We start from the raw sequence: 57,174 nt of genomic DNA on the forward strand, positions 1-57,174 counted from the left end.
CGTTTCCCCTGCTCCCAGACGTTCCGGTGGAACGTCTCTACAACCCCGGCTTCCCCCGCTCCCCCTGCTCCCCCTGCTCCCCCTGCTCCCCCTGCTTCCCCTGCTTCAAGAGTTCCCCATTCCCCGTTCCCTTTAAGAACAGCTTATCGACAGGCGAACAATTTCTGCATTGCGGTGGTATAAGGCTGAACGATTGATTTTTGCTGAGTGTCTAGGCGGATGATAATCTTTTCTACAAGCAGTTTAACCATTTTTTCCACTAATTCCCAACTAACGTTCACACTGGGATAAACCATTTCACATAAGGGATAAAGTTCCTTTTCCATCGCTGCCATATTCTGTTCCAAAACACAAACCCAAAGGTAGGCTTGAAACATCTCGACATCGCGGATACTTGAGGCTTTTATTTCTGGAGCATCCAGTTTCCCGCGACGGCTGCGATAATTGGGATAGAGTTCCAATGCTTTGCGATAAACTCGTGCGGCAATTTCCTGACTTTTGGGTATGAGTTGCTCGACTAAGGCTAATATAGGAGAATTAAGGGAATGTTGACCCGCCGCCGCGCATACCCGTTGCCAAGGAATACAAACTTGCTCTTCAATAAATTTGAAGTAGGGAGAGAGCAATAACTGTTCGGGTAGGCTTAACCGATTCAGCAAAACCTTTGAGCTCAGATGAAACTGGGTACTCATAAATCCCAGAGCCTTCTGATTACTAGCAGATAAATGTTGCGTCTGAAATTGCATTAATTCTGGGGTGAGAATGGTAACGAGGGATGATATTTCGGGTAGCTCTAATTTGGGCATGACTGAGACTTTATATAAATCGGTCGAGATATCAACGGCTTCCACCTGAGATAAGGCAGTGATTAAGCCGGAATTCGGTGACTGTTTTTGATAGACGGATAAAACCTTCTGATAAACCTGTGCTGAGGATGTGGCAATACCCTGGGATTCGGTTAAGTTCACAACGTTGGGAATGTAGGAGAAGAGAATACTCGTTCGGATACCTGCACATTTGCAGTGAATTTCTATCAGTTGAGAGAGTTTACTCGCGGTTTTCTCTCGCCCTTGGCGAGAGGCGGCTTCCATTAACTCAGTTGTTGTGCATTTGTGGGTGGTTAATGAAAGCGTGGATAAGTCAGGGACATAGCGGGAAGCCCAAATATTAAGCAGGCGTTTAACCGTGAGACTTTTTTCTAATGGGGTTGTTACCAGCATGAAATACTCCTAGTCTGTGGTGAGGATATTCAACAAATCGGATGATTGACATCCGTTGAGCCTATTGTTGGCTGGTAGATTCCTTTGGCAAATTCATACCCGTAGGCATTTTTACCTGGCTATCCCTGCTTTCTGAACGGGTGAGAAAATTTTGCCCTGAAGGTCTATGCTTGCGTTAATGTAACAGTCTTAATGTTTAGTATAAACGCAAATATATGAATTTATGTAAACCTTTTTTAAAGAAATACTTTGCCGTCGTCCAGAGGAATTAAATCCTCAATCGCATTCGTCACCAAGAGGGGAGTTATCGCTGGCTGGCGTGGAAACTTGTCCCTGGGGATATTACACCGTTGAAACAGGCAGAAGCGGAAATTCTTAAAGCCTATAAAAGATCCCCCTCCCATGGCTTCCCCCTTTTTAAGGGGAACGGAAAAGGGATCTAATAGGCAAAACAGTAACATAAGCTACAAAATAATTTCTAGGATAACTTATTACTTCTGACAATCGCATTTCAGGAAATCCTGCGTTATACTGCTCAAGATTTCGCTAGTGAGTACCCAGGAAAATAATGGATCAAATGTCTCTCACTGTCACTCAAGTCATTCAAGCCATCCTTGCACCCGCCGTGATGATTTCATCCAGTGGTTTGTTCTTCTTAGGATTAAATGCGAGACAGTCTTCCTTATTAAATCGCATCCGGTTATTGAACAACGAGAGAAGAATCATTGCGAAAGAGTTAATGCACCAAGGACAGTTCGATTCGGGAGAAGATATTCGCTTTTTAAGTTTAGAACATCAACTGAATAATCTGTTACGCCGCGCCTGGTATGTCCGGAATTCAACCCTTTGCGACACATTAGCGGTTGTTTTTTTTGTGTTGACATCATTTGCCATTGCCCTCCATTTTTTTATGGGGATAACCTTACTGGCACAATTACCCATTTTTTTGTTTATTACTGGAATGTTTTTAGTGTTAGTGGGGGTAATTTGTTTAGCAATTGATGAAGTAATCGCCTATTCGGTAATTTTACTGGAGGTTCAAGATAAACAAGCCGTTGGACTCAATTTATTCGGCAGGTTGAGTGAACCTAAGCAGGGAGATCAGAGTAAAATCTAAAAAGAGAAAAGAAGCGTCTTTTCCTCTGCATTTTCAGGTGAAATTGTTGGTAACAAAATCTGCTATGGTTGATGACGAATAGATATTTATCGAATCGATTCAGAGGAGTTCGCTTTGCTGTCTACTTTCCCCCTACAACTCAATCCCTATCTTCTGTTGACGATTCACTGCATCATCGGCATTATCGCGGCGCTCCTGGCTCGACGCAAGGGGTTTGATTTCCGCCGTTGGCTGATTATCGGGTTAATTGGTGGTACACCTGCGTTGATAGCCGCGCTAGTTGTTAAGCCAAAACTGTAGGGATTTTAGCTTTCACGGTTGAACCACCATCACCATCTGTAGGGGCACGACATGTCGTGCCCCTACAAGGTTTCGTCTAGAATAGTCATTAATCTGGTTAATAATTCCCCTACCATCGACTTCCTAACGCCATGACTGGATCTGAAGTTCTCATCGCTCAAGCGATTAGCGGAATCGCTGTTCCCGTTTTCCAAACCCTCTGGGGACAAGGCGGTAAAGTTCTGGGATTATTTGGCAAAACTCTGGATGAAAAAGCCAAACAAGCGATTTTTAAAGCTTCTCGGCAATATGCACAGAATTATACAGAACGTCATGGCATTCTGAAAGTCTTAGGAATGCGAGAACCTGTTTCCTTGGAATCGGTTTATACAACAGTGCAATTTTTGGATGACGCCGCGATTCAGAGTTTTGAATCGGTTGAAACCCTAGAAACTGTCTATCGGAAAGCAAAACAGCGGAGTTTTCAGTCTCAAGATTGCCCCAAGCAACCCGGAATTACTGTCGCTAATCAAAAGCAATATTTGATGGTGTTAGGAAGTCCCGGTGCGGGAAAGTCTACCTTCTTGCGGCGGATGGGATTGGAAGCGCTGAAGGGAAAGAAAGGACAATTTAAACACGCTTGTATTCCGGTATTGATTGAACTCAAGACATTTAACCAGGGTGAGATTGATATTGAACATAAAATTGCTGAAGAATTCCGCATCTGTGGGTTTCCCGCACACCAGGAATTTACGGCTAAAGCCTTGGAACAAGGGAAACTGCTGATTTTGTTGGATGGATTGGATGAAGTGCCAACGGAGCGAATGAATCAGGTAATTCAGCATATTCAGAACTTTGTCGATTTACATGATAAGAATCGCTTTATTGCTTCCTGTCGGGTTGCAGCTTATCGCCACAATTTCCGCCGCTTTACCGATGTGGCAATGGCAGAGTTTGATGATGTTCAGATTGAGAATTTTATTGGCAATTGGTTTCAGCGTGAGCCAGAAATAGGTCAAGAGTGTTGGCAAAAGCTGAATCATGAAGACAATAAAGCGGCGAAGGAACTGACACAGACGCCGTTGTTGCTGACGTTAGTCTGTTTACTTTATCAGCGATCGCGGAAATTTCCTACCAACCGCGCTACGCTGTATGAACGAGCATTGCGTGTGTTATTAGAAGAATGGGCAGCAGAAAAAGGTGTTTTTAAAGATGACGTTTATAAAGGATTAGATACTAAACGAAAGGAAATGATGCTGTCGGAAATTGCCCATGATGCGTTTCAGGCAGATCATTTATTTTTGCCCAGACGGGAGATTGCGGATCAGATTGAGCAACTCTTGGCAGAAATGCTCCCCGATGAAACATTGATTGATGGGGAAGCCGTTTTAAAATCAATTGAAAAACAACATGGGGTATTAGTCCAACGGGCAGAAGGGGTTTACTCGTTTTCTCATTTAACCCTTCAGGAATATTTGACGGCACAATATATTGATGATCATCGCCAAATTGAAAAGTTAGTCAAAGAACATCTTACTGATCAGCGCTGGCAGGAGGTATTCTTATTAGTTTCTGGACTAATGCGGGGTGGGGCAGATGAGTTACTCTTGTTGATGGAAACAAATGAAGCGCAAACCTATATTAATACTCCCCGGTTACAAGCGTTATTATGTTGGGCAGATTGGGTAACGGCTGATTCTGAAAGCAATTTGAAGCCTGTAGCAAAACGTGCGATCGCCAACGTCAACGCTCTCGCCAACATCCTTGCCTACGCCTTACCCAATGCCTGCCTTAACCCCTCCATCAACGCCTATGCCAAAGCTCTCGCCTACACCTATGCCAATGCCTACGTCCTCACCAACGCTTATGCCAAAGCCTACGCTGAGTCCTACACCTACGCCTACGCCGAGTCCTACATCCTCACCAAAGCCAATGCCTACATCCAGACTATTACTAAAGCTATCGATAATGCCTACAAACTGAAAGAACTTAAAATTTTTAAAGATGACAATCTCACTGTCTTGATTGCCAGACTAGAAGCTCTAAAAACTAAAGTCCCCAACGATGATCAACCTTTAGAAAAACATCGAGCATTTGCCAATAAGATATTACAAACCTCTCTAAAGTGTTTTAATCTTAACCCAAAATTGATAAGTTTATCTGAAGCAGAAGCAACAGCAATGTCCAATTATTGCTATGCCAATACTCTGATGGTTAAGTGCAAGAAATCAGCCGTGCGGGTATCGCCCAAAACCTGGGCGGCGATTGAAGAACGGATGTTGCGGGTTCCCGACAACGGATAATCCAAGTTTCGCTTGTGTCCCGATTCAAAGCATGGACGCTACCTGTCAGGGATCTGACTTTTTACGGTATGTGGTGCCTCTGTAGGGGCGGGTTTCACTACTATCTTTTCGGTTGCACCCAGATGTCACTAAACCCGCCCCGACTCAGGTTTCTAGCCTTACCTCTGCGTCCCTCTACCTTAAAACAACATATCGTTAAGCTACCTGTAAGGGTACGGCAATGCCGTACCCCTACATTATGTCCCTGCGCCTTAATCTGGGTTCTGTAGAGTTAATACAACACCTGCACCATTGTAGAGACGTTGCATGCAACGTCTCTACAACAGCGACTTGATACCGAAACAACGCATTAATTAATTCAGCGCGATCGCATTTCTCATTGTACGAATTCACCAACCACCTTGATTCGGTCTGGTGTGCAATGGTAGAGTTAGCTGGCTGGCTAAGGAGATTTTGGCTTGACTTCAAATTCTAATTTAGAACGGTAGAAGCAAACATCGAATTCAATAAAAAAGTTAGTCTGACCCAAAATCAATGGTGTGTTTGGACGCTGCACCCATGCAAACAGCAATTTTGCCTGGGGAAAGTCTCCGATTTTGGCGATCGCAGAAAACGGCATTGCTAGCTGATTGCTAAGATTACCCGCTAACTGAATAATAGCTCTGCGATCCTCCCAAATTCCCCCTAATTGAAGACCAATTTCAAAAGGTAAAACATTAACTGTAGCACCGCTATCCACTAGCCCAATAGCTTCAACTATATGGTCTTCCCGATGTAGCATTAGCGGAAGTCTCGGCAGGCTGTCAAACTCATTTTGAGTTGGGCTAGTGGTTGAATATTTAAACCGCATATATCACTGCTGACTTGCATCTGAGCTTTTGAAGGCTTCCATTAAAACTGCACCTGCCCCAAAACAATCATAAGGGGTTGGCAAGTCATAGATTTTAAAGGGTTCCAACGGTGAAATATCCTTAGCCATCTCCAAATCCTCAGCCAGAATTCGGATCAGTTTGAGCTTTTCCGTTGCGGTGAGTTGTCGTGCCGCAGGAAGCACCTCAGCTAGTGACATAATTGCACGTCCCCAAATTGCCAGAATTTACACCTACAGCTTACTCGATTCCAGTCTGATTAGATTCAACATCAGCTTGTTCAACAACCAAAACCTATAATGAAAATCTAACGCTACCTCAAAACCCTGTACCCTAACATGACCACCTCTCCCCGTCGCTACCATATCACCACCTTCGGCTGCCAGATGAACAAAGCCGACTCGGAACGCATGGCTGGTATCTTAGAAGATATGGGATTTGAGTGGTCAGAAGACCCCAATGACGCCAGCCTAATTCTCTACAATACCTGCACGATTCGCGATAACGCCGAACAAAAAGTCTATTCCTACCTGGGTAGACAGGCAAAGCGTAAACAAGAACAAGCTGACCTTACCTTAATTGTTGCTGGCTGTGTCGCCCAACAGGAAGGAGAAGCGCTGCTGCGGCGTGTCCCGGAACTGGATTTAGTGATGGGACCCCAACACGCCAACCGCCTGCAAGACTTACTCGAACAAGTCTCCGACGGGAACCAAGTTGTCGCCACTGAACCTATCCATATCGTCGAAGACATTACTAAACCCCGCCGCGATAGCACGGTTACCGCTTGGGTAAATGTGATTTACGGCTGTAACGAACGCTGCACCTACTGCGTTGTCCCCAATGTGCGCGGTGTGGAACAATCCCGCACTCCAGAGGCGATTCGGGAGGAAATGGCAGAATTAGGACGCCAAGGCTATAAGGAAATTACCCTGCTGGGACAAAATATTGATGCTTATGGGCGAGATTTACCTGGCGTCACTGAATCCGGACGGCATCAGCACACCTTGACAGATTTACTCTCTTATGTTCACGATGTCCCTGGAGTTGAGCGGATTCGGTTTGCCACAAGTCACCCCCGCTATTTCACCGAACGACTAATTCGCGCTTGTAAGGATTTGCCTAAAGTTTGCGAACATTTCCACATTCCCTTCCAATCCGGAGATAACGATATCCTCAAAGCCATGGCGCGGGGATACACCCAGGAAAAATATCGCCGAATTATTGATACGATTCGCAATTATATGCCCGATGCGTCGATTAGTGCGGATGCGATTGTCGGCTTTCCGGGAGAAACCGAGGCACAGTTTGAGAATACATTGAAACTGGTGGAGGATATTGAATTTGACCAATTAAACACCGCCGCTTACTCCCCTCGCCCTGGTACACCCGCCGCCCTGTGGGAGAATCAGCTAAGTGAGGAGGTCAAGAGCGATCGCCTGCAACGGCTCAACCATTTAGTGAACACCAAAGCCGCCGCGCGATCGCAACGTTATTTAGGGCGGATTGAAGAAGTCCTCGTCGAAGATCAAAATCCCAAGGATTCCAGCCAAGTAATGGGACGCACCAGGGGGAATCGGTTGACTTTCTTTACTGGGGATATTAATCAATTAAAAGGACAGTTAGTTCAGGTAAAAATTACCGAAGTTCGTGCCTTCAGTCTCACCGGTCAAGCGTTAACATTAGCGCCTTGTTAAAAAGAATGTCATGTCAGGTAGGCAATGCCTATCCGACTCCTGACACAGACTCTAGCAACTGACGATTGGGAATGCGATCGGCTAAAGATTTCCAATGGAAAATATTCCAGTCATCAGTTGTCCTGATTTTGGTGAAAGTTACTTTACCGCACGAACCCTTCACGAAATTGAGCGGATTAAACGCCAACGTAAATCCTTGGCTGTTGAACGTCCTGTGGAAGTGGCTAGTTTTGCACAGTGAGTAATATGTAAAGTTATTACTGTATAACCATAAGTTATCTATAAAACCCGCCCCTACGCCTCGGCTTCCCCACCTTCCCTCTGGAAAAAGTGCAGTTACCGTGAAGATGGGATATATAAGAGAAGAAGAGACCAATATCATAGATGACCTACCCAAAGCCATAGCGTAGTATGGACTAACTGGGACTGTATTCCAGCCATAGCCTTACTAGTAACGACTTTGGGGATGCACCAACCGCCTAACCTAGCCATCATACACGGCATACGCTAACACCCATGAACCTCACTCCCACTCAAAACCATACCCTCTTGCCAAAATGAAGGGTCAAAATTCCCTGAGGACGGATCAATGACTTGACACCTCGCCAAAACTACTTAGATTAGACTGTTCAGCTAAGCTGCTATTTTGAGGACTCCCATGACCACCCTCGTCATCGTCGAATCTCCCACCAAAGCTCGCACCATTCGTAACTACTTGCCTTCGGACTACCAAGTAGAAGCGTCAATGGGTCATATTCGTGACCTTCCTCAATCGGCTAGTGAGATCCCCGAAGCCATCAAGGGAGAAAAATGGGCGCAGTTGGGGGTAAACGTGGAAGCAGATTTTGAACCCATCTACGTTGTCCCCAAGGATAAAAAGAAAGTCGTCAAACAACTCAAAGACGCCCTACAAGACGCCGAAGAATTAGTCCTAGCCACAGACGAAGACCGGGAAGGGGAAAGCATCAGTTGGCATTTATTGCAAGTCCTCAAACCCAAAGTTCCCTGCAAACGCATGGTTTTTCACGAAATTACCCAAGAAGCGATTCGTGACGCCCTGCAAAATTGTCGGGATATTGATGACCAACTGGTACGCGCCCAAGAAACCCGGCGAATTTTAGACCGATTGGTAGGTTATACCCTCTCACCTCTGTTGTGGAAAAAAATTGCCTGGGGATTATCAGCGGGGCGCGTCCAATCCGTTGCGGTAAGGCTTTTGGTGCATCGAGAACGCCAACGCCGTGCGTTCCGTCAAGGGAGTTATTGGGACTTAAAAGCCCTTTTAGACCAAGACAACACCCCCTTTGAATCCCGCCTCGTCACCCTAGCGGGGACAAAAATTGCCACTGGAAGTGATTTCGACGCCAACACGGGGCAAATTATCCAAGGGCGGACGGTGCGGCTGCTGAATGAAGCTGAGGCGCGAGACTTGCAAGCGCGGCTGGTGGACAAAACCTGGACAGTGACTGACCTGGAAGAACGCCCCGTCATCCGCAAACCCGCCCCCCCCTTTACTACCTCTACCCTGCAACAGGAAGCCAACCGCAAGTTAAGCTTATCGGCACGGGATACAATGCGGACGGCTCAAAACTTGTACGAACAGGGGTATATTACCTATATGCGGACAGATTCGGTGCATTTATCCGCCCAAGCGATCGCAGCAGCCCGGAGTTGCGTCGAACAAATGTATGGTCAGCAATACCTCAGCCCCAAACCGCGTCAGTACAGCACCAAAAGTAAAGCCGCCCAAGAAGCCCACGAAGCCATTCGCCCCGCCGGAAGTACGTTCCGTACCCCCAGAGACACCGGATTATCGGGTCGCGAATTGCAACTGTATGAGTTAATTTGGAAACGCACCGTCGCCAGTCAAATGGCAGACTCGCGCCAAACCCACATTACCGTAGACCTCGAAGTCGAAGATGCAGGATTTCGGTCTACAGGAAAACGCATCGATTTTCCCGGTTACCTCCGGGCGTATGTGGAGGGTTCTGATGATCCCGAAGCCGCTTTAGAAGACCAAGAAGTTGTCCTTCCCCCCTTAGCTGCTGGGGATCATCCAGAGTGCAAAAACCTGGAAGCCATCGGTCATGAAACCCAACCCCCAGGGCGCTACACCGAAGCCTCCCTGGTCAAAACCCTAGAAAGTGAAGGAATTGGGCGTCCGAGTACCTACGCCAGCATTATCGGTACAATTATCGATCGCGGCTATGCCCAAATGCAAAAAAAGACCCTCATCCCCACCTTCACCGCCTTTGCAGTCACCAGTTTACTAGAGAAACACTTCCCTGACTTGGTGGACACCAGCTTTACCGCCAAAATGGAACAAACCCTTGACGAAATCTCCACCGGAGAAGCCGAATGGCTACCCTATCTGGAGAAATTCTATCGGGGTGACAATGGCTTAGAAACCCAAGTTCGCGAACGGGAAGACGAAATTGATCCTAATGAAGCCCGGAGTGTAGAACTAGAAAATCTGGATGTTAAAGTTCGCATCGGTAAATTTGGTCCCTATATCGAAGCCGGAAATGGCGAGGGTTCCGTCACCGCATCCATTCCCCAAGACTTGACCCCCTCTGAACTGGATGCAGAACAGGTAGAGATTATCCTCAAGCAAAAAACCCAAGGACCGGAAAAACTGGGACTGCACCCCGAAACGGGCGAACCGATTTATCTGTTAACCGGGAGTTATGGTCCTTATGTCCAATTGGGTGAAGTCTCTGAGGAGAATAAGAAACCGAAGCGGATGTCTTTACCCAAAGGGGTGAACATGGAAGATGTCACCCTAGACATGGCGCTGGGTCTATTAGCACTCCCGCGTACCCTAGGCGTTCATCCTGGAACTGGGGGCAAAGTTCAGGCGGGATTGGGGCGTTTTGGTCCTTATGTTGTCCACAACCAGGGTAAAGAGGGAAAAGATTATCGTTCCCTCAAAAAAGAGGACGATGTATTGACAATTTCCCTAGAGCGTGCATTGGAGATATTGTCTCAGCCGAAAAAATCCAAAGGGGGTAGTCGCAGCAAGTCTAAGACTCCATTACGGGAATTAGGGGCGCATCCAGAGGACAAAGAACCCGTCAATATCTACGAGGGTCCCTATGGAACATACATCAAGCATGGTAAAACCAATGCGGGAATCCCTGATGATCAATCGGTTGAGGATATTACCTTAGAAAAAGCCTTGGAACTCTTAGCCGCGAAGAAATCCAGCAGCCGTTCCAAAAAATCAAAATCCTCAACATCCTCAACATCCTCGAAGAGTCGCAAGAGTACCAAAAAATAGGTTGGTGTAGAGACGTTGCATGCAACGTCTCTACAGTTAAGTTTAATTGTGTCCACCTATAAGTTCTCAATTTTTGTTCGTAATTCTGTCAAATCAGGATATTGAGTAATATCAAGTTGCTCAATTGCCCAATTACAAAAATTTTCTTTTAAAGAAATGTATTGAGATTTTTGTCGCTGCATGGCTTTTTGCAGATCTTTACCATGAAACCAGATTATGTACTGCTTATGTTGCCAAAATTCGTCTTGGCTAAACTTATCCTGATAGATACCTAAACTTTCCTCAAATTTGTCTTGGGTGACTTGATCAACAGCCTCTCTAAACGTCTGAATCAGTTTCTTGGCTTCAGCTTGACAGTGTGGTAAACCTAAAGAAGCAGGAAGTTTACCACTACCTTTTGTCCAAGTTGTTTTAAGATGCGATCGCGCCCCACTTGGCTTCGCTACATCAGCCAATGCCCATCGTACTGCTTGATAGTCTTTCAGCTCTCTTGCTGCCCCGTCAATCCATTCTGCAATTTTCTCAATTCCCGGTGAATTGCCATGTCCCCACTTGAATAAAGGATTTTCCGATTTCTCAAACATAGCATGCCAATACTTATGAATTAAATTAGCATCTAAGAGATAATTTTCAATACAAGCACGATTAGTTAAAAAACAGTGTTTTATTAGTTTTAGTGGGAGCAATTTACCGTCTGAGGTTGGCTCAACATCAAAATCTCTATCCCTAAAAATTATATATCGTTTATTTACAGCTTTATCATGAGACAAGTAACCTTGAGCAAAAGGTGAAAATGAAAACTTCCCACTAGCCGGCACAATTGTTGGTCCCTGTCCAGGTTCCAAGACACGCTCTAGAAGTTTGATATCAAAACTGGTTTGTTTCCCCTCACAGAAAATAACCTTATCAACGACACTCATGATTACACCTCTAACCGGATAATATGTGCTTCAGGTACTAATCCCTCTACATAATCAGAGTGAGTCGTGATGATGAATTGATTATTTTTACCCAATTTATGCAATGTTCTTAGCAATGCTTGTTGCATGGGTGGATGTAAATGTAATTCAAGTTCATCAATCAAGATGACTGAATTATGAATATTCCAGTTGGCAAAGTCCATTAACATGGGAAATATAGCCCGTTCTCCCCCAGACATTTCCGAAATTTCATACTGGTTTTTACCATCGTAGAGATAAAACCAAGGTTCACTCAGGATATCATCAATATTCTCGCGGGGAACCGGACCTTCAAAACTACGTTCGGGAAAAACTTTCTGGTAAGCTTGTTCAATTTCAGCGTAAATATCTTTTTGTCCTGGACGTAGTTGCTTAATTCTACCTGTTTCAATATCTTGGTGGAATTGTCGCAATTTTGATAGGCGATCTCGTAAATTATTATCAGTTATTTCAATTTTATTATCGGAATCTTCAGTTGTTAAACTTGTTGACGTTCTTTGTTCGGTATACCAGAAGACTGTACCCACTCGTTCAAACACCTGAAACCCTTCAGATCGCCGCAGTTGTTTAGCATAGTCTCGTCCTTTAAATTGGAACAATTGATCTGCCGTATCTGCTTGGACTCGCTCACCTTGCCATCTCAAAGTTGCTAGATAATCCTTTGCTGGAGGAACGGGTAAATGACGACCTATTTCTTGTAATTGTAATTTTTGATGGAACTCCTGAACGGCGTCGAGTTCTTGAGATGAAAATTGCACCTTTAGAGTCACCTCTGGCTCAAATCGACCCCAGTTATTTGCTAGCAGTTCATGATTAAATCCTACCCAATCTAAATCATCCAGTTTTTGCAAGCGTCCAGTTGCTACTCCCAGCGTCGCCGCAATTGCCTGTAAAAGACTGGTTTTACCAGCACCATTCATGCCAATTAGGACAATAATATCCTGTGCCAAACCCGTTTCTAAATCTGTAAAATTAAAGGTAGAATTCCTAAATTTTTTGAAATAATTTAACTCGATCGATTGAACTTTCATGGCTAATTATTTAACTCTTTACGTGTTTACTCACCTGAATTAGTCTCAGTAGATAGTTGGGCAATTAGATCGTTTAAGGGAATATTTTCCTCGTGCTTTGACTTGACACCTGTCGGTGTTTCTGCAACCTGAGCCTCTACTTCTTCTATTGATAACACGGGTAAGTCGAATGCATCCTTAAACCATTTTACCAGTTGGCTCAATTCTTCTAGCGAAGCACCAACAACAACAGGTGCTTTACCATAAGCTACAATTGTACCATCTGGCTCATAAAATACCTCACGAATTGAATAGCGTCCTTATTTACATACTGACAATAGAATCGACGGATATGCTTATATCAGAAAACGCTAGGGGATAAATTATCCCTCCAGTTAAGGTAGATCGGGAAGCGTATTCTCCATCTTGGGGATCTCGAAATACAATTAGTTGTCTTTTTTTCAGGTTAACGACCCAGTATTCAGAAATACCAACTTGGGCATAAATTTTAAGTTTTATCCCCAAATCGTTCTCTAAAGTTGACTCGGAGTATTCGATGAGCCAGAAAATATTCTCTGGATAAGGGTGATGCTCTAGGTATTCACGCCCCAATCGTTGCACAATGGCAATATCGGGTTCAGGTTCAGAGTTGTTTGGGAGTGTAATCGGCTTGGCTAAGCGAACCATTGCGCGATCGCATAACCGTCGCATCAGATATTCCCCAGCTTCACTACTGAAGTAGGCGTGGGGTTCTCCTTCTGGTGACATCTCGACAATTTCTCCCTGAAGTAGTTCCACCTGCCGATCCTCTAAGATCCCTGCCGCAATCATGCGGTGATACTCGTCTATTGTCCATTTGGCTGTGATGAGTGCCATCGCGATCGCGTTTCTGTTGCTTTAAAGATGAAACACTGATTAGGTTTAGGTTTCCTTCAATCCAAATCCTTATGGGTAAAGGATTTGGCATCCTTGCCACTATAACTCGCAACAACCTGACCTTGACCTGTCATTTGATATTTATACGTCACCAATCCCTCCAATCCTACAGGACCACGGGGCGGTAATTTATTTGTACTAATTCCGACTTCGGCGCCAAACCCATAGCGGAACCCATCCGCAAACCGAGTCGAACAGTTGTGGAACACATTCGCACCATCGACTTGATTGAGGAATATCTGGGCAATGTCTGCATCTTCGGTGACAATAACATCGGTATGCCCAGAACCATAATGATTAATATGATTAATTGCTGCTTCCAGAGAGTCTACGATTTTAATCGACAGAGTTAAATCATTATATTCTGTAGACCAATCTGCATCTGTGGCGGCTGAACAGTCAATCATTTGGCAAGTCGCTTCATCGCCACGGAGTTCCACCAGCCGTTCTTTCAAGGCTTTTGCGGCTAGGGGAAGGAAACTCGGCGCGATCGCACGATGGATCAGTAGGGTTTCTATCGCATTACACACCGCCGGATACTGGGTTTTCGCATCGACAGTAATCTCTACCGCTTTTTGCAAGTCAGCCGCCCGATCAATATAACCATGACATATCCCATCCGCATGACCCAATACCGGAATCCGGGTATTATCTTGAACAAAGCGGACAAAGGCATTCGATCCTCTGGGAATAACTAAATCAATGTATTGATCCAACTGCAATAGCGCCATCGTCTCCTCTCTGGTGGTTAAGAGTTGCACCACCGCCGGATCAATCGAACTCGTAGATAATCCTTTATGAATCGCCTTAACAATCGCTTCACAGGATCGTACTGCTTCTTTCCCACCTTTGAGAATCACCCCATTCCCCGATTTCACCGCCAGGGAGGTAATTTGCATCACCGCATCGGGACGTGCTTCAAAGATAACGCCTAAGACTCCCAGGGGACAAGTGACGCGCTTGAGAACTAATCCTTTATCGAGTTCCCGATGAATTTGGATTGCGCCAATGGGATCAGTCAACCTACCGACATCCCGCACCCCCGCGATCGCGGCGTTTAGTTTTGTCTCATCCAGCTTCAGGCGGTTGTAAAGGGGTTTGGGGATACCCTCCGCTTCTGCGGCTTGACAATCCGCGACATTCGCCGCCAAAATATCTGCTGTTGCGGTTTCTAAGGCTTTCGCGATCGCTTCAATGGCTAGATTCTTAGTATCAGTGGACATAACCGCCAACAGTCGCGCCGCTTGGCGAGTGGATTGTGCGATCGCGCTGAGGGATTGGGATGGTACTGGAGTCGCTGTCATGGCTGGAGATTGGAATACCAACTAAGTCATCTGAAGTCTAGCAAAATCCTCGGCTGGGCGGAAATTATGATTGATGTCTTTCCCAGAAGCCAAAAGCGCAATCTATCTAAAAAATATTAGAGGTTCCTGGATAATAGGATTTACTGCATAGCTTGAATCTTCGATCAGCCAAACCTTAAAAATTAGCCACGATATAAATATAAATATTAAAGTCGATAAACTTTTTAATAAAAACATAATTCTACAACATTTTTTCACTCAATTAAATAAATGTTTTAACAGCCAAGCGCTCCAAAATATAATATGAAAAGCCACAATCGCCCAAAATACGATTTGGTAAGAATTTTTGCTACTTTTGTGGCGTAGGGTGCGTTGAGCAATGAAAGCACCTAACCATCCACCTGCTAGTTCGCACAAATGTAACGTTTTTTCAGGTATCCTCCATTCTCCGGTTCTAGCATGGGACTTATCGTGAGCATAAAGGAGAAAGGTTAACCCACTCATGCTCAAATACAGCAGCAGAGGAATAAAATTTGATGTTATTGATGCCAAGTGAACTGAACCGCCAATAGGAAATAGAGATAAAAACAAAACTTCCCAGACTAATAAAGACGATTTTGTTCTCTTTTTCGATCCCTTTCTTTTAGCAGAGGTTTTGGCTAACTGTTTTGGACTAGGCTGAGATGCCGTTCCTTCGATGACAGCATTGCTAGCACGACGTTTTCCTTTGTTGTCAACGGTTACTTGATAAAGGATAATGTCATCGACTTGGGGACGGCGATTAGGATTTTTTAATCCAGTGATATGCAGAAAAACGTCTTGATCGCCATGATTAGGTTTGATAAAGCCAAAACCCCTTTCGTCTTTCCAAACCGTTAATTGACCTTTATGCGTTTTGGGTTTCATCCCTAAAACTAAATGCTAGTTTAGAATACTATACCATGGCGTCAGCCTTGCACCCCTACAGTTGGGTATCAACAGTGACAATAGAATCGATGGATATACTTATATCAGGAAATGCTAAGGGATAAATTATTCCTCCAGTTAACGTAGCTCTTGAAGCATATTCCCCAGCTTCATGGGGTTCTCCTTCTGGTAATATCTCAACAATTTCTCCCTGAAGTAGTTCCACCCGCCGATCCTCTAAAATCCCCGCCGCAATCATGCGGTGATATTCGTCTATTGTCCATTTGGCTGTGGTGACTCTCATCGCGATCGCGTTTCTTTTTCTGGCTTTATTATAGACAGCGCTAACTATAGAGGCGCAAAGAGCGCCTACTAGGAACGGCTTCATCTCCACTATATTCAAAAATTGAATATATAATAAAATTATGAATATAGTATGGATGACCCGATGCCTATTCGCAACAAAGACGACACGCTGAATCTGACGTTGATAGAAGAGTCGATCCTGAATGCGCTGATGTATCGAGAACGCTATGGATTGGAGATTATGAGTGCGATCGCGCAAGCTAGCAACGGTGAACGCACCATTGGCTTCAGTTCCCTTTACCCCACCTTGCGAAAACTGGAAAAGCGGGGATTTGTGACCTCTCGCTGGGGTGATGAAGCGCCGGAGGAAACCACAGGCGCACGCCGACGTTACTACAAAATTACAGGTTCTGGCTTGCAAGCCTTAGAGAAAAAGCAACAATTCCTCAACGCCTTACAACATTTGCAACCTGTACTGGGAGAACTTTAAATGATGCAACGAAACCGTCACCGCCGCCACGTCGTTTCGCAGATAATACGTTTTATCCGGCGTGGTGTAAAAGCGATCGCCAAAACCTTGATCTATCTAACTGTTGAATTTACCATCTACGTTGCTATTGCTGGAGTTGCGATCGCGCTTTTCTGGCTGGGATTACCCAGTTATGTCGCCTTAGGATTAAGTATCGGATTAGTAATTCTCAGCCTCACCATTAGTTTTCTGGCTTACCGACAACATCGCCTCATCACCAGGCGATCCGTCACAATCCATGCTTCTCCTACTATGAAAGGGGATGTCAAACTAGCTGACTTGATCGCTCAAACCCTTGCCGAAAAAGCGCCTCAGGAGTGGGAAGAATACCAAGATTGGCTACATGATATTTTGCTGGATCGTCGCCAACGGCTAGATGAGGGTGATCCCCATTGGCGAGTAACCCTATTAACCTACTGGCGATTAACTCGACTCTGCATTACCGTCACTTTGATCAAGCTGAGACGACTTGCGATCGCGGCGAGACGACTGCGTTAGCAACTCCCCACGATTGCGATCGCGCCCCTTATTGATGGATGATCCGAAACACCTGTACCCTGTAGGGGCTACCCCCTTACACCAATTAACAACACCTGTCCACCCCATTGGATCGGCTCACCCTCGACTCAATCAATGTCGTGATCGGTTCGTGATTTGCCAAGGACGAATGACAAAAGACAAAAGACAAAAAAAAGAGAGTCACCTAAGCAACTCTCCGGATTATCAGGGTGCATCTACTATGCACAATTATAAACTTATGGGATGAGGGGTGTCACCCCCTATTTACAAAAAAGATGTTTAGTTTTGTAAAGGAGTGGCGGCGTCACCCGTGATCCGTGACCCCTGAGCGACGACAATAATTATACCTCCGTCGCAGGAAACTCCGCGTCTTTAGACCGGGGAGTGTCAAACGTGGTAACTTGGCTCACGGATGTACTCGCACAGATCATAACAGCTTGCTCCAACTCGACTGAGTATTAATACTTACTTTTACCCTTAGTAAAACAGGCGAAAGTGAAATCAGGATGAAAAGCAAGCTGTTGTTCTGATTCAGGTTTAGACGAGGTATTTCATCCTAATTTCATAAAGGGCTGTCAAGCTATTAGATAAGAAACTCCATAGAGCTTGTTAAGCCGGAGAATGTTGTAAGCAACCCCGGTCTCGCATACACGGAGCTTTAGCCAAATAAGTTAAAGCTGTGCTTACCAGCCTAAGTGCTAAGCGCACTACGTTATCGGCAAGTGTTAAAGACCTACCAGCGGATGCGATAGCCAGTTTGCTGCTCTAGAACCGAAAAGTTAAACAGTTTTAAGGTCACTGAAACAGTGCTTTTTGGACAGTTACCGACCGATAACCTTGGCGAGGCTAACTTTACCCCAGAAATGGGTGAAAACCGGAGGGGCAACCATACCCCTCCACCCCGAAAGGGGTATGCTTCTTAAACCGCTACCCCGTGTTCCTCCCTGGTCTAAAGACACAGGGTTTCCCACAACGAAGGATTTTTATGAATGCAAGACTATTTACTCAAACTCTTATCAGTGCAGCCGTTGGAGGTGTGGTAGCCCTAGGGCTTACAGGTAGCCCCTTATTGGCACAGAACCGAGAAGTCACCCCTGGCACACCTGCAAACTCTACTCCTGAAGCTACAGCCAATCAACATCAACAGCACCAAGAAATGATGGATCAGATGCAGCAAACGATGAGTCAGATGCAGCAGATGATGGAGAAGTGCAAAGCCAAAATGAACCATGGTACGATGGACAGTGGTAATGCCCATACTGGGGCGATGTCCGGTCAACAGGGCAATAGTAGCACGCCTCATAGCCATAGCACGGGTAACTAAGGACACATCATTGAGTAGAGACGTTGTATGCAACGTCTCTACCAAAGTTCGGAAAGTCTTAAGGGATGTGTCTACCTACTGCTAGAGTTGGACAAAGTGAAGAAGTTTCAATTATTCTCCTTAGGTTGCGCGGGAGCAACAGCAGCTTTAACATTGACCGCCTGAACCCCTTTGATTTCTTTTGCCAAGGGTTCAATTCTCTCAAATTGTTCCTGAGTGGGGACAGTTCCCGATACAGTTACAGCACCGTCCTCCGCTTCAATAACTAATGCACTAGCTGGAAGATTCGCTTCGAGTTTACTGCGAACTTCGCTCTCTAGGTCATCATCACTTCTACCTTCAGCCGCACCGTCATTTAAGGCATTGTTGCGCTCCTCCCGGGCGCGAATGTCAGCATTAAGCTGGTTTTGGCGAACTTGACTTTGACCATCTTCCTGGCTTTCTTGAGCCTCATCAGCGTCTAGAACTTCTGGCGCGTCTGTAATTGTATTTGGAGCATCTGCACTGGTTTTAGCACCGTCGGCGCAAGCTACAGCACCAAAGAGCATAAAACTAGCCAAGAGAACAGGGGTGAATTTTTTCATGGTTTTTCCTAAGGTTGAAAACAGTAGATAAGGATTTTTTGCCTTAATTTTTGGTAACTCGCTAACCTTAGAGTCGTCTCAATACTACTCGGCGCTTGAAAACTAGATGAGAATGAAACCCTGGAACTATTGGGGTTTATCGTTTCTAAGAAGGCTTATTCCTTGCAGTATTGAGAGTCTTCTGCTTTTATTAGAAGGTTTGATGGCGACGGTCAACGATCACGACTTCAGGATCATCACTGATCCGGTTGGTGCGATGGGGTTCCTGAACCTGACCCGTCGCCGAATTAAAAATCCCCCAATCCTGTATTCCATGACGGCTCAAAATGGTTTCGGCTTGGTGGATTTGGGCTTGGGTGCCTTCTACCATTACCAGAAATGCACCTCGATTAAATCGGTCATGGAAAAAGGAATTATGTTCTCCGAGAAAGCCGAAAGCGCTATCAAAGCGATCGCGAATGGTAAGATTAGGCATCCAGTTGTGGCGCTGATAGTCACGAGCAATCACAGACACTTGATTCATGGGAAAATCTGCATCGTATAATTCTTGGATTGCCGTATCCATATCATGGCGACGAGAGAATGTACCAACCGCCCGATGAGGGTGATTTACAGCGTGGGAAGTATTAGCCATTGAATTACTCCGAGGAGAATGATCATCATTGAGTCCGTCAAAAATCGCCCATTCTTGGACACCGTGACGGCGCAAGATCGGTTCGACGCGACGGATTTGGGCTTCTTTTTCTTCTAAGATCAGCAAGTATTCACCCTGGTTAAATCGGTTGTGGAAGGAGTGATGACGATCTTTGAGAAAGCCAAAGGATGTTTGATCGAAGCGATCGCGAACATTCAAACCCGGTATCCAGTTGTTGTGCTTGTTGTCACGGGTAATCAGAGAAACGTGGTTCATGGGAAAGCCAGCATTGCTCAATTCCCAGATTGCAGCTTCCAGGTTATGACGGTTGGAAAAAACACCAATGGCATGGTTATGGCGAGTGGTGTCAGAATTGGGAGTACAGACAAGGGATTGAGCCATATCAGAGGAGTTGTGATCCGGTGCATCAAAAATCTCCCATTCTCGGACACCGTGACGATTTAAGATGGCTTCAGCTCGACGGATTTCGGCTTTTGTACCCTCTAAAACAATCAGGTATTCACCCCGGTTGAATTGCTCATCAAAGAAGTGATGACGATCGTTGAGAAAACCAAATGATGTTTTATCGAAGCGATCGCGAACATTCACATTCGGTATCCAATTATGTTTCTCCTGATCACGGGAAATTACAGAAATTTGATTGAGCGGAAAACCTGCCTCGCTTAATTCCCGAATTGCAGCATCAGTATGGTGATAGTGGGGAAATACCCCAATGGCACGACAATGGTGGTGATCTCGATCTAAATGATGCTCAGAAGTCTTGGAGGTGACAGGGTGGGTACCAGAGGGAGCAACGTTCGGCGCATCGAAAATCTCCCACTCTTGAATCCCGCGATGGTGCAAAATTCTTTCGGCACTACGGATTTCTGCTTCGGTGCCTTCTACGATGATTAAATATTCTCCGCGAGAGACTCGCTCATTGTAGACTTTGGCTCGGTGTTCAGGAATGCCTAAACCAATGAGTGCGCCAGCCAAACCACCCGCTGCTGCTCCGATAGCCCCCCCTGCCAAAGTGGTTGCGATCGCGGTTGCTGTTGCACCTGCGAGTAAAATTGGTCCCACCCCCGGAATGGCTAAGGTTCCCAAACCGACTAACAAGCCTGTCAAACCTCCTAATGCACCTCCTGTAACGGCGCCTGTTGTCGCACCCTCGTCGGCTTTGTTACCGACTTTCTTCTCATGTCCATTCGTTCCGGCTAGCTGATCAGTTCGATTAGAATCCTGTGTGATTACGGAAATGTTATCCATCGGGTAGTGAGAATTTCTCAGGTCCCTCAATGCCGATTCCGCGTCTCGGCGGTGGGGAAAAGCGCCTATCGCTCGTTTATGGTGTCTTAAAGTCATTTATTTTTCTCCCAGCGGGAAAGGTTTTTGTTGAAACGCCCTTTTCAGGTCTACCTTTCCTATTTAATCTCTGATTTATATCACCTTCCTCAGTCGGGAGAAATAAGTTGGTTTTTACCTCAAAAGATAGATGTTTTTTGAGTATGTAAAAGCTTTAATAATAGATTATTTACTTTAAGGAGTATTCTTTGGGAACTAAGTGAAACTACTCAAACTATAGCATTGGTTTATCCATAAAGCAACTCAATTAGTTTGTCAGAGTCTTGTCGGGGTTGGGTTTATACCAAGTTGCATTCAAAGATATAACTTTATCTTCCCCTGCCTCCCCTGCTTCCCCTGCCTCCTCTGCTTTTCCTATCTACCATGTTTGAGCGCCACTCGGCATTAGCTCCCGTGTCGGGGTATTTTTGTCAATAAAAGCAATGGGTTGATTCTCATAAAAGTTACAACCTAATAACTGAAGTAATTAAACTTATTTCTGGAGATAGAGGCAAAAAAAAGACCAATAAAGATAAGCTAACAAATATCAAAAACTGTTTTGTTTGAGAACCAAAAGTTATGAACATATTGGCTTGGATAGTTTTGGGCTTGCTTGCTGGTGCAATTGCCAAGGCAATTTACCCAGGTCATCAAGGTGGCAACATTATTTCCACTCTATTACTGGGAATCGTCGGTGCTTTTGTGGGTGGAACATTGGCAACACTTCTGACGAGCGGGGAACTAGCAATGACAGCAACAGCATTAAGTATTCCGGGTATTGTCTTGGCTGTTTTGGGGGCTATTCTTGCCATCTTTATTTGGCAGCGATTTGCCCAACGGCGTGTTTCTTAAGTTAGGGTGCAATATTCCAGAGGGTTGAACAGGGGAGACTTAAACCTGATTTTTCCTATTCGGAAACCCGCGCAGGCGGGTTTCGTTTGTGTGTGTAGCTGCGGTTACCCTCCGGGAAGCCGCTCCGCGTCTACAACCACCCTAACGGAATAAACCTAAAGTCTGGCAAAATACTATAACAATTCCAGATCACTCCTAATCATGTCCGCATCTAGCCCAATAAATCAGTCTGTCCCTAATTACACCCAACAGTTACAATACCTCATGGAGCAGGTGGATGTTTCAAGTTTTCGCCAATTGAGTCGTGTCAGTGGTGTGTCTGAACGACAACTGAAGCGTTTGCGACAAGGACAGGTATCGCAAATGCGGGTAGAGACGCTGCTAAAATTATCGGATATATTAGGAATATCGGTTGATCAGTTGCTCACCTTATTTTCAGCAGAATCAATCTCTCCAATTACGCCGCCACGCGATCGCACCTCATTCACTCCGGAGATTCGGGCACCAGAAAGTCTAGGCAACCTCCAGCATGAATACCAACGACTCCAACAGCAATTAGCCGAACAACGCCAAACCCTGCTACAGGAGTTTCAGCAATCGAGTGTTCAGGTATTAGAATCATGGTTATTGCAGTGGCCCACAGCCGCTTATGCTATAACCCAGAATGACCAGTTACCTGCCATCCGATTATTACCCCTAATCAAGCCAGTTGAACAGCTTCTGCAACAATGGGGCATAGAAGCGATCGCCTCAGTTGGCGATGAATTGGCGTATGATCCTCAATGGCATCAATTAATGTCGGGAACCGTTCAACCGGGCGATTTGGTGCGAGTTCGTTATGTTGGCTATCGGCAAGGCGATAAATTATTGTATCGGGCTAAAGTGAGTCCGTTGACATCCTCACCGTAGAAGGGTGGGTGATTCCCTACCAGTAGGGGTTTGGTAACCAAACCCCTACTCTCGGTGGGGTGAAGAATGAAGGATAAACTATTTTTTTAGCCATCATACTGATAGCCTTAGTGCCACTTATGTTGCCAAAGCAAGCCAAATCGAAGCTACAGATAGAGTAGATTGTTATACTGCCATTGGGAGATACTATTCAATCGAGACTCGATAACCACTCATGCAGCCCACCGACGCCAGTAAATTTACCGACAAAGCCTGGGAAGCGATCGTTAAATCCCAAGATGTTGCCCGCCGCTGTCGCAATCAACAGCTAGAAGTTGAACATGTGGCGATCGCACTCTTGGAACAAGAGGGGTTAGCCGCCCGGATTCTCTCACGGGTGACGGTGGATGTACCGAAGTTGAAGCAGCAGTTGGAAGCCTTCGCTAATCGCCAAGCTAAGGTGAATAATGTTGACCAACTCTATCTAGGGCGAGGGTTGGATATTATGCTAGATAATGCAGAGGCATCGAGAGTCGCCCTGCAAGATGATTATATTGCCGTAGAGCATTTACTCTTGGGATTAGCCGCCGATGAACGGATTGGACGCCGCTTATTCAAAGGCTTTGACGTAGATAGTCCCAAACTTGAAGCCGCGATTAAAGCAATTCGGGGTTCGCAAAAAGTCACCGATCAAAGTCCTGAATCCCGGTACGAAGCGTTACAGAAATTTGGGCGGGATTTGACAGAACAAGCCAAAGCCGGGAAACTTGATCCAGTAATTGGGCGGGATGAAGAAATTCGTCGGGTGGTACAAGTCTTATCCCGACGGTCCAAAAATAACCCGGTGCTAATTGGTGAACCCGGTGTCGGCAAAACCGCGATCGCAGAAGGATTGGCGCAACGGATCATTAATGGAGATGTCCCAGAATCCCTCAAGGAACGCCAGTTGATTTCCCTGGATATGGGCAGTTTAATTGCTGGGGCAAAATATCGGGGGGAATTTGAAGATAGACTCCGCGCCGTTTTACGGGAAGTTACCCAGTCCGATGGACATATTGTTCTATTTATTGATGAGTTGCATACCGTTGTCGGTACCGGATCAGGTCAAGGGACAATGGATGCCGGGAATTTACTCAAACCTATGCTAGCGCGAGGCGAATTGCGCTGTATTGGTGCGACAACCTTAGATGAGTACCGTAAGCATATTGAAAAAGACGCCGCCCTAGAACGACGGTTTCAACAGGTACTCGTGCGACAACCGACGGTGGAAAATACGATTTCGATTTTACGGGGACTTAAGGAACGCTACGAAGTTCACCATAATGTGACAATTACTGACTCCGCCTTAGTCGCAGCAGCGACGCTATCGAATCGTTATATTAGCGATCGCTTTTTGCCCGATAAAGCTATTGATTTAGTCGATGAAGCCGCCGCTAAGCTGAAAATGGAGATTACCTCCAAACCTGTGGAACTTGAAGCCATCGATCGCAGGCTGATGCAGCTAAAGATGGAAAAGCTATCTCTAGAAGCCGAAAGCCAGCGTCAGGGTGTCGCCTCTGTTAGCAGTGCTTATCAGTCGTCCCAAGAACGGTTAGCCCTGATTGAGCAAGAAATTGAGCAGCTTGAAGCTAATCATGAACAGCTTAATGGACAATGGCAATCGGAAAAACAACTTTTAGAAGATATTAATACCCTCAAAAAAGAAGAAGATCAACTCCGGGTTAAAATTGAGCAAGCTGAACGTGCTTATGACCTGAATCAAGCTGCCCAGCTTAAGTATGGACAGCTAGAGGTACTCCAGCGCGATCGCGAGGCAAAAGAGACGATGATGCTGGAACTCCAAGCAAAGGGTTCCGCCTTGCTACGAGAACAAGTTACCGAAGCCGATATTGCCGAAATTGTCGCCAAGTGGACAGGAATTCCCGTAAAACGGTTGCTGGAGTCGGAACGCCAAAAACTGTTGCAGCTAGAAGGACATCTGCATAAACAGGTGATTGGTCAAGGGGAAGCCGTGGAAGCTGTCGCGGCGGCGATTCGTCGCGCTAGGGCGGGGATGAAAGATCCCGGTCGCCCTATCGGCTCATTCCTCTTCTTGGGACCCACAGGCGTGGGTAAAACAGAATTGGCGCGGGCTTTGGCACAGTTTCTGTTTGACAGTGACGATGCTCTAGTCAGGATTGATATGTCCGAGTATATGGAGAAACATGCCGTTTCTCGGTTGATTGGCGCACCTCCAGGATATGTGGGGTATGAAGAAGGGGGACAACTCACCGAAGCCATTCGCCGCCGCCCTTTCTCGGTGGTGTTGCTGGATGAAGTGGAAAAGGCACACCGGGATGTATTTAACATTTTGTTGCAAGTCCTTGACGACGGACGCATTACTGACTCCCAAGGGCGAACCGTGGATTTTCGCAATACGATTATTGTCATGACCAGTAATATTGGCAGTGATCATATTCTCAGTGTGGCGGGGGATGATACTCAGTATGAGGAGATGCGGAAACGGGTAACTGAGGCATTGAGAAAGCAGTTTCGCCCCGAATTTGTTAATCGTGTGGATGATATTATTATTTTCCATACCCTGACTCGCAAGGAACTGCGGCAAATTGTCGAGATTCAACTGCAACGGATTGAACGATTGTTAGCAGATCAGAAAATCTCCATTGAATTGTCCCCCACCGCTCAAGACTATGTGGTGAATGTCGGGTATGATCCGGTTTATGGGGCGCGTCCCCTGAAACGGGCAATCCAACGGGAACTGGAAAACCCAATTGCCACAAAGTTACTCGAAAATACTTTTGGCGCAGGCGATACAATCCTTGTCGATTGTGCGGATAATGTCCTTACCTTTAATAAGCAGGGGGCGATTAATTTACCGGAACCGGAAGCGGTACATTGAACAGGTGGCGTCAAAAATCTTCATCAAATTTTCATTAAAACCTCTCCCGAATTCAGCTAATATTCAGTTAGAATCAGAATTCAGGAGAGGGGCATCTAAAAAACAAAATCGTAGTCAGCGCTTTAGCGCCATCAGCGCCTCATACCAAGTTGCGTTCTATCATGTCTAGGAAGAGCGAAGCGAAAAATCTGGGCAGATGCTTCGCTTCACTCCGTTTCACGGAGCCTGCCCTCGAAGGTCGTGAAGGGTTTTGCTCAGCATGACAGATTCTACCTTAGACTGCAACTTGGTATCAGCACTAACTAGGGGTTACTGCAGGGAGTCTGGTGGTGGGGGAAGAGAGCTCTTGAAGCAGGGGAAGCAGAGGGAGCAGGGGGAGCAAGGGTACATTTTCGGTGATTCTCTCGCCATAGTTTTGATGGATAGTCTCACATTTCCTGGAAGACAAACAACTTTCTCGACTGCTCAAAGCTTTGATAGCTAAGGGTTATGGAGTTGTGCAGCAAGCACTCACGACAAACACTTAAGCCGATTTTCTTCTCAGCTAGGCAAAAGTGACATTTGACTTTTGACCTTTAACTTTTGACTTGTTATGTCCCTTGACTTCACTGTCGCGATTCCAACTTACAATGGCGCAAGCCGAATATCAGACGTATTAGAACAACTGCGCCGCCAAAGGGGTACAGAATCGATTCGCTGGGAAGTTATCGTTGTTGATAATAACAGTACTGATAATACGGCGGAGATTATTAAAGATTATCAGGAAAACTGGTCTGCCGACTATCCCTTACGATACTGCTTTGAAGCCAGACAAGGGGCAGGATTTGCCCGACAGTTGGCGGTGAAGGAAGCGCAAGCGCCACTGATTGGGTTTTTAGATGATGATAATATTCCCGCCCTCAATTGGGTGGCTGCTGCAGTTAGCTTTGCTCAAGCTTATCCCCAGGCGGGAGCCTATGGAAGTCAAATTCACCCAGACTTTGAAGTGCCACCCCCAGAAAGCTTACAACCGATTCTACCCTTTCTCGCGATCGCAGAACGCGGTGATGAACCTTTTTGCTACGAACCCCGCAACAAGTTATTACCCCCTTCCGCCGGATTGGTGATTCGCAAGCAAGCCTATCTCGACACGGTTCCTAGTCAGCTAATTTTAACGGGCAGAATTCAGGGGAATATGCTCACTGGGGAAGACTTAGAAATGTTATGCTATATGCAGCTCAACGGCTGGAAAATTTGGTATAACCCAGCTATGGAAATTGACCATAAAATTCCCCAGAAACGCTTAGAACGAGAGTATTTAATTCCCTTTATGCGCGGCATTGGACTTAGCCGTTTTGTCACCCGCATGTTGAGTGTCAAGCCTTGGCAACGCCCCTTAGCTTTTTTTGCCTATACGCTTAACGATTTGCGGAAACTCATTATTCACCGTCTTAAATATCAGGGGAGAATCCAATCTGATTTAGTCGCCGCTTGTCAATGGGAACTCTTTTTAAGTAGCTTAGAGAGTCCATTATACCTGTACCGCCATGGCTATTTCAATAGCCCCAATCAAATCATTACCCTGAACTCTATATCACGGGGGACGCCGGAATAATGTCTGTAGATTTCACCCTAGCCATTCCCACTTATAATGGTGCCAGTCGTTTGCCAAAGTTGCTGGATAAATTGCGACAGCAAACGGGTTTAGAGCAGATTTCCTGGGAAATTATTGTTGTTGATAATAATAGTAGCGATAATACCGCTCAAGTGGTGCAGGAGTATCAAGGGAACTGGCTAGTCGGTGTTCCCTTAACCTATATCCTGGAACCGGAACAGGGTGCCGCTTTTGCCCGATTACGGGCGGTGAAAGAGGCACAGGGGGAACTCATTGGATTTCTGGATGATGATAACTTACCCAATCCAGATTGGATAGCCCAAGCTTATTCATTTGCCCAGGAATATCCCCAAGCGGGTGCATTTAGTGGGCAAATTCACGGGGACTTTGAAGTCGCACCGCCGGAAAACTTTAAACGTATTCAAGCTTTTCTTGCCATTCGAGAACATGGTTCTATCCCTCATCAATTTGAACCGCAAAACTTGAGATTACCGCCAGCGGCTTCATTGGTGGTGCGAAAAAAAGCCTGGAGTGAAAGTGTTCCCTCGCGTCCCACTTTAACAGGTAAATTACCCGGAGTGATGATTCAGGGGGATGATTATGAACCCTTACTTTACATGTATAAAGCTGGCTGGGAAATTTGGTATCATCCTGAGTTGCATACCTATCATCAAATCCCACGTTGGCGATTAGAACGAGAGTATTTACTGTCTATTTCACGGGGGTGTGGGTTAGCCACCTGCCAACTGCGAATGATTAATGCTACTCCTTGGCAAAAACCGGTGATTTTTATCCGAACACTGCTTGGAAATTTGCGTCGCATGATTGGCTATATTATTAAGTATCGGTGGCGGGCTAAAAGTGATCTAATTACGGCTTGTGAGCTGGAATTTTTTTGGGGCTGCTTTCTCAGTCCTTTTTATTTATGGAGAAAAAATACATCTAATTAATTAAAGTTAATTATGCCCTTAATTTCTGTAATTATTCCAGTTTACAATGCTGAAGAAACAATTCAAGAAACAATTCAATCGGTTTTAAATCAAACCTTTTCAGATTTTGAACTCATTGTTATCAATGATGGGTCTCAAGATTCAACCTTAGAAATTGTTTCTAGTATCCCTGATCCTCGAATTAAGGTATTCTCTTATCCTAATGCAGGTCCTCAAAAAAGCCGTAATCGGGGAATTGAAAAAGCAACAGGTGAATATTTGGCATTTCTCGACGCAGATGATCTGTGGACAGCCGATAAGCTAGATGCCCAATTTCAGGCACTCCAGGCGCATCCTGAAGCCGCCTTGGCTTATAGTTGGACAAATTGGGTCGATGAAAAGGGTCAATTTTGGCGTCGAGGGACTTATATTAGTGCCAGTGGTGATGTGCAGGCAAAGTTATTGTTGATTGATTTTATTGGCAGTGGTTCTAATCCATTGATCCGCCGCCAAGCCCTGGAAAAAGTGGGTAATTTTGACGAATCTCTAGTGGGGGGTCAGGATTGGGATATGTGGCTACGATTAGCCGCCTGCTATTCGTTTGTTGTGGTGCCAAAACCGCAGGTTTTATATCGAAAATCTCTGACCTCTAATTCCTGGTCAAATAACGTTGAACGGCAGGAAAAAGGGTTTAAAAATGTGATTTCTAAAGCCCTGGATCAGGCTCCTGAATCGATAAAGTCTCTGAAAGGAGATATTATTTCTAACCGTTATAAGTGTTTGGTTGTCGATGCTTTAGAAAGACCCTCTAGTCGTCAACGGGGGTTAACAGCAGCTCGGTTTCTCTGGATAGCACTCCGTAATGATCCGTCTCTTATCCAAGCAAGAGTGCTGGTGAAAGTGGTGTTGAGAATGACTATCGTGACTCTCTTACCTCCCCAGCAAGCACAAGGGTTGCTCGCTAAGTTGGGCAAGTTTGCTGATGTTCATGCTTTATATGGATACCTGCGTTCAGAGCCATTCTGACTGTCCCTGAAATTGACACAAGGAGCTAAATAGAGATGCCGTTAGTATCGGTGATTATTCCAGTTTTTAATGGGGAAAAAACGATTAAAGACACAATTGAATCGGTATTGACGCAAACGGTTGCAGACTTGGAACTGATTGTAATTAATGATGGGTCGAACGATAATACATTATCCGTAATTTCGCCCATTGATGACTTCCGTTTAAAAGTGTTTTCTTATGCCAATGCTGGCTTAGCCGCAAGTCGAAATCGGGGGATTTCTCAAGCAGCTGGAAAGTATATCTCCTTTATTGATGCCGATGATTTGTGGACAGCCGATAAACTAGAAGCCCAAATCAAAGCCTTAGGAGCGAATCCGAAAGCGGGTGTGGCTTATAGCTGGACGGATTGGATTGATGAATCGGGTCAATTGTTACGCCCAGGAGGTCACATTATTGCTAATGGTTATGTTTACGATAAACTGCTTTTGCGAGATTTTATAGAAGGAGGTTCTAATGTTTTAGTTTTAGCCAAAGCATTTGCTGAAGTTGGGGGATTTGATGAGTCACTCAATGCGGTAGAAGATTGGGATATGTGGTTACGTCTGGCTGCTCGCTATGAATTCGTCTGTGTCCCTTCTCCCCAAATTTTATATCGCATTTCTCCTCACTCCATGTCTACAGATGTTTGGAAAATGGAGACAGCTAGCTTGCTGGTAATTGAAAAAGCCTTTGCTCAGTCACCTGAACCCTTGGATTATCTTAAAAGGCAGGTTTTGGCAGAACGTTATAAGTATTTTACCTTTAAATCGATTGAAGGTCGTTTAGAACGGCAGCGTGGATTAACCGCTATACGCTTTTTCTGGCGAGCGATAACTAATGATCCGGTTTGGTTGCTTAGACCTAAGATAATGAGTATTATTCTGTTTAAAATTGCTTTAGCGACGATATTCCCCTCTCAACAAGCCTATGCTTTACTCAAAAGAGTGAAACGGTAATTGTTCATTTCTCCCCTATCTCTCCTATCTCCCTCATCTCCCCTGCAAAATCTGATCATAAATTCCTTCTAACTTCCTAGTATTATGCTTTAAGTTAAATTTCAGCTCCACTTGTTTGCGTCCCGCGATCGCGAACTCTTTTCGCAGTTGTGCGTTGTCTGCTAAAATCAGCAGATGTTCGGCAAGAGCTTGCCAGTCTTTTTCTGAAGCCAGGAAACCCGTTTCACCGTGGATAATTGCCTCCGGAATTCCAGCGTGAATGGAACTGACTACGGGTATCTCCATGGCTTGGGCTTCAAGGAGGGTTATCGGTAGCCCCTCACAATTTCCGTGAGTGTCGGTAACGCTGGGGATACAGAGAATCATGGATTGATTCAGCCAATCCCTAACCACATCCGAGGGTTGTACCCCTAAAAAACGATAGCGTTTCAGGGAATGGGCAGCTTGTTTTTCAAGGGTTGAGCGTAGTCCACCATCCCCAATAACAACCAGTTCTACATCGGGTCGTACTGATTGTACCTGAGCCATTGCCTGAATTAAGTATTGACACCCTTTTTTTTCTACCAGTCGCCCCACGAATAGCACCACAGGCTGGCGCGATGGGTTAGGCTGTGGTGCAAATTTATCCACATCAATGCCAATGTAGTGAACAATAATTTTATCAGGGGGACAGCCTTTTTCTATCAGTTTCGTGCGAATAAATTCAGACACGGCTATACAAGAGTGGGCTTTTTTGAATAAATGTCGTCGCCGCCAGAAATACACAGAGGTTAAAGGATGTGGCCCAAACATGTCACTGAGATCATCGCCAGTGTCCTCACGAACGGTGATATCATACCCATGAAAGGTGACAATTAAGGGAATTTTCAGCCGTTGCCTCATGGGTAACGCCCAAACACCATCGGGCCCAAAATGAGCATGAATTAGCCTGGGTGAGAGTTCTCTGAGGCGACGAAACCAGTCAGGATACCCTAAGCCGGTGATGAGAAATAATAGCTTGCGTCTCAGGGTTAGTTTGGCAACCTGGCTGAGAACTAGGGTTCTCTCGACAGGTAGGGGATAGCTTCTGCCGCGACACCGGGACGTTCCCACGTAGAATCCTGTATATGATTCGTAGTTTTCCACTTGCGCGGGAATAAATGTTTCGGAGTAGGGCAGGAGAGTGTCTCGGTAGATAATAATGTTATTTTTCATACAATAGCGCCGAATTTTACATTTAACATATATTCAGTTAAAATTCAGGCATCTTTCTTTCTACTACTGGGTCTTGCTCCCTTGGGACTTTCATGTCCCGATAGTTGATAAGTTTCAGGTTATTGAATAAAGACCTGTTCTTTCATTCCTTTAGGGTAAACTTACTTCAAATCAAGGGTAAAGCTCGCTTGCTGAGTTTTTTATCCTTTTAGTTTGCTAGATCAACTTTTGCATCACTTCTTCGTTAAACAGGCATAAAAGCAATGTATCAGGGAATGCTTCTTATACCAACCGTCGTCAAACAGTTGCCGCCGGCTTCAGCTGAATGGGTAAATCGCTTGAAAAAAGCTTACAAGAACAAGATTGCCCTTATTCACCCATCTCCTATTATAATTTTAGGGCATCAAAAGTCGGGAACAACCGCGATCGCAGCATTATTGGGTCAAATCTCTGGTCTACCTGTTACCATTGACCCCTTCCACCACATTGACCTCAACGCCCATCTGCGGCAGAAACTCTTTAAACAGGAACTGGCGTTTGATGATGTGCTACAAGCCCACAAGTTCTATTTTTCTACGCCGATTATCAAAGATCCCAACTTTACATTTCTCTATGAGGATGTCAGTCAGCGCTTTCCCCAAGCCACCTTCGTTCAGGTGATGCGTGATCCCCGGCAGATGATTCGCAGTGTCCTGAATCGCCTGAAACTTCCGGGAAACTTACCAGCCTTGGAGGGTAACTGGTGTAAACAGTTGCAAAAAATGCCAGCCAAGGGTTGGTCTCTCATGTTGGCGGGGGATCTTCCTCACGTCGAGGGCAGTAATTACATTGAACGACTCGCTCACCGCTGGAACTGGGCAACTGATACCTATCAAGCTCACCGGGATGAGATAATTCTGCTGTGCTATGAAAATTTTGTCCAGAATAAGGCGGAAAGCATTCGCGATTTAGCCCAGCAGGTGGGATTAAACCCAATTCACGATATTTCGGCTCAAGTCAATATCCAGTATCAACCCCGTGGCAACTATCGGGTGAATTGGTTAGAATTCTTTGGCAAGGATAACTTGCAAAGGATTGAAACGATTTGTGGAACTCGGATGCAGTCCTTCGGTTATCACCTATCCCCATCGCCCATCACGTCTGATGCCACCAGCGATAAAGTTCCTCATTTTTCAGGTTTTGCAGCCGCGTCTGTCTAGACCTGTCTTTATTTTATCAGCACCTCGCTCAGGGTCGAGTTATTTTTATGAAATCACTCGACGCCTGCCCGATGTGTGGTCTTTTGACAAAGAGAATGATCCGTTATGGTTTCAGTTTTTTCCTTACCAACGATTTTCCCTGCCTACCGATTATATTTCACCAGAGGAATGTACACCGGAAATAATTAAGACCTTTCGGCGGGAACTGCTGATCGAAAACCTACGCCATCGTCGCCCCTCTCGCTGGCGGGATGGCTTTAATTATGGCTTACGTAGGAAACCCGTGCGCTATTTGGAGAAAACTGTTGCCAATTGCTTTCATTTAGAGGCACTCAAGCAACTGTATCCTGATGCTTTATTGGTTCATCTGGTTCGTGATGGTAGAGCCTGTGTATCTTCGATGATAGAGGGGTGGAATTCAGGGCTCTTCTGGAAGCGCCCTTTACCCTTTCCCGAAGGTGCGACGATTTCCCATTGGTGTTATCCGATTCCACCGGGTTGGCAAACTGTGGTTCATCAGTCATTAGCCGAAATTTGTGCCTGGAGTTGGGTGGAGCATAATCGTTCTGTGCTGGAGTGGGAACGGGCAAATCCAGATTGTCACAAGCGGTTGATGCGAATTTCCTATGAAGATCTTTTAGCTGATCCCCGGGCGGTATTGGAGCAGTTTTGTCAGTTCACTGGATGGGAAATTTCCCAGGAGAGTCTTCAGTATATCCAGCAGGGGCGTCTGAGTTGGACAACGGTTTCCCAGCCGCAAGCGGATAAGTGGAAACAGAAGAATGGGCAAACAATTAACCAGGTGATGCCCATCATTGCGCCGATGATGCGGGAGTTGGGTTATGGGGTTTAGGGTGAGGGGGTGACCGTTTTTTGTGGAGAGCGGGACAGCGATCGCCATTGGTGTCAGCTTAAGCGCTAAAAGCAGGGGGAGCTCCCCCACCTCCCCCAAGTGCGGAGATCCGTATTCTCCAACGGGGGCTATCTGTTACCCCAAAATGCGGGCGATCGCACACAATCGTACTGAATACCCAAACCATTACAGAGTGTCACCTATGACTGTACTAGAACAGGGACAGATTACAATTCATACCGAGAATATCTTTCCCATTATCAAGAAGTCCCTCTACACAGATCACGAAATCTTCTTACGGGAATTGGTGTCCAACGCCGTAGACGCCATCCAGAAGCTGAAGATGGTATCCTATTCGGGGGAAGTTGATGGGGATGTGGGGGAACCAGAAATTACCATTTCCCTCGATAAAGATAAAAAGACCCTCTCCGTCTGTGATAATGGTATCGGCATGACCGCTGAGGAGGTGAAAAAATACATAAATCAGGTGGCTTTCTCCAGCGCCGAAGAGTTTATCCAGAAATATCAGAAAGACGCTGATCAACAGATTATCGGTCACTTTGGTCTCGGCTTCTACTCCTGCTTCATGGTGGCGAAAAACGTCGAGATTGATACCCTCTCCTACCAAGCTGATGCGGAGGCGGTACATTGGTCCTGTGATGGTTCTCCTACCTTTGAACTGTCGGAATCGTCTCGCCAAGAACGGGGAACCACGATTACACTGACCCTTCAGGATGAAGAGACAGAATATCTAGAACCAGCACGAATTCGTCAACTGGTGAAGAAGTACTGCGATTTCATGCCCGTACCGATTAAGCTAGATGGCGAAGAACTAAACCAGCACAAGGCACAGTGGAAAGAATCACCGCAAAACCTGAAGGATGAGGATTATTTAGAATTTTATCGCTATCTCTATCCGTTTCAGGAAGACCCCCTGCTGTGGGTGCATCTGAAGACCGATTATCCCTTCTTGTTGAACGGGATTCTTTATTTTCCCAAACTCAAACCCGATGTGGATGTGACCAAGGGTCATATTAAACTATTCTGTAATCAGGTTTTTGTCAGCGATAACTGCGAAGAGGTTATTCCCAACTTCCTCATGCCACTGCGCGGGGTGATTGATAGTCCCGACATTCCCATAAATGTTTCCCGTTCCGCCCTCACCAGTGACCGAACCGTGCGCCGGATTGCCGATTTTATTGCCAAGAAAATCGCCGACCGACTCAATGAAATCTACAATGAGCAACGGGCAGAATATATCCGCTGCTGGCAAGATGTGGGTACCTTTGTTAAATTTGGTGCTTTGAATAACGACAAGTTCAAGAAACAAGTCGAAGATATTATTCTCTATCGCACCACCTATTCGGGAGACTCAGCCAGTAAACCCAAGACGCCAGAAGTAGAAGTGCAGTCTCAAGATAGCGATGTTTGGCAAGAGGTGAGTCCAGGCGCAGCGAATCAAGATGAGAAAGGACGAACCTATACGACGCTCAAAGACTATTTAGACCGCAACAAAGCCCAGCACGAAAACCACGTCTTCTACTGCACCGACGAAGCCGCCCAAGCCACTTATGTGGAACTGCACAAGAATCAGGGATTAGAAGTCCTGTTTATGGACTCGTTTATTGACACCCACTTTATTAGTTTCCTGGAACAGGAATATTCGGATGTCAAGTTTTCCCGGGTAGACTCGGAGTTAGATAATACCCTGGTTGACCAAGACAAGGCGGCGGATATTGTTGACCCCAAAACCAACAAAACCCGCAGCGAACTGATTAAGGAGTTATTTGAGAAAGCGATAAACAAGCCCAAGGTTAACGTCAAAACCCAGGCGCTCAAATCTGATCACCCCCAAGGGACACCCCCAGCCATGGTACTGCTACCGGAAGCCATGCGACGGTTACAGGATATGACCGCCCTGTTGCAACAGCAGGCGGCGCAGTTTCCGGAAGAACATATTTTAGTGGTGAATACCGCACATCCCTTGATTGAGAACTTAGTGGAGATTAGTCAGGGGAGTATTGTTCAAGGCGTGGGTCAATCCCCCAGTGGGGAATTAGCCAACCTGATTTGTCAGCATGTCTATGACTTAGCCTTGATGGCGCAAAAAGGCTTTGACGCTAAAGGGATGAAGTCATTTGTGGAACGTTCTAACCAAGTGCTCACCCGATTAACCAATCGGTAGGCTGAGGTTGGGTGATCCCTACTCCCAACCCGGTTGGGAGGAAATACTTGACCGACGCTCTAGTCAGCTTTAGCTGACTTTCGCTTTTAGCCTAGGGTTTAAACCCTAGGCGGTTCATCGGTTGATTGTTTCTATCTCCCCCATCTCCCTCATCTCCCCTCCCTCACACCCCACACCCCACACCCCACGCCCTGTTCCCTGACCGAGATATGATGGAGTACGGACTATACTTAGAGGAATACCATGTCACGCCAATGTCAACTGACGGGGAAAAAGGCAAATAACGCCTATGCCATCTCCCACTCTCACCGCCGCACCAAAAAATTACAGCAAGCCAACTTGCAATCAAAGCGGGTATGGTGGCAAGAAGGAAATCGCTGGGTGAAGTTGAAACTTTCGACAAAGGCGATTAAGACGCTGGAGAAGAAGGGATTACAGGCGATGGCAAAGGAAGCTGGGATTAATCTCCATCATTATTAAATTCCTGTAGAGTATTGTGTAGGGGCGGGTTTGACTATTATCATTTCTTGCCTCACCCAGATGCAACTAAACCCGCCCCGATCAAGTTGTGAATTTGTGAATTAATCTAGAGCAAGAGGAGGCGATTGAAATCGCTGCTACACAAACAAAGTCCGCCTGCGCGGACTAGGTTATAACGGGGGTAGCGTTCCCCGGATTTGGTATCACCCCATCTCCCTTAACCAAGGACGAAGGACGAAGGACGAAGGACAAATAACCAAAAGGATGATCACTTTTCTCGCCAAAGTGGGTAAGCTAGGCATAGTAACTCACTGATGAGAGATTGTACCCTATAGTACAGTCTGATTAAAGCAGGGTGATGGTGAGAACTGCTTCTGATACCTCGAATAATTCTATCGCCAGAGGGAACTTGCCCCCAGAGCTTTTGTCTCATAATACAAGGCAGGCTCGTCCCCATCCGGACATATTAATTAAACGTCTTGCTATTGCTTATTCTCAAAATCACTTAGACAGAACGCCACCAAAAGCGTTGTTGTTCAGTTTAACTATCTATCGATACCTCAGCTTGAAAGGAAATCACCAATGTCAATCCCGAAGAAGCTAGCCAAGGTTATTCAGAATCTCTATCGGCAACTCCTAAAGATATCTAGAACCCTGACCAAAGGGTTCATGACCTGGCTATTGCGAAGTTTGATGGTTTTGCGCCGTCGCTCTGACCTGGCTAGGGCTGGGTTTATCCTACCCACGGTAACCATGGTGATTTTGGTGGTGATCCTACTCACTACCGCGATTGTATTTCGTTCCTTTGACCGGGCGAAAAATGCTCGCAACTACCGGGTGAGTCAAGAGGTGATGGCAGCCGCAACGCCCACGATTGGCCGGGCAACAGCTAAGCTGGATGCTTTATTTGATGATCCACGACTGCCTCGTTCTACCCCCTCTGACAGTGCGCTTTATAACTTGCTGAGTAGTGATGATAAATTCACCTTCCCTGGTGAACAGCGCTTGACAGTGGCTTACGATCTTGAAGAAAATGGTATTTCAGACAAAGCGGCAGATGAAGCGAAACCACTTGAAGAGCGCGATCGCGTGACAACCGCTTGGCGATTTCCCGTTGATACCAATGGCGACGGGCTGTTTGATAGTTTTACTATATATGGCATATTTTTCCGCTCTCCGGCGCGTGAACCAGATGGTTCTTTCCAGTACGCCAGAAGTCCCTTAGACGCCAGAACCCCACCGATGGATGAAGGTACAGGTAGTGGAGTATGTGCAGGGGCACAAAAAACGAGTGCTAAGTTGGTGAGTCAGGCGGGTTGGTATAAGTCTGGCTCTTCTCTGAAGAAGAGTTTCTTTGTCTATACGGCAACTGTGCCTATTGTTGAGAATCTCAACGGGCTGGGTATTGATCCTAGCGAGGAAGGCAAATATAAACCCTTCCCCGCCGGATCAGCTCCAGGTTTCTCAGCACTAGAACACCAGCAAGACCGGGCAAGAATTCCTTTGAGTAATAACGCGGTGGTCTTCAAAAATGACTTGGCACTGGTTTCCGGTGACCCAGTGCGACTGAATGGCAGAATTATGACCAGCGGTAACTTATTTACCACGACGACCCAAGGAGGCGAGGTTGAACTCTACCAAGTGAGTGCCCCAGCCTCCTGTTTTTACGAGGCAGAAAACAGCAAAATTATTGTAGGCGGTCATGTGATTAACGCATCGCCCACCAGCAAGGACTACTCTAACAGTAAAGACGTTAAAGTTCATCTGTTTGTTGATAACAAGGAGCCAGATCAAGGTAAAGTTTTAACGAAAGATAATCAATCGGCAAAAAACACTGAGAGCCCCAAAACAGTCCTCTACAATGGCGATGCCTACCTAGCTCGTGTCGATCACTTAGTAGACAGCTGGAGGGCAAAAAAAACCGCTAATGGTGAGGGATACAACGCGGATGATCCAGAGGATGTCATAACCAAAGTTAAAGAAGCGGCGGCAAGTGAAAAAGAGAAGGAGCGAGAAAAGGCATTAAACGCCTACTTCAGTGACCGAACCAGGCAAGTTCCATTTGAAGAGGTAGGCAAGGGAGTCCGTGAAACCTTTACTGCCGCAGATGACCCAGAAGGTGAGGGAGACAAGTTGCGTCCGCCAGACGAATGGATGTTTCCCTATAACCCGGCTGATGGGAAGAGTATAGCCGGCGAATACGCGCCCATTGAACTGAATACTAAAGGCAGTAGTGTTATGCCTAAGGCGACAGTTCCCGATATTCTAGAAGAGAGCGATCGCGAAAATGAACTGGGCGATCGCATCCTAGTCGGTCACAATCTGCCTGCCGTCTGGCACGAAAAGGATGGAAACCCCGTTGGGGAAAACGAACGCCAGGACATCGTCGGTACGACATGGGATGTACCAAAGGGAACCAACGAGAAACGCAGTCGTGCTACCCAGGTTGCTCCCCTGAGCGATGTGGGAGATAAGAGTCGAGATGGGTTCTGGGAAAAGGAAGCTGCCCGACAACCGGAAAATTTACTCGACCCAGTGGGCGGCTTGCGGATTGTCACCGGTGCCGGGGTGTATGAACGCAAAAACTCTTTCTTGCCTCCGCCCACCTGGGATGACCCAACAACTCCAGCGATTGAGGCGAAAATCTGGGATGACCCAACAACTCCAGCGATTGAGGCACAAACCTTTTATGATGACCCCTCGACTACAGTAGTAGAAAAGTTTCCCATTGTTTGGCCCGATACCATGCCCATGTCCCCTATGGCGGGTGAGATCGTCTATTCAAATAGGGATAATGACCAGGAGTGGAAGGATTTCGACGGTAAGGGCTTACCCGCACTGCCAGGCAGCCCATTCCCAGATCTAGATCTGACTAATATTACATTATTTGGCAGCGGGGGAGCTAGCCAAACCATCGACCCCAATACAGCTAAATATGCCAAAGGCGACCTGCGGATGAGGGCAACAGCAGTTTATCACTATGCTCAAGACGTATACCAAAGCCCGTCGGCAGGAAAGGATCAAAAGCAAAAACCCATTGCCTGCGTCAGTAGCTACTACGACCCCACTAATGCGACTACTGCCAGGAATCTGCAAGGCTTATCGGATGTAAGTGGGCAATTAGGCTTGCCCCCGAAGCAACTTCCAGTTGGTTGGGGCAAGTCGAATAACGGCGTGAGTTATCCTGCCCCCAGCAAAACTTCAGAGAATATTCCGAAAATGAATACACCGCAGGGGCTGGTGCGGAATCAGGGTAAAGAAGATTACGGGACTACCTTAGACAAGCAACTTGCCTATCAAGCCAATCTCGTCTTTCCTAATGGACGTTTTGTCAACGAACCCCTGCGCCAAGCGTTGCTGGAAGCCCCGCTTGACCGGACCCTCGCCCAGCAAGCAGCGATTGACTCGACAATCTGCTCCTTGCAGATTTTAGACGGAACCCTCGCACCGAGTGCAAGTTTTATCCCCCACGGGGCAATTAGCGAAGTTGCATTCCTGGATAGTCGCCAGATTCAAGCTATTGATGAAGATAAGTCAGGCACATTAGAAGTCGAATCTGTCGCTGACTTAACCGGAGAGTACGACCTCCCCATAGAAGAGCGCCAACCCCTAGAAGTACGGGTCACCAAGATAGACCTGGATAAACTACGTAATAAACCCATTAATGGTTCATTCATCCCTGGAAGTGGGATAGCTGAATACCTCTTGCCCAACAGTGGCATTATCTATGCCTCGCGGGACGATGCTTTGGCAGACCTGAGCCAATTGCTCCCCGACTTAGACGAAGATGACCCATCCATCATCGACAAACCCAATCAGCTACCCGGTGCGGGCTTAAGCGAGGAAAACAAAGCCAGCGCCCGGCGCGAAAGTGCCGTGGACTACAAGCTTGACCCCACCCGTCGTCCCAGTGGCATCCTGATATTCAATGGCAAAAAGCTTGCCCGCAACAACAATGAAAAGTTCCGGGAGGAGGAAAAGGGACTGACTTTAGTCACCGACTTACCCGCCTATATTTGGGCTTGGTCAGATACGAACGCCAATGAAATTGTCGATCCTAGCGATGAGTCTCTGTTCAATCCTCACAGTCAGGAAGAATTCAGAACGGCGCTGAATACGGGAACGTGGCGCAACTTCTACACGCGCGGGAGAGCAGGAGATGCGAATGCACTCAATCCCAATTTCGCTTGTCGTCCTGGTGATGCTCGCCTGCCGGATTGTACAATCGGGGATACCTGGCGACCTGCAACGGTGATTGCTGATTCGATGACGTTGCTGTCGAAGGATTTCCGATTTGGCTTCCGCGATGAAGGGGATTACGACCTCAGAAATAATAACGTTGTCAATCAGAGCTTTATCACCAATCGGTTGAACAGTGGCTTCTTTGCCAACAACTTTGTCACCAATGGATTTAGCAGTGAGGGAATAACGATTAGTGGCAAAACTCCCACAGAAAAGGATTACTCTCAAGGGGGTAACAATTACATTGGCAGCTCCTATTTCAATAACTTTGTCACTCCCGTTCAGCGACGATTTGATAACGCTGGGGAATATGTGATGGAAATCTGCCGCAAGTTACCGGTTTCTGCTTGTACGGCGGAGGACTGGGTTGTGGGATATGACCAGGATGGGAATGGTAGGTTGGATAATGCGGCTGAGAAAAATGTGAGGATTGACCAACTCGGACACCCCAGTAATCCGGGCGACTGGACGACTCGTCCAGATCGTCTGGGTGCTGGCACAACCGCCCGACCCGCTTTGATGGAATCAGACCGACGCTTCCCGCGCCGCATCGCCTTTGCCCGGACTGCCAACCATACCTTAATTCTGGACGATACCAACTTGCGACCCATTGGCGTCGGCTGTCCCCTAGATATTACAGGTAACGCCCCTGAGAAGAATGGCTGTGTGTATAAGGAAAAGGATCAGGATAGCAATCAACAAATACCGCAAAGTGAAAGGATACCCAACCTCACTACCCAGAATACCCTTTGGTTCCGCACCACACTAAGCACTACTGACCCCGGAACCCAAGCTGCTTATCGGGCTGACCGACCAATTTACTACGAAACTGATGTAACAAAGTATGCACAGGTGCTTAATGCAGCCGGGGATGCCCAAGAGAAGTATTTCAAGGATGGGGCAAACAAGAACCTGTTCGTGCCTAAAGTGGCAGAAGATCCAGAGTATGGAGTGATTCGGAATACCTTAGCAAAACTCAATGAGGGTAACAACCCGATTGCTAAACACGCTTTCTGCTTGCAGTCAGGGGTCTCCTCTACAAATATGATTGATCAAGCGGCATTTACTAATGTTCCAGAAAATGTTCCAGCAAAATACAAACTTACTGAGGAATGCCCTCAGGGTATAACCAAGATTGATGAGATCCGAGAGGAGCTGATGTCTCTTCCCGACCCTGAGGCTGATCTTGAGGATGCAATTGTAAAGCCCACAGTGAGTCTAGCAGTAACTGGGGGAACACTGGAAGCACAACCCTCTAAAGCTCCTACTTCTACAAACCTACAAAAATCGGTTAATGTCTATAACCTTCCTGTAAACACTTTTAATGACGGTGCGGAAATTACGCTTAATGGAACACCTGAATCGATATTTGTCCTGCGAACTACTGGTGCTCTTCAATTTGGAGATGACTTGGGAGATCAAATTCCCAATAATGATTTAAATGATCCAAATGATGCAAAAGATGGAATAGGCGTTAAGCTAATCCTTAAAGGTGGCGTTGACCCCAACAACGTATACTGGGTTGTGAAGGATGGAGAGCTGATATTTAAAGCAGATCCAACATCAGCAGCTCCAACATCGCCCCATCGACTAGCTGGTAACTTTATCGGCAGTCCTACTAATACCATCAAATTCGCTGACAATGTAGAAATCAGCGGGGGTCGCTTCCTCGGTTTCGATGAAGTAGCCGCCTTCGGACCTAATGTCAAAATCTACGGCATGACCGCCCAAGACCAACCCATAACCGTCCCCGTATTACAACTGCAAATCCCTAAAGAAACTGGCGGCAATATCCAACCCCATGGGGATGACCTTTCCAAGCTGCCTAAGCTGGTAGAGGAAACGAACTGGCATCAAAAAGCGACTGACAGCACCTTTAACCTGATCAGTGCTGTCGGAAACACCCCAGCACGGGAGGGTGAACCCGATGGTGGTATTGGTAACTTCGCCCGCCTCTTGGAAGCCTGGTCTTGGAAAGGACAAAAACGCATCCTCTCTATTAGCGGTTCTCTAATGCAGCTTGACCGGAGTAGCTATGCCACAGGTTCTTACCAACCGTTCTTAGATACCGGATTTTTTAATCAGCAAGGAGGACTGTTTAATTACACACAACAGTATGGCACTTCTAACTCCGAGGGTAAAATCCCCCAATCCCGACCCCAAGATCGGCGTCTTGGTTATGATGTGGGCTTACTGAGTCAGCTCCCTGACCTATTTAGTAGCCAATTCACCACACCCTCCACCGGAGAGCCGGATAAGTTCTACCGAGAAGTTTCGCGGGATGACCCCTGGTTACAAGCGTTATTGTGCGCCAGAGTAGCAAACCCACAAGAGCCTCAGGCGGTCAGTGAGAATGTACGTCCCAGTTGTGACTGGTAAAAAATCCCAAGGCTTGAACCAGCAGCAGATTAAACCATGAACAAGCCCAAGCAGATGCAACAAAATCCAAGGCAATTGAATCGCGGATATTCCCCGCTATCATTTGCCCTTCAGCAACTGACTTATCGAGAGCCAGTTACCTTGAATCCTTCCGTCAAGGTTCCTGGCGGTGATCATCACCCCCGCCAGGGGGGGAAATCCCGCCAAGGAAGTCAGTCTGGTTTTACTATCATTGAATCGTTAGTAGCGATTATTGTGGTAACGATTCTGATGATTGGGTTGGCACCTGTAATTACGCTGTCAGTGGCTACGCGGGTTCAAGCCAAACGGGTGGAACTTGCCACTCAAGCCGCAAGATCCTATCTGGATGGGGTGAGAACTGGAGCGATTCCCTTTGGACCGACGGATACTGAGGATGCAGAAGGAACTCATGAGGCGATTACAGAGGATGCGGCAAGTACTTCAGACGACAACTTGAATCAAGTTGCTCCTCCAACTAAAGCAGCTCCCAATTGCCCTTCTACCAAGGTCTATTGTACCCAACCCAGATCAAACGACTCTGTATTTTACTGTGTAGATGGGGATGCAGATAATAACTGCAGCACCTCTAAAGACTTCATCATTCAGGCATTCGGCAAAATTCCCACTCAAGGTGGAGTGACCAATCAAGTCTATCCAAATTACAAGTTAGGGGTGCGTGTCTACCGGGCTGATTCGTTTATCTCTAAGTTTACCGAGGGATTTACCGCTGCTTCGACTCAATCGAGTTTTACCGGGGGAACGGGTATAAGCAAAGAACAAGCCCCCTTGGTGATCATGTCAACGGAGATTCCTGTAGGGGAAGACGAGCTTGGTGAGTATCGAGCAATATGTACCGACAATGATACGCAGGGTTGCTAGTACAACTCAGCAGAGAGAACAAATTCAAAACTCGGTTCCCTTGAGGGACGTGAAGGGTCAAAAAATGTCCGCGTTTTGAGTAACTTTTACGGAGCAGGATGTCATGAGAGAGGCAATTCAATCAATCTTTAAAGCTCAGCGCAAAGGCTCAGGGTCAGCCCAAAAAGCCAAGGGGTTTACGCTGATTGAACTCCTCGTTGCGGTTATTTTAGCCGCTTTAGTGATCACGCCGCTACTCGGCTTCATGATCAACATCCTCGCCACAGATCGCCGAGAACAAGCCAAATCGGCGACAGAACAGGAACTGCAATCCGCCCTTGACTACATCGCTCGCGATTTAGAGCAAGCTGTTTACATCTATGATGGTAAGGGTCTTCGGGGAACAGGTGATGAGGGAATTGGGGAGAATCTTAAGATGGACGGTAAGCCTGTCTTAGCATTTTGGAAGCGGAAAAATTTACCGAATGCTGTCAGTAGTGATTTTGAAACCACAGGTAAGTCTTGTACAGCAAATACCGAAGCAGATAAGGAAAGACAATGTAATGATCACTTTGTCTATTCACTAGTTGTCTATTCCCTGATTGAAGGTGGAAATAATGATAATTGGTCAGACGCAGCAAGAATTGCTCGCTTTGAAATTAGAGACGGAATTAGAGACCCTACTAATTCTGATCCTAATGTATATATTAATAACCCTGATCCAAAATTTCAGCTTTTTGAACTAAAAAGAGGCCAGTCTGTTGAAAAGTCAATGAATGCGTGGCAGCCGAAGGGGGGTCCAATTACACAGGCTGAAGTTCGAGGCTATACTAACGTATTAGTTGATTACATTGATCAAACTAAAGTATCACAAAACGCAGATCTTAAACCTGTTCCAGCAGATTATTGCCTATCGCCTCTGGGATTGGATAATGGGAAACTAGGAGAGCGGGAAAAAGACAAAGAAGAACCAAAAACGTCAAAAGACTTAAACACTCTCCCTGACAATGGGTTGACTAGCTTATTCGCTTGCGTAGACACAGAAAGGGAACTGGCTCACGTCTACTTGCGAGGCAATGCCCTCGCAAGAATTCAAAATGAGGCAGAATATTCTAAGGATTCTCCCTATTTTCCTGAGGCAACGATTACTGTGCAAGGGCTAGGATTTATAGAATAGCTATTCTATAAAGAGTATCCATTACCCGTCATTGGTTATTGCCAAACACTGTACTTTCAAATGATCAATGAAAAAAGAAAGATAGATTATGAATAAATCAACCTTATTAAAAAGTCGCTCAAAACAAGCCATGGGTCAAACTCAACCCCCTAGGCGGGAAGACTGGGATCATGTCAGGTTTGCACGCAATATTCCAGCTAACCGGATAAGTTGGGTTTCGTTCCTCAACCCAACCTACAAAGTTGACATGCACCCGAAAGACTCAACCCAAGGTGAAGCCGGATTCAGTCTTCTGGAACTGATTGTGGTTGTGCTGATGATCGCTATTCTATCCGCTATTGCCGCTCCGGGTTGGCTAGCTTTTGTCAATCGTCAACGGGTAGCGAAAGTGAATGATGGGGTATGGAGTGCTCTACAGGAGGCTCAGCAAGAAGCGAAGCGGACACAACTGAGTTATAGCGTTAGTTTTAGAAACCCGGCTGGAACACTTCCCCAAGTGGCTGTTTACCCGACAGAAGATCGAGCAGGTCAAGCGATTAATCTAGCCAACAATAGCAACACTTGGAAACCTTTAAGTCAAGGGTTAGACATCAAACCCGAACAGGTTACTCTCTGCTCCAATATTGATAGCAGTAAAGCTAATAAAAAAGCAAACAATTCTGATTGTAGTTTTACGACGGCAAGAACAATCACTTTTGATTACCAAGGTAATCTAGGGACTGTTGATGGTCAAGATCCAGATATTGGTGATGGTATTAGTATTACCGTAGCCGTACCCAAATCTAATGGTGACCCCATTGAGTCTACAGCTCGCTGCGTCGTCGTCAAAACAATCATTGGCTCAATGGCACTGGAACAAGGAGACAATTGTCAGCAGTGATTAATCAAAGTTGATATTACCTCCAAGATCCGTTAATTTGTGAAGTCCTATTAATTTTTAAGACGTAAGGATTTATTAAATAAACATTTCTAACATTCCCCTGTTCATCAAAAAACTCTTGTCGCAAAATATCAAAAAGGAGTTGCCAGAGGAGCATCCAATTTTTAGAGAGTTGTAGCCGATTATTGATGCGTTTAGGGAGTAAAATGCTCTCTTGACGGATAGTTTTGTAACCTGGAACTGCTTAAGTTGCAGATAGTAACCGGTTTGACTCATTGATTGTGGGTTTAGGGATTAGCTCATAAAAATGGGTGACTACATGCACAGCCTGACACTCCTGATACATGACACATTGATGGGCTCAGGGTAACTGAAATGTTGAATAACAATCAATTAATAAACGCCAAACCTAACGCCACGGCGGGATATACATTAATGGAGGTAACGATAGTCGTTTTCATGATTGGGATATTGGGTGCGATCGCCGCCCCCGCTTGGCTACACTTTACGAATAGACAGCGTTTAAATACAGCGCAATACGAAGTTTACCAAGCGATGCAAGCGGCGAAAAGTAACGCTAAGCTACAGAAAGTGGATTGGCAAGCTAGCTTTCGGGAACAGGATCAGATTGTACAGTGGGCGGTTCATCCTGAAACGGTTACGCCAGCGACAGCCCATTGGCAGAGTCTTGACCCCAATATTCGCATAGATGACGAGACTACTCTAAAATTTAGTGATGGCGTGTATAAGGTTGAATTTAACTTCAAAGGTCATGTGACACCTCCCTTCGGGCGGTTAACGTTGACCACGAAGCAGGGAGGGAAAACCAAACGTTGTGTATTTGTTTCTACCCTTTTGGGAACATTACGAATGGCGAAGGAGAATCCAAAATCAAACCGAGATGGTAAGTATTGTTATTAGTTCTTCGTCATTTTTAGATCCCCCTTCCGTCCCCCTACCCTCCTCATTTCCCCCCCTTTCAAATTTCCCCCCCTTTCAAAGGGGGGCTAGGGGGGATAGAGAGGGGCTGGGGGTGAGGGGTTTAGCTTAAGTTGACAAGGGCGCACGTCGGTGCGCCCCTACGAGTTTGGTGTATGGATATTAATATTAATTCTCTGCTGCAACCCTATCAACGCTTTGGTGTTCACCTGGGTTTAGAACGCATCCAGCGACTCCTGGAGGCTTTGGGTAATCCCCATCAGCGTGTTCCCATCATTCATGTGGCGGGAAGCAATGGGAAAGGTTCTGTGTGCGCCTATGTTTCCTCGGTTCTCAGTGAAGCGGGTTATCGGGTTGGACGCTATACATCTCCTCATTTAATCGATTGGACAGAACGAATCTGTATCAATCAACACCCCATTTCTACTGCAGAACTGGTAAACCTGCTGGAACAAGTTCAAGCGGCGATTCCCCCAGATACGGAAGATTCCCCGACGCAGTTTGAAGTGATCACGGCGGCGGCTTGGTTATATTTTGCTCAGGAACAAGTGGATATTGCGGTGATTGAAGTGGGGTTAGGGGGGCGCTTGGATGCAACCAATGTTTGTGATCATCCCTTGGCGACAATTATTACTTCGATTAGCCGCGAACATTGGCAGGTTTTAGGTTCCACGCTGAGCCAAATCGCTACCGAGAAAGCGGGTATCCTGAAACCCAATTGTCCGGCGATTATCGCCCCCCTTCCCCCAGAAGCCAAAGCCGTTGTTCAATCTCGCATCGAGCAGTTAAATTGTCCGGTAACCTGGGTAGAAGCGGCGGCGGAGGTGGGGGAGATAATTGGTAGGGGCGAAGCATTCGCGCCTAAATATCTCGGTTTTCTGCCAACATCCCAACGCGAATGCTTCGCCCAATCCCCCATCACCCATTCAGGAAGATGGGCAAATTATCAGGGGATAACCTATCCATTACCCTTGCTGGGGGAGATTCAGCTAACGAATTCTGCTGTGGCGATCGCGACTTGTCAATCCCTGATTCACCAAGGCTGGCATATCCCTGATGCTGCTATTGTTTCCGGGATGGCAAAGACGCAATGGTTAGGACGCTTACAATGGACAAAATGGCATAATCATCCCCTGCTAGTAGATGGCGCCCATAACCCCGCTGCGGCGACAGGTTTGCGTGAGTATGTGGATAGGCTACATACCCCTGTAACCTGGGTAATGGGGATACTCTCAACCAAAGAGCATGAGGGGATTTTCCGGGCATTACTGCGATCGCGCGATCGCCTCTACCTTGTCCCCGTGCCTGATCATAGCTCAGCCGAGCCAGAAGAACTAGCTGCGATCGCGCGATCGGTTTGTCCTAATCTTGCCGATTGTCACACCTATCCTAACTTAGAGGCTGGACTGCAAGCGGCGACAGCCACCGCTTCTGATTCTACCATTGTCCTGTGCGGTTCTCTTTATCTCGTCGGTTATTTTCTTGGTTCGTAGTTGCGCTTTATACCAAGAGCAACGATGCAAGCTGGAATCAGCAAGCAGGTGAGTCCTCACCGTATCCGACACAGCACTATTGTAATGTTTGGAAGGTTCAGAAGTTGTTTCGTTTTTAAGCTAACCTAATAACTTTTCCATCGTTGATAAAATTGCTCAATCTCAGATTTTGAGTAGAAGTGCCTAACTAATTCTGTTTGATAGATGTTATCGAGATAGTCAACAGGCAAATTAACATTCCTCAGAAAAATTTTGTAGAGATTTTTATATCGCTTATTTAAGCCTACATTAGCCTGAACAAGATTAAAGTTTTGGATGCCCAAGAAATCTTTAAACGCACTCTGATATGAATCATTTAGAGATTCCAACTTTAACCAAAGAACTCTTGCTAGCTTAGTGTTGTCAATATAGTAATTCCTACCGGCTAAGGTAGATGCAGCAAATAGGTCAACATTCAAATGATCTTTCAACTCAAAATTAAACCACTCAAATGGGTGTATACGGCTGGGATTTTCAACCCGTTCTTTGTAAAAGCCTTCAATAATTTCTTGCACAATTTTTGTATCGCCTTCTGCTTTGATTTTTTTTCTGTAGTCAAACCCTAATAGGAGTTCTCCTTCTAGTTTTTGAAAAAAACCAGATAATATTTTAGCAATAGGGTCTCTGACGAGAGTGATCACACTCCAAGGATTAACTATATTCTTGCGATCCAGTTGACTTCGCAAGTATTCTGAGTGAAGAGTTTCAGGATACATGAAGTGTAGTTTTCGATAATTGGCTTGGTCTGTTTCTATAGCTTTCCTAATCCTCTCATGATTTAGGCTGTGAATATGATAAATGGGAATATTTAGATTTAAAGACTGAAGGCTTTTCCAGATTGTAGTTGAACCAACCTTACCCATTTGATAAATAACAATCTTATCTTTACTGTGCAGTCCTTCTAGCCATAAACGCAGACGATAATAAGGATGTTTAATGCGATAGTTTTCCTTGATTAAAGAATTAAGTACCATCGGGTTTTAGATTCCTTCTTTTGCGGGAATGTCTACTAACTATAGTTTAGACGACGAGGGCGAAACTTGCCACAATATAACCATTGTTTATACTTTTATAACGCTTGCCCACTCTACAGTTATGTCAGACAAATGACAAATGACAATTAACGAATATCCCACATCTGGGCTGCATCAGCTACAGCTTCTTCTACCTCCTTTTCGCCTAACATCGCCGCCTGTAAATTCTCATAAATCGCGGCTTGTAACTTATTTAAATCCTTCATCGCCGGTACTAATACCTCCGCCTCTGTCAACTGACTAGCACTAATTGCCCGCGCTTGTTCCACCGGGGAAGCATTCGGATTACTTGACAATTGAGCTTGATACTGTTCCACTGCTTCAATGGTTGACGGTAAAACATTTGCCGCTTGAGCAAAGGCTAACTGATTCTCGGTATTAGTCACAAATAGAGCAAAGTTTAAAGCTTCCTCTGGATTGTTCGTATCCCGTGGAATCACTAAATTCATCACCGCCACATTCTTTTTCCCAGTTTTTCCGGTAATTTGAGGAGATGTCGCCGATACTTTAGCAATATCCGGCGCATTCGTTTCAATTGTCTTTAAAAATTCCGCCCCCGACGCCAGCAAAGCCGTTTCCCCCCCTTGATATAATTCAATCGCATTCCGATGTCCTTGGGTGAGAACTTCTCGCGGTAAGAGTCCTTTTTGATACAAATCTACCCAATACTTAAACGCCGCCTTTCCTTCTGGCGTATTAAACGCCGCCTTTCCTTCCTCATCAACTAACTGCACGCCCATCTGCACAAAAGATTCCAACACTTCACTGGAATCATTGGGGACAAAGGTAACAAAAAAGGCATATTTCCCCGTCTTATCTTTCACTTGCTGAGCCACCTCTGCCAGTTCAGCATAAGTTGTTGGCGGTTGACTAATTCCGGCTTGTTTGAGTAAATCCTGATTGTAAATCGTCACCCGTGTAGTCAGATACCAAGGAATGCCAAAACTTTGATTATCAATTGTACTCGCTTGCCAGATTTTGGGTAAATATTGCTGCCGGATTTCATCAGGAATTTTTCCCTCTAAGTCTAACCAAGCATTACGAGTGGCAAGCTGGGAGGCAAAGCTAGGATTTAAGTTAACCACATCCGGTGCCGTTTTTGCCGATACAGCCGTTAAGATTTTACGCTCCATTTCTGCCCAAGGGACATCCACCCATCGTACTTTAACCTCTGGGTTATCGGCTTCAAAATCCGCGATCGCTTGGTTAAAATACTCCGTAAACTGAGGCTGAAGCTGCATCGTCCAGAACTCTAATTCTCCAGACGCGGAGGGTGTCGGGGCAGGGCTACAGCTTACCAGCCAACTCAACAGCCATCCCAACAGGGCAAATAGTCCAAATCGTTTCCAGGTTTTGATCGCAATCATTGATAGTATACCAGTAATAGGCAAAAGGCAAAAGGCAAAAGGCAAAAGAGCAAATTACTCATAATTTAATCCATCAGGTAATATAGCACCCGTTAACGTCGCACCGCGCAAGTTAACCTGATCCATATTGGCATCAAGCAAAACAGTTTCTAGTAAAATTGCATCCGTTAAATTAGACCAACACAGTTTAGCTCGATATAAATTTGCCTTGCTGAGATTAGCGCCGCGTAGGGTTGTCCAACTGATATTCGCCCCTCTTAAATTAGCCTCTATGAGTATCGCTTGGGTCAAGTTTGTGCCATTAAGAATCGCCCGACTTAAATTTGCCTGAGTTAGGTTTGCCCGGGTAAAGTTAGCACTATGTAAAAGGGCTTTGCTCAGATTTGCCTCTTTTAAGTTTGTCTCTAGGAGAATGGCATTCGTAAAATTCGCCTTTTCTAAATTGGCACCCATTAACGTCGCACAAGAAAGATTCGTGCGGCTGAGTGAAGCGTCTATCAATTTTGCCTGATTTAAGTTAGCATCCCGGAGTATCGCCTCACTCAGAATTGTTTCCGACAGATTGGCACGATTCAGATTAGCACCATTCAAAGTAGAGGCTCGCAAATTAGCATTGATTAAATTGGCTTCACTAAAATTAGCTTGACTCAAGTTACTGGAAATGAGGTTAGCGGCGCTTAAATCCGTTCCCTGTAGCGTAGCTTGATTGAGATTCGCTTCTCGAAAGTTGACCAGTTTGAGAAACGCCCCCGTCAGATTGCTTTGGCTTAAGTCTGCTCCTCGCAGGTTGGCTTGAGTCAGATCAACGCCAATCAGGGAGGCGCCCCTAAGATTAACTTTTCTGAAGTCCCGTTCCCCTGCTGCATATCGTTTCAGCAGTTCATCGGCATCCATAATTGTATTGTGATTGCCTAGGTAGATGTGCATCAAAGGCGATTAAAGCATCAAGTTTACCTTAAGGAATTCATGATTGGTGAGTCCGTGAGTGATAATGAAGAAATTGTCCTGTAGCAGGGTAGGAAATGGGGTGATGGGGTGATGGGGTGTGTAGAGACGTAGTCGGCTACGTTTGGAACTCAGTCGGGGCGGGTTTACTCGCATCTGGGTGAGGCAAGAAATGATAGTAGTAAAACCCGCCCCTACAGACGCTTTTCCATTGCCCGTTCCCTGGTCCGTTTTCCCTGTTCCCTCTTCTTTGACAAATGACAAATGACGAAGGAAAGTAAGCCAATGCCAGACAATGTGAGAAGTCAAGTCGTTACCCAAGGCGTTCAGCGATCGCCAAATCGTGCTATGCTGCGTGCTGTCGGTTTTAGCGATCGCGATTTTACCAAGCCGATTGTCGGGTTAGCCAATGGATATAGTACAATCACGCCCTGTAATATGGGCATCAATGATTTAGCGCTAAGGGCAGAAGCCGGATTAAAACAAGCTGGGGCGATGCCGCAAGTATTTGGCACAATTACCATTAGCGATGGGATCTCCATGGGAACCGAGGGGATGAAATATTCCCTGGTGTCACGGGAAGTGATTGCTGACTCGATTGAAACCGTCTGTAATGGTCAAAGTATGGATGGGGTGCTGGCAATTGGTGGCTGTGATAAGAATATGCCAGGGGCAATGATTGCGATCGCGCGTCTGAATATCCCCGCTATCTTTGTCTATGGGGGGACGATTAAACCCGGACATCTGGATGGACAAGATTTAACGGTTGTCAGCGCCTTTGAAGCGGTAGGACAACATAGTGCGGGTAAGATTACTGAAGAACAACTGCTTGCAGTAGAACGCCATGCTTGTCCCGGTGCAGGTTCCTGTGGGGGGATGTTCACGGCTAACACCATGTCTTCGGCATTTGAAGCCATGGGGATGAGTTTACCCTATTCCTCGACGATGGCGGCGGAAGATGCCGAAAAAGCCGACAGTACAGAAAAATCAGCGTTTGTTCTGGTTGATGCGATTCGTCAGCAGATTCTACCCAAACAGATATTAACCCGCCAAGCCTTTGAAAATGCCATTTCTGTAATTATGGCAGTGGGCGGATCAACAAATGCTGTATTGCATTTATTGGCAATTGCGCGTGCGATTGGCGTGGAGTTATCCCTGGATGACTTTGAAACCATTCGCGCCAGAGTTCCGGTTCTGTGTGATCTTAAACCCAGTGGCAGATATGTCGCCACAAATTTACATCAAGCTGGGGGCATTCCGCAAGTGATGAAAATGCTCCTGGTTCATGATTTGTTACACGGTGATGCATTAACCATTACCGGGAAAACCCTAGGGGAAGTATTAGCCGAGGTGCCCGACGAACCGCGAAGGGATCAGGATGTAATTCGTCCCTGGGATAATCCTATCTATAGCCAAGGACATTTAGCCATTTTAAAAGGAAATTTGGCAACCGAAGGCGCCGTGGCGAAGATTACCGGAGTGAAAACGCCCCAAATCACCGGTCCTGCGCGAGTCTTTGAATCTGAGGAAGATTGTCTGGATGCGATTTTGGCGGGTAAGATTAAAGCCGGTGATGTGATTGTGGTGCGTTATGAGGGACCAAAAGGGGGTCCGGGAATGCGGGAAATGCTAGCGCCAACATCAGCAATTATTGGTGCGGGGTTAGGGGATTGTGTCGGATTAATTACCGATGGTCGCTTTTCCGGTGGCACTTATGGTATGGTAGTCGGTCATGTTGCCCCAGAAGCCGCTGTTGGGGGTGCGATCGCGTTAGTCGAAGAAGGGGATTCGATTACGATTGATTCCCCGGCGCGATTGTTACAACTTAATATATCTGATGAGGAACTGCAACGACGCCGCGCCAATTGGCAACCGCCCAAACCTCGGTATACCACAGGAGTGCTGGCGAAGTATGCCAAATTAGTGGCGTCTAGTAGTGTGGGTGCGGTGACGGATTTGAATCTGTGATGAATCAAATAATGGGGTGATGGGGGAGTTTTCTTGGCTTTTCTGGGCAACGAGGTTTGTTGTTTATACCAATTGATTTAAAACCCACCTAGTGGGTGGACAGGGGCGGGTTTAGTTGCATTGGGGTGCAACCGAAACAATAGTAGTAAAACCCGCCTCTACATCCAATACTATTCGGTTAAGGGAGAAGGGGTAAAAACACACTCCCTTTACCTATTACTCTTGCACTTTTTTGTATTAGTTATGGGAACCCGCACCACCCGATAGAAAACTGACGAGCTTTTTGAGGGTAGGAAAACTTTCTTTCGTTCCTTGACTGGAAAAGCCAATAATTTTGGAGAACTCCTTCTCAGATAATTCACCCGACTGATACTGTGCAAACGCATCAACAACCCGAATTAAATCCTCTTTGGAAAACTCAAAACCCTGCTTGGCGGCAAACTCCACCACCACCGGGGCATTATTCGTGAGGGCTTGTGCTTCTGCGGCGTCGAGTTCTGAATAACTACTAATGTCTCCATCGCCCACACCGAGTAATGTTCCCAGTTGTTGTTGGAATTGTTTATCTTCGGCGGTTTTCTGCATAAACTGTAACACTTTGGGAACAGTCGTTGCTGGTTTTTCCACGGGAACCAATTGTCCATTAATTTTGTGGTAACGAGTTCCGCGATAGACAAACTCTAGAGTTTGTTTAATTGAGGGTAAACTTGCTGGTGTCCCTTGATCAGAAAATCCCAGAATTTTAGCTAAGTCTTGATCGGATAGTTCATTGGATTTATATCGCACAAAGGCATCAACAACCGTTGTGAGTTGTTCAAGGGAAAAGTCAAACCCATATTGAGCCGCAAATTTCACCACTAACGGGGCGCGATCGCCGATTAACGCAGCGGCTTCTTGCTGATCCAATTCGGAATGGTTACTAATATCGCCGTCACCGACTCCCAATAATGCTCCTAATTTTTGTTTGACTTCGGGATCGGAAGCCGTTTTCTGCATAAATTGCAGGACATTGGGTGTAGAATTCACCGATTCGTTTACGGGGACTAGCTTGCCATTAATGCGTTTATAACGAGTCCCCCGATAAACATAGTCTAATGTCTGGGTAATTGAGGAGATACTTTCTTTTGTCCCCTGGTCTAGGTTGGATACACAAATAATCTTTGAGAAATCGTTAGCCGATATTTCGCCTGATTGATACTGTTGAAACGCATCTACCGTTGTTCTTAAGTCTTCAACGGAAAAGTTAAACCCTTGTTGGGCAGCAAACTTGACAACTAAGGGGGCGTGATCGCCCCTTAAGGCTTCGGCTTCTTGGACATCGAGTTCCATTTGACTACTGATATCCCCATCGCCAACGCCCAACAGGGTGGCTAATTGCTGTTGTAAGCCCTGATCTTCCGATGTCTTTTGCATAAATTGCAGAACACTGGGCGTAGAATTAGTGGGTTGGATCACCGGGACGAGTTTCCCATTAATTCGTTGATAGCGAGTTCCCCGATAGACAAATTCTAATGTCTTTTTAATCGAGGGAATACTCTCTTTTGTTCCTTGATCGAGGTTGGATAATCCAATGCGTTGCGAGAACTCTGCTTCAGACAGTTCTCCTAACTGATATCGCCCAAACGCATCAACGACGGTTCTTAAATCGTCAACAGAAAAATCAAACCCCTGCTGGGACGCTAACTTGACGACTAAGGGGGCGCGATCGCCCCTTAAGGCTTCGGCTTCTGCCTGATCCAGTTCAAACTGACTACTGATATCGCCATCGCCAACCCCTAGCACTTCCCCTAGGTGTTGCTGTAGCTGTTCATCTTCTGCGGTTCTCCGCATAAATTGCAAGGCTTTTGTGGTTGTCATCTCACTGCTCGAATTCGCAATTCTTAGTAAAGGGAAAATTGTACCTGAATTACATCACCATTCAATAGCTTTTAACAACTCTTAAACCTGATTGTTTAAGGTTTTGTTATATTTTTATATAATGTTCGTGATGAACAGTTTTATCAAGTTCAAGTGTTATTTTATCAAGCGTTCCTGCGCTGTCGAATCTCCGCTGATGAAACTATACGATTTTTTACTGTCCGGAAACTGCTATAAGGTACGTTTGTTACTGACTCAAATTGGGATTCCGTTTGAGCGGGTTACGATTCAACCTGGACATATTCCCATCACCCAAAAATAAGTAACAAAATGAACCCATTTTTGTTCCTAATCTGAAAATTGATACTATGATTAATCTGTCGATAAAATAAATCAGGTCAGGGCATCTACGTCAAGTCATGACTCAAGTCGGTCAAGTTGCCATTAATGCCACCAAAGCATCCCATAGATTAATACCGACATAAAGATCTCTACTCAGCCTTTCAAGTGTTGGTAGAGAAAAGATTGGTATTGACGGTACAAACTCAGCAACGAGACGGCTAAGGGTTAGCCAAAAATAAATAAAGGTAGATGCAGATGAACCCTGATGAACTATTGAGCAGATACAACGCAGGCGAACGGGATTTTTTTCTCATCGACGTAAATGGAGTCAACCTGATGGGCGCCACTCTGAGAGCGGTAGATTTGACTTATGCCAACCTGAGTCAAACTAAATTAGTCCAAGCAAACTTGAGTCGTGCTACCCTGCATAATGCCAATTTGCAGGGTGTTGACTTGCACCACTCAAATCTGCGAGGTGCTGATTTGAGTGGTGCTGATTTGATGGGAGCGAATTTAGTGGCGGCAAATTTGAGTTTTGCCACGTTGACGGGTGTGGATTTAAGTGGTGCTAATCTGAGTTTCGTCCACTTGATGGGTGCTGATCTCAATGGTGCTAACCTCTGCCAGGTTAACCTATTGGGCGCGGATTTGCGAGGTTCTTTATTGATTGGCGCTAATCTCAGTCGCAGCAATCTGAGTCGCTGTTATTTATTTGAGGCTGATTTAAGTGAGGCAAATCTGGAGCAAGTGAACTGGCAAAGCAGTCTGTATAATCGGCAAACTTGTTTTCCTGAAGCGTTTGATCCTGAACAAATCGGTGCTTATTTAATTGCACCTAATGTCTCTCTGGCGGGGCTGGATTTAAGCGGTGTTAATCTTACCAGAGAAAACTTACAAGGGGCGAACCTGAGTCAAATTAATTTAAATCAGGCTAACTTATGTTGGGCAGATTTACGTGATGCCAACTTGCAGGGAGCGAATTTGAGTGAGGCGAATCTCAGTGGCGCTAACTTGCAGGGGGCGAATTTGAGTCAGACAAATCTGGAAGGGGCGAACTTAAGTGGTACAACGATGCCCAATGGGGAGTTACATCAGTGTGCTTTAATCCAGAAACCTGCTGGGAGATAGGGAAGAGGGGGTGTACAGTAAAAAGCGGGTACTCTTCGGTACTCGCTTTTTACAATCCCTGGTGTCCTATGTTAAAATTAACGACAATAGATTTAATCCCGCCATGCTAGTATTCGAGGCAAAATTACGAGGAACAGACGTGCAGTACGCGATCTTGGATAAGATGATTCGTACTGCTCGTTTTGTTAGGAATTCGTGCCTCAGATACTGGATGGATAACAAAGGGATTAACAGATATGACCTCAACAAATATTGCAAGGTACTCAGAGAACAATTTGAATGGTGTAAAAAGCTCTCAGCGCAAGCTTGTCA

44 protein-coding genes and 3 pseudogenes are annotated in these 57,174 nt (G+C 46.0%); 30 read left to right on the top strand and 17 right to left on the bottom strand.

Going from position 1 to position 57,174, the window contains the following annotated elements:
• Window positions 1-143 precede the first annotated feature (143 nt).
• Complete coding sequence (locus tag ACLGGO_RS18435) at window positions 144-1,220, bottom strand: hypothetical protein (RefSeq protein ID WP_446339710.1); 1,077 nt, start codon at window positions 1,218-1,220, stop codon at window positions 144-146.
• Between the two features lie 568 nt (window positions 1,221-1,788).
• On the opposite strand from ACLGGO_RS18435, the gene ACLGGO_RS18440 reads away from it, so the two are divergent.
• The 3 genes from ACLGGO_RS18440 to ACLGGO_RS18450 all read left to right on the top strand — a co-directional run bounded on the left by ACLGGO_RS18440 (window position 1,789) and on the right by ACLGGO_RS18450 (window position 4,919).
• Window positions 1,789-2,337, top strand: coding sequence for a DUF2721 domain-containing protein (locus tag ACLGGO_RS18440; protein ID WP_446420402.1), 549 nt, complete (start codon window positions 1,789-1,791; stop codon window positions 2,335-2,337).
• 114 nt (window positions 2,338-2,451) lie between these two features.
• Window positions 2,452-2,637, top strand: a complete 186-nt coding sequence (locus tag ACLGGO_RS18445) for a hypothetical protein (protein WP_446339713.1) — start codon at window positions 2,452-2,454, stop codon at window positions 2,635-2,637.
• Window positions 2,638-2,768: 131 nt separating this feature from the next.
• Complete coding sequence (locus tag ACLGGO_RS18450) at window positions 2,769-4,919, top strand: NACHT C-terminal helical domain 2-containing protein (protein ID WP_446420403.1); 2,151 nt, start codon at window positions 2,769-2,771, stop codon at window positions 4,917-4,919.
• 442 nt (window positions 4,920-5,361) lie between these two features.
• Here the strand turns inward: ACLGGO_RS18450 and ACLGGO_RS18455 are convergent, their stop codons facing one another.
• Both ACLGGO_RS18455 and ACLGGO_RS18460 read right to left on the bottom strand, forming a co-directional pair.
• Window positions 5,362-5,769, bottom strand: a complete 408-nt coding sequence (locus ACLGGO_RS18455) for a hypothetical protein (protein ID WP_446420404.1) — start codon at window positions 5,767-5,769, stop codon at window positions 5,362-5,364.
• Window positions 5,770-5,772: 3 nt separating this feature from the next.
• The gene (locus ACLGGO_RS18460; RefSeq protein WP_446420405.1) at window positions 5,773-5,988 is read right to left on the bottom strand and encodes a hypothetical protein; all 216 of its coding nucleotides are present in this window, start codon (window positions 5,986-5,988) and stop codon (window positions 5,773-5,775) included.
• Between the two features lie 138 nt (window positions 5,989-6,126).
• Between ACLGGO_RS18460 and miaB the strand changes: the two genes are divergently transcribed.
• The 3 genes from miaB (at window position 6,127) to topA (ending at window position 10,762) form a co-directional block, all read left to right on the top strand.
• Window positions 6,127-7,482, top strand: a complete 1,356-nt coding sequence (gene miaB, locus ACLGGO_RS18465; protein ID WP_446420406.1) for a tRNA (N6-isopentenyl adenosine(37)-C2)-methylthiotransferase MiaB — start codon at window positions 6,127-6,129, stop codon at window positions 7,480-7,482.
• Between the two features lie 94 nt (window positions 7,483-7,576).
• Window positions 7,577-7,723, top strand: coding sequence for a hypothetical protein (locus ACLGGO_RS18470; protein ID WP_446420407.1), 147 nt, complete (start codon window positions 7,577-7,579; stop codon window positions 7,721-7,723).
• A gap of 417 nt (window positions 7,724-8,140) precedes the next feature.
• On the top strand, window positions 8,141-10,762 hold the full coding sequence (topA, locus tag ACLGGO_RS18475; protein WP_446420408.1) for a type I DNA topoisomerase: 2,622 nt from the start codon (window positions 8,141-8,143) through the stop codon (window positions 10,760-10,762).
• 56 nt (window positions 10,763-10,818) lie between these two features.
• On the opposite strand, the gene ACLGGO_RS18480 is transcribed toward topA, so the two are convergent.
• The 7 genes and pseudogenes from ACLGGO_RS18480 to ACLGGO_RS18510 form a co-directional block, all read right to left on the bottom strand.
• Window positions 10,819-11,682: a hypothetical protein gene (locus ACLGGO_RS18480; protein ID WP_446420409.1), complete on the bottom strand. Its 864-nt coding sequence runs from the start codon at window positions 11,680-11,682 to the stop codon at window positions 10,819-10,821.
• Between the two features lie 2 nt (window positions 11,683-11,684).
• Window positions 11,685-12,752, bottom strand: coding sequence for an AAA family ATPase (locus ACLGGO_RS18485; RefSeq protein ID WP_446420410.1), 1,068 nt, complete (start codon window positions 12,750-12,752; stop codon window positions 11,685-11,687).
• A gap of 26 nt (window positions 12,753-12,778) precedes the next feature.
• A complete protein-coding gene (locus tag ACLGGO_RS18490) occupies window positions 12,779-12,955 on the bottom strand; it encodes a hypothetical protein (RefSeq protein ID WP_446420411.1) in 177 nt (58 codons plus the stop codon).
• A 100-nt stretch (window positions 12,956-13,055) separates the two neighbouring features.
• On the bottom strand, window positions 13,056-13,607 hold the full coding sequence (locus ACLGGO_RS18495) for a Uma2 family endonuclease (protein WP_446420412.1): 552 nt from the start codon (window positions 13,605-13,607) through the stop codon (window positions 13,056-13,058).
• Window positions 13,608-13,663: 56 nt separating this feature from the next.
• On the bottom strand, window positions 13,664-14,971 hold the full coding sequence (locus tag ACLGGO_RS18500; RefSeq protein ID WP_446420413.1) for a glutamate-5-semialdehyde dehydrogenase: 1,308 nt from the start codon (window positions 14,969-14,971) through the stop codon (window positions 13,664-13,666).
• A gap of 258 nt (window positions 14,972-15,229) precedes the next feature.
• The gene (locus tag ACLGGO_RS18505) at window positions 15,230-15,877 is read right to left on the bottom strand and encodes a DUF1294 domain-containing protein (RefSeq protein ID WP_446420414.1); all 648 of its coding nucleotides are present in this window, start codon (window positions 15,875-15,877) and stop codon (window positions 15,230-15,232) included.
• Between the two features lie 156 nt (window positions 15,878-16,033).
• Window positions 16,034-16,181, bottom strand: a pseudogene (locus ACLGGO_RS18510) (Uma2 family endonuclease); the annotation flags it as partial.
• Window positions 16,182-16,313: 132 nt separating this feature from the next.
• Between ACLGGO_RS18510 and ACLGGO_RS18515 the strand changes: the two are divergent.
• From ACLGGO_RS18515 to ACLGGO_RS18525, 3 genes are all read left to right on the top strand, one after another.
• Window positions 16,314-16,673, top strand: a complete 360-nt coding sequence (locus tag ACLGGO_RS18515) for a PadR family transcriptional regulator (RefSeq protein WP_446420415.1) — start codon at window positions 16,314-16,316, stop codon at window positions 16,671-16,673.
• Window positions 16,674-17,210 (top strand): hypothetical protein, encoded by a 537-nt coding sequence (locus tag ACLGGO_RS18520; protein WP_446420416.1) that lies wholly within the window; start codon window positions 16,674-16,676, stop codon window positions 17,208-17,210.
• Between the two features lie 1,006 nt (window positions 17,211-18,216).
• Window positions 18,217-18,555 carry a hypothetical protein gene (locus ACLGGO_RS18525; protein WP_446337308.1) on the top strand — a complete coding sequence of 113 codons (339 nt, stop codon included), beginning with the start codon at window positions 18,217-18,219 and terminating at the stop codon, window positions 18,553-18,555.
• Between the two features lie 107 nt (window positions 18,556-18,662).
• Here ACLGGO_RS18525 and ACLGGO_RS18530 read toward each other — a convergent pair whose 3' ends face one another.
• A complete protein-coding gene (locus ACLGGO_RS18530; protein WP_446337307.1) occupies window positions 18,663-19,139 on the bottom strand; it encodes a BON domain-containing protein in 477 nt (158 codons plus the stop codon).
• 190 nt (window positions 19,140-19,329) lie between these two features.
• Complete coding sequence (locus ACLGGO_RS18535; RefSeq protein ID WP_446420417.1) at window positions 19,330-21,138, bottom strand: general stress protein; 1,809 nt, start codon at window positions 21,136-21,138, stop codon at window positions 19,330-19,332.
• 558 nt (window positions 21,139-21,696) lie between these two features.
• Here ACLGGO_RS18535 and ACLGGO_RS18540 point away from each other — a divergent pair.
• From ACLGGO_RS18540 to ACLGGO_RS18570, 7 genes are all read left to right on the top strand, one after another.
• Entirely contained in the window at window positions 21,697-21,969 is a 273-nt protein-coding gene (locus tag ACLGGO_RS18540) for a GlsB/YeaQ/YmgE family stress response membrane protein (RefSeq protein ID WP_446337305.1), read from the top strand.
• Window positions 21,970-22,170: 201 nt separating this feature from the next.
• Complete coding sequence (locus ACLGGO_RS18545) at window positions 22,171-22,878, top strand: helix-turn-helix domain-containing protein (protein WP_446420418.1); 708 nt, start codon at window positions 22,171-22,173, stop codon at window positions 22,876-22,878.
• A gap of 214 nt (window positions 22,879-23,092) precedes the next feature.
• Window positions 23,093-25,756, top strand: a complete 2,664-nt coding sequence (gene clpB, locus ACLGGO_RS18550; RefSeq protein ID WP_446337303.1) for an ATP-dependent chaperone ClpB — start codon at window positions 23,093-23,095, stop codon at window positions 25,754-25,756.
• A 592-nt stretch (window positions 25,757-26,348) separates the two neighbouring features.
• A complete protein-coding gene (hpsE, locus tag ACLGGO_RS18555) occupies window positions 26,349-27,350 on the top strand; it encodes a hormogonium polysaccharide biosynthesis glycosyltransferase HpsE (protein ID WP_446337302.1) in 1,002 nt (333 codons plus the stop codon).
• The gene (gene hpsE, locus ACLGGO_RS18560) at window positions 27,350-28,300 is read left to right on the top strand and encodes a hormogonium polysaccharide biosynthesis glycosyltransferase HpsE (RefSeq protein WP_446420419.1); all 951 of its coding nucleotides are present in this window, start codon (window positions 27,350-27,352) and stop codon (window positions 28,298-28,300) included. The genes hpsE (ACLGGO_RS18555) and hpsE (ACLGGO_RS18560) overlap by 1 nt, the downstream gene beginning before the upstream one ends.
• A gap of 12 nt (window positions 28,301-28,312) precedes the next feature.
• Window positions 28,313-29,305, top strand: a complete 993-nt coding sequence (locus ACLGGO_RS18565; RefSeq protein WP_446420420.1) for a glycosyltransferase — start codon at window positions 28,313-28,315, stop codon at window positions 29,303-29,305.
• 35 nt (window positions 29,306-29,340) lie between these two features.
• Window positions 29,341-30,282 carry a glycosyltransferase gene (locus ACLGGO_RS18570; RefSeq protein WP_446420421.1) on the top strand — a complete coding sequence of 314 codons (942 nt, stop codon included), beginning with the start codon at window positions 29,341-29,343 and terminating at the stop codon, window positions 30,280-30,282.
• Between the two features lie 33 nt (window positions 30,283-30,315).
• Here ACLGGO_RS18570 and ACLGGO_RS18575 read toward each other — a convergent pair whose 3' ends face one another.
• Complete coding sequence (locus ACLGGO_RS18575) at window positions 30,316-31,476, bottom strand: glycosyltransferase (RefSeq protein WP_446420422.1); 1,161 nt, start codon at window positions 31,474-31,476, stop codon at window positions 30,316-30,318.
• Between the two features lie 275 nt (window positions 31,477-31,751).
• Between ACLGGO_RS18575 and ACLGGO_RS18580 the strand changes: the two genes are divergently transcribed.
• The 10 genes from ACLGGO_RS18580 (at window position 31,752) to ACLGGO_RS18625 (ending at window position 48,182) form a co-directional block, all read left to right on the top strand.
• Window positions 31,752-32,675 (top strand): sulfotransferase family protein, encoded by a 924-nt coding sequence (locus tag ACLGGO_RS18580; RefSeq protein WP_446420423.1) that lies wholly within the window; start codon window positions 31,752-31,754, stop codon window positions 32,673-32,675.
• Window positions 32,620-33,528 (top strand): sulfotransferase family protein, encoded by a 909-nt coding sequence (locus ACLGGO_RS18585; RefSeq protein ID WP_446420424.1) that lies wholly within the window; start codon window positions 32,620-32,622, stop codon window positions 33,526-33,528. Before ACLGGO_RS18580 ends, ACLGGO_RS18585 begins: the two co-directional genes overlap by 56 nt.
• 202 nt (window positions 33,529-33,730) lie before the next feature.
• Window positions 33,731-35,713 carry a molecular chaperone HtpG gene (htpG, locus tag ACLGGO_RS18590; RefSeq protein WP_446420425.1) on the top strand — a complete coding sequence of 661 codons (1,983 nt, stop codon included), beginning with the start codon at window positions 33,731-33,733 and terminating at the stop codon, window positions 35,711-35,713.
• 243 nt (window positions 35,714-35,956) lie between these two features.
• Window positions 35,957-36,193: a 50S ribosomal protein L28 gene (gene rpmB / locus ACLGGO_RS18595; RefSeq protein ID WP_446337294.1), complete on the top strand. Its 237-nt coding sequence runs from the start codon at window positions 35,957-35,959 to the stop codon at window positions 36,191-36,193.
• Window positions 36,194-36,775: 582 nt separating this feature from the next.
• Window positions 36,776-42,814: a hormogonium polysaccharide biosynthesis protein HpsA gene (gene hpsA / locus ACLGGO_RS18600; protein WP_446420426.1), complete on the top strand. Its 6,039-nt coding sequence runs from the start codon at window positions 36,776-36,778 to the stop codon at window positions 42,812-42,814.
• A gap of 36 nt (window positions 42,815-42,850) precedes the next feature.
• A complete protein-coding gene (gene hpsB / locus ACLGGO_RS18605; protein ID WP_446420427.1) occupies window positions 42,851-43,714 on the top strand; it encodes a hormogonium polysaccharide secretion pseudopilin HpsB in 864 nt (287 codons plus the stop codon).
• A 103-nt stretch (window positions 43,715-43,817) separates the two neighbouring features.
• Window positions 43,818-44,870 carry a hormogonium polysaccharide secretion pseudopilin HpsC gene (gene hpsC / locus ACLGGO_RS18610; RefSeq protein WP_446420428.1) on the top strand — a complete coding sequence of 351 codons (1,053 nt, stop codon included), beginning with the start codon at window positions 43,818-43,820 and terminating at the stop codon, window positions 44,868-44,870.
• A gap of 88 nt (window positions 44,871-44,958) precedes the next feature.
• Window positions 44,959-45,750: a pilus assembly FimT family protein gene (locus ACLGGO_RS18615; protein WP_446420429.1), complete on the top strand. Its 792-nt coding sequence runs from the start codon at window positions 44,959-44,961 to the stop codon at window positions 45,748-45,750.
• Between the two features lie 375 nt (window positions 45,751-46,125).
• A complete protein-coding gene (locus ACLGGO_RS18620; RefSeq protein ID WP_446420430.1) occupies window positions 46,126-46,671 on the top strand; it encodes a pilus assembly FimT family protein in 546 nt (181 codons plus the stop codon).
• 179 nt (window positions 46,672-46,850) lie between these two features.
• Window positions 46,851-48,182 (top strand): bifunctional folylpolyglutamate synthase/dihydrofolate synthase, encoded by a 1,332-nt coding sequence (locus tag ACLGGO_RS18625; protein WP_446420435.1) that lies wholly within the window; start codon window positions 46,851-46,853, stop codon window positions 48,180-48,182.
• A 125-nt stretch (window positions 48,183-48,307) separates the two neighbouring features.
• On the opposite strand, the gene ACLGGO_RS18630 is transcribed toward ACLGGO_RS18625, so the two are convergent.
• From ACLGGO_RS18630 to ACLGGO_RS18640, 3 genes are all read right to left on the bottom strand, one after another.
• A complete protein-coding gene (locus ACLGGO_RS18630) occupies window positions 48,308-49,195 on the bottom strand; it encodes a putative capsular polysaccharide synthesis family protein (RefSeq protein WP_446420431.1) in 888 nt (295 codons plus the stop codon).
• A 146-nt stretch (window positions 49,196-49,341) separates the two neighbouring features.
• Window positions 49,342-50,622, bottom strand: a complete 1,281-nt coding sequence (locus tag ACLGGO_RS18635; protein WP_446420432.1) for an ABC transporter substrate-binding protein — start codon at window positions 50,620-50,622, stop codon at window positions 49,342-49,344.
• A gap of 54 nt (window positions 50,623-50,676) precedes the next feature.
• The gene (locus ACLGGO_RS18640) at window positions 50,677-51,549 is read right to left on the bottom strand and encodes a pentapeptide repeat-containing protein (RefSeq protein ID WP_446337319.1); all 873 of its coding nucleotides are present in this window, start codon (window positions 51,547-51,549) and stop codon (window positions 50,677-50,679) included.
• A gap of 303 nt (window positions 51,550-51,852) precedes the next feature.
• On the opposite strand from ACLGGO_RS18640, the gene ilvD reads away from it, so the two are divergent.
• Window positions 51,853-53,535, top strand: coding sequence for a dihydroxy-acid dehydratase (gene ilvD / locus ACLGGO_RS18645; protein WP_446420436.1), 1,683 nt, complete (start codon window positions 51,853-51,855; stop codon window positions 53,533-53,535).
• 237 nt (window positions 53,536-53,772) lie between these two features.
• Here ilvD and ACLGGO_RS18650 read toward each other — a convergent pair whose 3' ends face one another.
• Complete coding sequence (locus tag ACLGGO_RS18650) at window positions 53,773-55,392, bottom strand: Nif11-like leader peptide family natural product precursor (protein ID WP_446420433.1); 1,620 nt, start codon at window positions 55,390-55,392, stop codon at window positions 53,773-53,775.
• A 193-nt stretch (window positions 55,393-55,585) separates the two neighbouring features.
• On the opposite strand from ACLGGO_RS18650, the pseudogene ACLGGO_RS18655 reads away from it, so the two are divergent.
• The 3 genes and pseudogenes from ACLGGO_RS18655 to ACLGGO_RS18665 all read left to right on the top strand — a co-directional run.
• Window positions 55,586-55,681, top strand: a pseudogene (locus ACLGGO_RS18655) (glutathione S-transferase family protein); the annotation flags it as partial.
• Between the two features lie 308 nt (window positions 55,682-55,989).
• Window positions 55,990-56,862, top strand: a complete 873-nt coding sequence (locus ACLGGO_RS18660) for a pentapeptide repeat-containing protein (RefSeq protein WP_446420434.1) — start codon at window positions 55,990-55,992, stop codon at window positions 56,860-56,862.
• Between the two features lie 103 nt (window positions 56,863-56,965).
• Window positions 56,966-57,174, top strand: a pseudogene (locus tag ACLGGO_RS18665) (RNA-guided endonuclease TnpB family protein); the annotation flags it as partial.

The sequence above is a fragment of the Coleofasciculus sp. genome (genome assembly GCF_046565525.1).
Lineage (GTDB): Bacteria > Cyanobacteriota > Cyanobacteriia > Cyanobacteriales > Coleofasciculaceae > Coleofasciculus.

Bases quoted from the DNA above. Each gene is read 5' to 3' on its own strand.
- ACLGGO_RS18435 (WP_446339710.1), bottom strand. From the start codon at position 1,220: ATGCTGGTAACAACCCCATTAGAAAAAAGTCTCACGGTTAAACGCCTG.
- ACLGGO_RS18440 (WP_446420402.1), top strand. From the start codon at position 1,789: ATGGATCAAATGTCTCTCACTGTCACTCAAGTCATTCAAGCCATCCTT.
- ACLGGO_RS18450 (WP_446420403.1), top strand. From the start codon at position 2,769: ATGACTGGATCTGAAGTTCTCATCGCTCAAGCGATTAGCGGAATCGCT.
- ACLGGO_RS18455 (WP_446420404.1), bottom strand. From the start codon at position 5,769: ATGCGGTTTAAATATTCAACCACTAGCCCAACTCAAAATGAGTTTGAC.
- ACLGGO_RS18460 (WP_446420405.1), bottom strand. From the start codon at position 5,988: ATGTCACTAGCTGAGGTGCTTCCTGCGGCACGACAACTCACCGCAACG.
- miaB (WP_446420406.1), top strand. From the start codon at position 6,127: ATGACCACCTCTCCCCGTCGCTACCATATCACCACCTTCGGCTGCCAG.
- ACLGGO_RS18470 (WP_446420407.1), top strand. From the start codon at position 7,577: ATGGAAAATATTCCAGTCATCAGTTGTCCTGATTTTGGTGAAAGTTAC.
- topA (WP_446420408.1), top strand. From the start codon at position 8,141: ATGACCACCCTCGTCATCGTCGAATCTCCCACCAAAGCTCGCACCATT.
- ACLGGO_RS18480 (WP_446420409.1), bottom strand. From the start codon at position 11,682: ATGAGTGTCGTTGATAAGGTTATTTTCTGTGAGGGGAAACAAACCAGT.
- ACLGGO_RS18485 (WP_446420410.1), bottom strand. From the start codon at position 12,752: ATGAAAGTTCAATCGATCGAGTTAAATTATTTCAAAAAATTTAGGAAT.
- ACLGGO_RS18495 (WP_446420412.1), bottom strand. From the start codon at position 13,607: ATGGCACTCATCACAGCCAAATGGACAATAGACGAGTATCACCGCATG.
- ACLGGO_RS18500 (WP_446420413.1), bottom strand. From the start codon at position 14,971: ATGACAGCGACTCCAGTACCATCCCAATCCCTCAGCGCGATCGCACAA.
- ACLGGO_RS18505 (WP_446420414.1), bottom strand. From the start codon at position 15,877: ATGAAACCCAAAACGCATAAAGGTCAATTAACGGTTTGGAAAGACGAA.
- ACLGGO_RS18515 (WP_446420415.1), top strand. From the start codon at position 16,314: ATGGATGACCCGATGCCTATTCGCAACAAAGACGACACGCTGAATCTG.
- ACLGGO_RS18520 (WP_446420416.1), top strand. From the start codon at position 16,674: ATGATGCAACGAAACCGTCACCGCCGCCACGTCGTTTCGCAGATAATA.
- ACLGGO_RS18525 (WP_446337308.1), top strand. From the start codon at position 18,217: ATGAATGCAAGACTATTTACTCAAACTCTTATCAGTGCAGCCGTTGGA.
- ACLGGO_RS18530 (WP_446337307.1), bottom strand. From the start codon at position 19,139: ATGAAAAAATTCACCCCTGTTCTCTTGGCTAGTTTTATGCTCTTTGGT.
- ACLGGO_RS18535 (WP_446420417.1), bottom strand. From the start codon at position 21,138: ATGACTTTAAGACACCATAAACGAGCGATAGGCGCTTTTCCCCACCGC.
- ACLGGO_RS18540 (WP_446337305.1), top strand. From the start codon at position 21,697: ATGAACATATTGGCTTGGATAGTTTTGGGCTTGCTTGCTGGTGCAATT.
- ACLGGO_RS18545 (WP_446420418.1), top strand. From the start codon at position 22,171: ATGTCCGCATCTAGCCCAATAAATCAGTCTGTCCCTAATTACACCCAA.
- clpB (WP_446337303.1), top strand. From the start codon at position 23,093: ATGCAGCCCACCGACGCCAGTAAATTTACCGACAAAGCCTGGGAAGCG.
- hpsE (WP_446337302.1), top strand. From the start codon at position 26,349: ATGTCCCTTGACTTCACTGTCGCGATTCCAACTTACAATGGCGCAAGC.
- hpsE (WP_446420419.1), top strand. From the start codon at position 27,350: ATGTCTGTAGATTTCACCCTAGCCATTCCCACTTATAATGGTGCCAGT.
- ACLGGO_RS18565 (WP_446420420.1), top strand. From the start codon at position 28,313: ATGCCCTTAATTTCTGTAATTATTCCAGTTTACAATGCTGAAGAAACA.
- ACLGGO_RS18570 (WP_446420421.1), top strand. From the start codon at position 29,341: ATGCCGTTAGTATCGGTGATTATTCCAGTTTTTAATGGGGAAAAAACG.
- ACLGGO_RS18575 (WP_446420422.1), bottom strand. From the start codon at position 31,476: ATGAAAAATAACATTATTATCTACCGAGACACTCTCCTGCCCTACTCC.
- ACLGGO_RS18580 (WP_446420423.1), top strand. From the start codon at position 31,752: ATGCTTCTTATACCAACCGTCGTCAAACAGTTGCCGCCGGCTTCAGCT.
- ACLGGO_RS18585 (WP_446420424.1), top strand. From the start codon at position 32,620: ATGCCACCAGCGATAAAGTTCCTCATTTTTCAGGTTTTGCAGCCGCGT.
- htpG (WP_446420425.1), top strand. From the start codon at position 33,731: ATGACTGTACTAGAACAGGGACAGATTACAATTCATACCGAGAATATC.
- rpmB (WP_446337294.1), top strand. From the start codon at position 35,957: ATGTCACGCCAATGTCAACTGACGGGGAAAAAGGCAAATAACGCCTAT.
- hpsA (WP_446420426.1), top strand. From the start codon at position 36,776: ATGTCAATCCCGAAGAAGCTAGCCAAGGTTATTCAGAATCTCTATCGG.
- hpsB (WP_446420427.1), top strand. From the start codon at position 42,851: ATGAACAAGCCCAAGCAGATGCAACAAAATCCAAGGCAATTGAATCGC.
- hpsC (WP_446420428.1), top strand. From the start codon at position 43,818: ATGAGAGAGGCAATTCAATCAATCTTTAAAGCTCAGCGCAAAGGCTCA.
- ACLGGO_RS18615 (WP_446420429.1), top strand. From the start codon at position 44,959: ATGAATAAATCAACCTTATTAAAAAGTCGCTCAAAACAAGCCATGGGT.
- ACLGGO_RS18620 (WP_446420430.1), top strand. From the start codon at position 46,126: ATGTTGAATAACAATCAATTAATAAACGCCAAACCTAACGCCACGGCG.
- ACLGGO_RS18630 (WP_446420431.1), bottom strand. From the start codon at position 49,195: ATGGTACTTAATTCTTTAATCAAGGAAAACTATCGCATTAAACATCCT.
- ACLGGO_RS18635 (WP_446420432.1), bottom strand. From the start codon at position 50,622: ATGATTGCGATCAAAACCTGGAAACGATTTGGACTATTTGCCCTGTTG.
- ACLGGO_RS18640 (WP_446337319.1), bottom strand. From the start codon at position 51,549: ATGCACATCTACCTAGGCAATCACAATACAATTATGGATGCCGATGAA.
- ilvD (WP_446420436.1), top strand. From the start codon at position 51,853: ATGCCAGACAATGTGAGAAGTCAAGTCGTTACCCAAGGCGTTCAGCGA.
- ACLGGO_RS18650 (WP_446420433.1), bottom strand. From the start codon at position 55,392: ATGACAACCACAAAAGCCTTGCAATTTATGCGGAGAACCGCAGAAGAT.
- ACLGGO_RS18660 (WP_446420434.1), top strand. From the start codon at position 55,990: ATGAACCCTGATGAACTATTGAGCAGATACAACGCAGGCGAACGGGAT.